A 45,956-nucleotide genomic window follows, 5' to 3' on the forward strand; every position below is an offset into this window, starting at 1 on the left:
CCCGCAAGCCCCGCAAGCCCCCGATAATCCCGAAGAACCCGCAGAACCACCAAGGCTGCTGAAAGCACCCCCGCATCTCGGCATGGTCGGTCGGCGACCTGAGCTGCGATCGCCCGAGCAGCGATCGCCCGAGCAGCGATCGCCTGGGTTGCGATCACCTGGGTTGCGATCGATTATGCTACGTGACGCTTGCTTGTCCGGCGCCCGCTTGATCCTCAACTGGAACCTTACCAGCGAGCCGATTGACGGAGCACCCAGGGCCTCCCGCACCCTCCGAGTCCGATACCATGCCCAGCTTCACCGTACGAGAGACCCTGCGCTATCCGCGCCCGGATGTCTTCGATCTGGTCGCAGATATCGAGCGCTACCCTGAATTCGTCCCCGGTTGGAAGGAGGCACGGATCGTTTGGGAGCAGGAGAACCGGCGCTCCGTGGAACAGGCCGTGGGCATCCACCGCTTCGTCTGGCGCTTTCGCACCGAGGCGCTGCTGGAGCGCCCGCACCGGATTGACATCGAGGGCGGGGGCGGTCCGGTGCGCCGGCTGCATCAGGTCTGGCGTTTCGAGGAGCGCGAGCCGAGCACGACCTTGGTCGAGTTGTGGACCGACTACGCACTGGCGGGCGGGCCTGCCGCTGCCGCGGCAGGGCCCTTCTTTCGTCGCCGCACAGAGGAGGTCGTCGCAGCCTTTCGACGCCGCGCGGACGCGGTGCTTCGGGCGAGTGATTGACAGCAGTCGGCTTCTCAGCACGCCACCTGCTCTGACGTCTTAAGCCGGCTGGCAGGCGCCCAAAGGTCGTGCCAGTCCGCGGCAGGGGTCGTCTCTACGCTGCGGCCGGTCGGGCGCTGTGCGAAAATCCGCGGCCTCAGCCCATTCTCAATGCAACCAAGCTGTTATCCTCGCTGTGCCCGAACAATCGACTGTCCGTCACGATGACGCGCCTGCCCACCCCTCCGCGCTAAGCGCCTCCGGGGCGGCGGATGCCGAGCTCCATTCCGTGCTCACCCCGCCATTGCCCGAGGGTGCCGGCGAGCGCCTGCTCTGGGGGCGGCTCTACGGCGCCGCACCGGCGCTCGCCATCGCCGAGGCCGCCCGCCGCGCACAAGGGCCGCTGCTGTGCATCGTCCCCGATATGCCCTCGGCGGTCAGGCTCAGCGATGCACTCCGTTTCTTCCTCGATGAACCATTCGCGTCGGCCGAGCAGATCGGCACGCGCCCGGAACAAGGGGGCGATGCGATCCCGGTGCTCGGCTTCCCGGACTGGGAGACCCTGCCCTACGATGTGTTCTCGCCGCTGCCGGAGCTGGTCTCCGAGCGGCTGCTGACCCTGCATCGGCTGCCGCAGCTCGCGCGCGGCGTCCTGGTGGTGCCGGTCGGCACCCTGATGCAGCGGCTGCCGCCGCCCGACTATGTCGACGGCCAGTCGCTGGTGCTCAAAACCGGCGACCGGCTCGACCTGGAGCGTACACGTGAGCGACTGACGCGGGCCGGCTATCAGTGCGTCTCCCAGGTCGTCACCCATGGCGAGTTCGCGGTGCGCGGCGCCCTGCTCGACATCTTCCCGATGGGCAGCCGCGAGCCGCTGCGCATCGACCTGTTCGACGACGAGGTCGAGTCGATCCGCACCTTCGATCCAGACAGCCAGCGCTCGATCGCCAAGCTGGAGCAGGTCCGGATGCTGCCCGCGCGTGAATACCCGTTCACCGAGGAGGCCATCGCCGGCTTCCGCCAGCGCTGGCGCGCGACCATCGACAGCGACCCGAAGGCGAGCCTGATCTATCGCGAGGTCTCCGAGGGCCGGGCGCCTGGCGGGATCGAATACTATCTGCCGCTGTTCTTCGACCAAACCGCAACCCTGTTCGATTATCTGCCGCGCAACGCGCTGATGTTCGAGCCGGACGACGCCCGCAGCGCCGCCGCCGAGCGCTTCGACGACATCAATCGCCGTTACGAACAGCGCCGCCACGACATCGAGCGACCCTTGCTCAGGCCGCAGCAGCTCTACCTCAGTGCCGATGAGCTCGCCGCACAGCTCAATGGCCTGCCCGGTGTGCGCTGGCAGACCGCCGAGATCGCCGAGCGCCGCAAGGGCTATGCGCGGGTCTGCAACTTCGAGACCGGGCGCCCGCCAGCGCTCACGATCCAAGCCCGCGCCGCCGAGCCGGCCGCCGCGCTCAAGGCGTTCGTCGCCAACGGCGAGACCGATGCCACCCCAAGCTCGATCCAAGGCCGACTCCAGCCTGGAACGCCCGATCGGCGTCCCAAGGAGCGAGCCGCTCAGAACCCGGTTCAGTTAGCGGATCGGGTCCCAGGCGAGATCCCAGACCAGCTACCAGGCCAGTTCCCAGACCAGCTTTCAGACCAGTCCCCAGAGCAGGTTCAGGCCCCCTCCTCTGCCGGGTCCCAGCCTGAGCGCCGTCGCCGATCCCAGGATCGCCCCCTCAGCCAATCGCTCGATCCGTCGCAGCCGCTTCCCGAGGGCAGAAGCGAGGCCGCACCCGGCCAGAGCCCAGGCCCGTCTCAGCAGCGGCGCATCCTGTTCGTCGCCGAGAGCACCGGCCGACGCGAGATGTTGCTCGACAACCTGCGCGGCTTCGGTATCCAGCCGACCCAGGTCGACGGCTGGCAGGATTTCCTGACCGGCACCCAGGCGCTCGCGGTGACGGTCGCGCCGCTCGAGGAGCCGTTGCTGCTGCCGACCCACCCCGAGCAAGGCGGCTCGCAGCCCGCACTCGTATTACTGACCGAGACCCAGCTCTACGGCGACCGCGTACGCCAGGAGCGCCGGCGCAAGGCGCGCGAGCGTGATGGCGAGGCGGTGGTCCGCAACCTCACCGAGCTCACCGAAGGTTCGCCAGTCGTGCACGAGGAACACGGCGTCGGCCGCTTTCTCGGCCTGCAGACGATCGCGATCGGCGACAGCTCGGGCGAGTTTCTCGCGCTCGAGTACGCCAAGGGCGACAAGCTCTACGTGCCGGTCAGCTCACTGCATCTGATCTCGCGCTACACCGGTGCCGAGCCCGATCAGGCGCCGCTGCATCGGCTCGGCAGCGATCAATGGGAGAAGGCCAAGCGCAAGGCGGCCGAGAAGGTCCACGACGTCGCCGCCGAGCTGCTCGACATCTACGCCCGCCGCGCCGCGCGCCAGGGCGTCTCGTTCCCGACCCCGGGCGCCGACTACGACGCCTTCGCGACCGCGTTCGAGTTCGAGGAGACGCCCGACCAGCAGCGCGCGATCGAGGCCATCCTGACCGACATGGCCGCCCCGAAGCCGATGGACCGGGTCGTGTGCGGCGATGTCGGCTTCGGCAAGACCGAGGTCGCGATGCGCGCGGCCTTCGTCGCCATCAATTCGGGCAAGCAGGTCGCGGTGCTGGTGCCAACCACCCTGCTCGCACAGCAGCACTATCAGAACCTCTCGGACCGCTTCGCCGACTGGCCGATCAAGGTCGAGAGCCTGTCGCGCTTCAACAGCGCCAAGGAGGTCAAGGCGGTCACCGACGGGCTCGCGGCCGGCACCGTCGACATCGTCGTCGGTACCCACAAGCTGCTGCAGCCGTCGATCAAGTTCAAGAACCTGGGTCTGGCGATCATCGACGAGGAGCACCGCTTCGGGGTCCGGCACAAGGAGCAGCTCAAGAACCTGCGCGCCGAGGTCGACGTGCTCACGCTGACCGCGACGCCGATCCCGCGCACGCTCAACATGGCGATGGCCGGGATGCGCGACCTGTCCATCATCGCCACGCCGCCGGTCGAGCGCCACCCGATCAAGACCTTCGTCTCGACCTGGAATGACGCCCTGGTCCGCGAGGCCTGCCAGCGTGAGATCAATCGCGGCGGGCAGGTCTACTTCCTGCACAACGAGGTCGAGACCATCGAGAACATGGCGCAGAAGGTCGAGGCGTTGGTGCCCGAGGCACGGGTGCAGGTTGCCCACGGGCAGATGCGCGAGCGCGATTTGGAACGGGTGATGCGCGACTTCTATCACCGCCGCTTCAATGTGCTGGTCTGCACGACGATCGTCGAGTCCGGCATCGACGTGCCGAGCGCGAACACCATCGTGATCAACCGTGCCGACAAGCTCGGGCTGGCACAGTTACATCAGCTGCGCGGGCGCGTCGGGCGCTCGCACCACCGCGCCTATGCCTATCTGATCACGCCGCCGACCAAGGCGATGACCGCCGATGCGAAGAAGCGCCTGGAGGCGATCGAGTCGCTCGAGGACCTCGGCGCCGGCTTCACGCTTGCGACGCACGACTTGGAGATCCGCGGCGCCGGTGAATTGCTCGGCGAGGAGCAGTCGGGCCAGATCCACGAGATCGGCTTCACGCTGTACATGGACCTGCTCGAGCGCGCGGTCGAGGCGCTGAAATCCGGCAAGACCCCGCAGCTCGACCGCCCGCTCGACCACGGTGCCGAGATCGACCTCGGCCTGCCGGCGCTGCTGCCCGAGGACTACCTACCGGATGTCCACACCCGGCTGGTCACCTACAAGCGCATCGCCAGCGCCGCCGACCGCACGGAGCTCAAGGACCTGCAGGTCGAGATGATCGACCGCTTCGGTCTCTTACCCGAGCCGACCAAGGCGCTGTTCGCGGTGACCGAATTGAAACTGAAAGTCCAGCCCTACGGCATCAAGAAGATCGAGGCCGGTCCCAAGGGCGGGCGCATCGTCTTCGGTGAGCAACCGAACATCGATCACATGAAGCTGATCCAGCTGGTGCAATCCCGGCCCAAAGACTTCAAGCTCGATCAGGCCGCCGGGGCGCTGCGCTTCACGATGGAGATGAGCGACCCGAGCAAGCGCATCGAGCAGGTCGGGACGGTGGTGGGGCAGTTGGTGGGCTGAACGAAGCCGTTTCGATCGCCTGTTCCGCCTTTGCGCACTCTTCGGTCTTGCCCTAAGCTCCTTCCTGTCAGGATATCGATCGAAGCGCAGGTCGCCGCTGATCGGAGCCTCCAGCTCATCATCAGAGACGCAGCGCTGGCCAAAGGCATGACCGTCATGATGCAAGACGAGGTGCTCGCCGAAGTGCGGCGGCGGCGAGATCGGGACTGTGGTGCGGCAGCGGGTTATAGCCCTTCCGCCTGATCGCCGGACAGAAAGCGCCGGAAAAGTCAGCACTGATGGCTCAGCCTGTCCGGAAACCAGGGCGAGTGACCATAAATCGTTGACGTAGCCCCAAGCGGCAAGGCAATGCGGGCCAGCGGCAAATCGCTCCGGTGTAATCTCGGCAAACAACGTACGTGTTCACTCAAAGGTCAGACGATAATTCACCGCTCGCCCGGCGCGGCTGTCAGCCAGCGACGCATCCCCGGCGGCGAAAACTGAACACGGACGGCCGACCCCGATAATGGCTTTCATCGGCTACCCCCGCGTCCAACATCAGCCATGCAACATGTCTACAAGCCAACGCTATACGACCGGCTCGAAGACCTTCCAGAGGTCTTGACCGGAGAAATCCTCAACGGCCAACTTCATGCCCAACCGCGACCGACAGGCCCGCATGCTCGCGCTGAGACCGAGCTCAGTATCGATATCGGCAGCGCCTACGGTCGCGGCCGGGGAGGCCCCGGCGGGTGGTGGATCATCGTCGAGCCCGAGCTCCACTTCATTATCGATACCGAGGTCGCGGTTCCTGATCTCGCAGGCTGGCGCAAAACGCGCATGCCGCAGATACCAGAGGGACATCGCTTCGAGATCGTTCCGGACTGGATCTGCGAGATCCTCTCTCCGTCCACGGAAAGCAAAGATCGTCATATCAAGATGCCCATCTACGCCCATTACGGCGTGGCCTACGCTTGGCTCGTCGATCCCACGCAAAGAAGCCTAGAAGCTTATGCCCTGGACAGCGGCGAATGGCGTTTGCTCGCCGAAGTCTCCGGGCACGATGCCATCGCGGCTGCACCCTTCGACGCCCTGACACTCGAGCTCAGCAACCTCTGGAGCTGAAGCCGAAACTCATCTCAGCATGGAGATGGCTGATCCGGCCAACCGGATTGATTAGGTCGGGGTCCGAAGTCGGCAACCGTTGATATCCGCCGTTCCTTCGGACGCTCAGGATCTCTGGTCAACCGGACTCGTGCCAGGGATTGAGCACGGCAACCCCGGCCGCCTCGAAGTCGTCCGTATCTCGGGTGACCACTGTCAGCCCATGCCGCGCCGCGCTCGCTGCGATCAGCACGTCGGGGTGGCTGAAGGTGTGGCCGCGCTTTCGGCCGAGCTCGATCGTCAGACGCCATTGCAACAGGGTGTCCTCGCACAACGGCAGGATACGACCTTCAAACATTGGTCGCAGACGGTGGTCGAGCCAATGGCTCAATGCGGCGCGACGCGTAGCGTCGCCGAGTAATTCGATGCCGTAGCGGATCTCGGCGAAGGTGACGGTGCTCACGTGAAGCGCATGCAGGGACTGGGCTGCGACGAAGTCGATCACCGACGGCGTTGGCCGCTGACGCCGTAGCTCCGATAGGACATTGGTGTCCAGCAGCCAGCCGCTCAAAGCGCGATGTCCCGGACCGGGCCACGGGGTTTGGTGTGCTCGAATTCGACGTCGTCCAGGTCGGCCTCGGCCAGCAGTTGGACCAAGGCGTCGCCCATGGGCTCGCCGCGCAGGCGCCGGTAGTCCTCAGCGGACAAGACCACAGCCTTTTCTTTGCCATTCACGGTCACATGCTGAGGGCCAGTCTCGCCAGCAAGACGGACCACCTCACTGAAGCGCGCTTTGGCGTCTTGCAGTTTCCATGTTCCCGCAGGTTCAGCAATCTCAGAAGGCATTTCGTTCATGGTCGAGACCGCAAATCTAGTCAGCTTGACTAGATCCTAGTCACTATCCCCCGTCTACGCAACCAAGGCCCTGACACTGTTCACGGTCACCGAACTGACGCTCGGCTCCAGCCCGACCGCATCAAATGGCGCCCCGCCTCAGCCCGACTGCTCGCCAGCCAGTCGGCCGAGCGTCGCGAGCGCAGCCTCGGTCTGCGGCGACCAGGGCAGCGCGCAGTTCAGCCGCAGACAATAGCGGTACCCGCCGTGGCTCGAGAACATTGGCCCAGGCGCGATGCTGATGCCGGCGGCGAGCGCCCGTTCCTGCAGGACGAGCGCATCGGCTTCCGTCTTCGGCAGCTGGACCCAGACCACGAAGCCGCCGCCGGGCCGCGTCACCCGCGTGCCGGCTGGGAAATGGCAGCCGACGGCCTCGATCACCCGCCGCACCTGCAGCCGGTAACGGCGCTGTGTGGCATGCAGGAAGCGCTCGTAGCCGCCGCGCTCGAGGTAATCGGCAACGGCCAGGGTCGTCAGGGTCGGCGTCGCCTGGCTAGAAGCGTACTTCAGATAGGTGAAGCGCTCGCGGTAGCGCCCCGGCGCCGCCCAGCCCAGCCGTAATCCCGAGCCCAGGGTCTTGGAGAACGAGCCGCAGTAGAGCACCTCGCCCTGGCCATCATAGGCCTTGGCCGCCCAGGGCCGCTGATGGTCGAACGCCAGCTCGCCATAGACATCGTCCTCGATCAGCGCCACCCCATGCGCCTGCAGCAGACCCACCAGCTCGGCCTTGCGCGGCTCCGGGGTCAGATGACCGAGCGGATTGCCGAAGTTCGGCATCATCACGCAGGCCTTGATCGGCCACTGCTTTAGGGCGCGCGCGAGCGACGCGGGCGCCATCCCGGTGTCCGGATCGGTCGCAATCTCGAGCGCGCGCATCCCCTGCGACTCGATCGCCTGCAGGATGCCGTAGAAGGTCGGCGACTCGATCGCGATCACATCGCCCGGCTGCGCGACGGTGCGCAGGCTCAGCACCAGCGCCTCCTGACAGCCGCTGGTGACGACGATCTCGTCCGGGCCGAGCTGGCAGCCGGCCTCGGCCATGCGCCGCGCGATCTGCACCCGCAGCTCCGGCGCGCCGGGCGGGAAGTCGTAGTCGGCGACCCGATTGCGCTGGGCGCGGCGCTACGCGCAAGCGCAGCCACCGGCAGGAAGCTGGCATCCGGCACAGCGGCGCCGAACGGCAGCAGCGCCGGGTCATTGTGCGCCTGCACCAACGCCAGCACCCGCTCCTGCCCCTGGATCAGCGCCGGCCCGTCCGCCGGGGTGCCGACCTCCGGGCGCGCCGGTTCCTCGCTCAACCGATCGGCGACATAGTGCCCGGACCGCGGCTGGGCGATCAGGACCCCCTGTGCCTCGAGCAGCGCACAGGCCGAGACCACGGTGCCGACACTGACGCTGAACTGGCGGCTGAGCTTGCGCAATCCGGGCAGCCGGGCACCGGGCGCAAAGGTGCCCTGCTCGATCAGCGTCACCAGCCGCGCGGCGATGTCCTCGTATAACAGCTCAGTCATCGCTCAAACTGTACCACTGGAGATCGCCAGCAACTGCATCTGTATCCCTCGCCGCGAGACCGATAGGCTGATCGCTGTTCTTCGAAGCCATCCAACGCAACCGCGAGGAGACCGCAATGTCCGCCGTACTCAACCTCAACCGGGGCAATCAGCAGCAGCAATACACCTCGACCTTCGCCGAGCACTGGGATGACCTGGTCGGTTGGGAGGCGCGCCTGGCACGCGAAGGCCACTTCTACGCCCGCCTGCTCAAGGCGCAGGGATGCCGCAAGGTGGCCGACATCGCCACCGGCACCGGCGTCAATGCCGTCGGCCTGGCCCAGGCCGGCTTCGAGGTGACCGCGACCGACGGCTCTGAAAACATGCTCGCGAAGGCGCGCGAGAACGCCGCCGCCCGGGGCATCCGCTTCGCCGACAGCAAGGTCGCCGATTGGCTGCACCTGGACGAGGCGCTCGGCCACGCGCAGTTCGACGCCGTCGTCTGTCTGGGCAATTCCTTCACCCACCTGTTCGATCACGAGGACCGCCGCGATGCCCTGCGCGCCATCCATCGGGTGCTGCGCCCAAGCGGCATGCTGGTGATCGACCAGCGCAACTACGACCGCATGCTCGATCACGGCTACGACTCCAAGCACGAACTCTGCTACACCGGCGCAGGCGTCCAGGTTGGCCCGGTCGAGCTCAACCCGCGCCTGGCCAAGTTCGAGTACCGCTTCGACAACGGCTCGGTGTTCCAGCTCAACATGTACCCGCTGCGCCAGCACTACCTGACCCATCTGTTGGAGGACGCCGGCTTCGTCAACGTCGAGCGCTTCGGCGACCTGCAGCGCCCCTACGATCCGCAGGGCGTCGACTTCGTCCAGCAGGTCGCGTTCAAGGCCGCGTGACTAGCTCCCGACGGCGGCTTCCCGGGATGCGGCCGGCAGCCGCTGCCGCCAGCGCCGTCCCAGGGCCTTCTCCAGTTCGACGATGAAGAGCACCGAGGCGGCCACCAGCACGATGCGCAGCCAGATGCCGGCACCAATCGCGGCGGTGCCGAACAGGGCCTGCATCGGCGGCAGATAGGTGAAGGCGAGCTGGAACAGCAGCAGCAGGCCAACGGCATAGAGCACATAGCGATTGCCGAGGAACCCCTCTCGGTTCAGCACCGATGCGGTCATGTAGCGCGAGTTGAAGAGGTAGAAGATCTCGAACATGATCAGGGTGTTGACAGCCACCGTGCGGGCCTGCTCGATCGAAGCGCCCTGATAGTCCTCCCACAGGAAGAGCCCGAAGGTGCCGGCGGTGAGGATCAGCGACACATAGGCGATGCGCCACAGGAACAGCGGCGTCAGCACCGGCTGGCGGGCGTTGCGCGGCGGACGGGCCATCACACCGGGCTCCGGCGGCTCGAAGGCCAGCGCCAGCGCCAGGGTCACGGCCGTGATCATGTTGACCCAGAGGATCTGCACCGGCGTCAGCGGGAACTGGTGGAAGCCGAACAGGATGGCCCCGAGCACCACCAGGGCCTCGCCGCCGTTGGTGGGCAGGATGAACAGGATCGCCTTGCGCAGGTTATCGTAGACGGTCCGCCCCTCTTCGACCGCGTTAGCGATCGAAGCGAAATTGTCATCCGCGAGCACCATCTCCGCCGCCTCCTTGGCCGCCTCGGTGCCGTTGATGCCCATCGCGACGCCGACATCAGCACGCTTGAGCGCCGGCGCGTCGTTGACGCCGTCGCCGGTCATCGCGACCACGGCGCCGGATTCCTGGAGCAGTTGCACCAGCCGCAGCTTGTGCTCCGGGGTGACGCGCGCGTACACATCGACCTCCCGCGCCCGTTGCCGCAGCGCGGCATCGTCGAGCGCATCCAGCTCGGTCCCGGTGAGCGCATCGTCCGGATTCTCCAACCCCACCTGCGCGGCGATGGCGCGGGCGGTGGCGGCATGGTCGCCGGTGATCATCTTCACGCGGATGCCGGCCGCCTGGCAGGTGCCGACGGCCTCGATCGCCTCCTGCCGCGGCGGGTCCATGAGCCCGAACAAGGCGAGCAGGGTCAGGTCGGTATCCACATCGGCGAAGTCCAGCTCCGAGCGGTGCGGCTGCGCCGGCTTCACGGCCACCGCCAGCACCCGCTGCCCGGCTGCGGCCATCGCCTCGACACGCGCCTCCCAGGTGGCCCGCTCCAGTGGCGCTTCCCCGTCCGGGCTGCGCTGATAGGCGCACATGCCGAGCACCGCCTCCGGCGCGCCCTTCAGGTAGATGAAGGACTCGCCGGCGTGGCTGTGGTGCAGCGTGGCCATGAACCTGTGGCCGGACTCGAACGGGATCAGGTCGGTGCGCGGATAGCGCTTGGACGCGGCCTCCAAATCCAGCCCAGCCTTGACGGCGGCCACCAACAGCGCGCCCTCCATCGGGTCGCCATGCACACGCCAGGCGCCGCCCTCTGTCTGCTCCAGCGCGGCATCATTGCAGAGGGCCGCCGCTCGCAGCGCCTCGGTGAGCCGGGCATCCTCCTGCGGACGCACCACGTCCTCATCCTCCATGAAGGTGCCATGCGGATCGTACCCCGCCCCGGTGAGGGTCAATCTCCGCTCGCCTGTTTGGATCGCGGCGACGGTCATCGCGTTGCGGGTCAGGGTGCCGGTCTTGTCCGAGCAGATGATGCCGACGGTGCCGAGCGTCTCCACCGCGGGCAGCCTGCGGATGATGGCGTTGCGTCCGGCCATGCGCTGCACGCCGATCGCGAGCGTGATGGTCATGATGGCCGGCAGCCCTTCCGGGATGGCCGCTACCGCGAGCCCGACCGAGGCGAGGAACATCTCCGCCGCGGTGTAATCGCGCACCAGGATGCCGAAGGCAAAGCTGACGCTGGCCAGGACCAGGATCGCCGCGGTCAGCCAGCGCCCGAACTGGGCGATCTGCCGCAGCAATGGTGTCGTCAGCTGCTCGACGTTGGCGACCATCGCGCTGATACGGCCGATCTCGGTGCCCGCGCCGGTGGCGGCGACGAGGCCGGCACCCAGGCCATGGGTCACCAATGTGCCCGAGTAGGCCATGCAGCGGCGGTCCGCCAGCGGCGTCTCCGGCGGCAGCGCCGCCACGCCCTTATCGACCGGCACCGACTCACCGGTGAGCGGCGCCTCCTCGATCTGCAGGCCCTTGGCCCGCAGCAGGCGCAGGTCCGCCGGCACCTTGTCACCCGACTGCAGCTGCACCAGGTCGCCCGGCACCAGTTCTGCCGCGTCGACCGTCACCAGCCGGCCATCCCGCCAGACCATCGCATGCGGCGAGAGCATGCCCCGGATCGCCTTCAGCGCATCCTCGGCCTTGCCCTCCTGCACGAAACCGATGACGGCGTTGATCAGCACGACCCCGAAGATGACAACGGCGTCGAGCCAATGCTGGAGCAAGGCCGTCACCACGCCCGCGACCAACAAGACGTAGATCAGCAGGTTATGGAACTGGGCCAGGAAGCGCAGCAGTGGGCCGCGCGTCTTGGGCTCCGGCAGCCGGTTCGGGCCATGGGTCGAGAGACGCTGCGCGGCCTCATGCGCACTCAGCCCATCGTGGCCGCTGTCCAGACGGCCTAGCGCCTCTTCATCGCTCAAGTGATGCCAGGCGGGCTCCCCGGCGTGGCGTTGCTCCGCGACCAGTGAGCGCATCCCCCGGCGATTCCCCCAATCCACGAAGCCGCCGACGATGACGAAGACCGCGATCGCCAATAGCGCGATCGCCCACTCCAAGGCAATGATGTCGAAGATCAGGATATCGCTCTCGAGCATGTCGGCCTCCACCGCAGCGCCGCTACTAACCAGAAGATTAGGACATACGGACGACGCCTGGAGCAGCGCCCCATTCACATGCAGGATCAAGCTGCCCCGGATACGATAAAGCCGCTAAGACCGAGTCAGACCTCAGGCGATTGCCGGGAAAGCTCGTACCGAATTGCGCAGGATTTTCGTTTGCCTTCGAGGAGCGTCGCCGGGAGCATAGCCGGGCTATGTGACCGGCGGCGCGACGAAGAAGGCGAGCGAAAAGACCAGCAAGGCGGTATGAGCTTTGACAGAAATCGCCTCAGTACCAGAGCCCGCCGATGCGCCGCCGCGGTGCCCGCCGGCGGCGGCCGTCGGCGAGCGCATCGGCGAAGCGATGGCCGGGCTCACCCCAGCCCGCTCGCACCGGCTGCGGCGGCTCGGACTGCGGCAGGAACGCGAGCAGCCGCCGCACCCGCTCGGTGGTCTCCGGATGCGTGCGCAGCAGCGAGGGCTCCGGCAACCGCCGACCGGGCATCAGCACCTGCTCCCAGAAGCGCCCCTGCCAGCGCTCGAGCTTCTGCAGCGGCATACCAGTTTCGACTTCCAGCGGCAGTCGCGCCAACGTATGGAATTGGTCACAGCAACACCAGCGCTATGCTTCGGACTTAGCGGGTCGATTTCGGTTCCGAGGCAATGCCTGTGCTGACGGCGAGGTATCAACCGACCGTCTAACGGCGCGAACCGCAGTCCCCTCGAGGCGAAGTCTTGCAGCCAAACGAACAACCGCCATCGTTGCGACAACAATGAGGATTCCGAATGGGCATCGCGCCAACCTCGGGACGAAATTGGAAGACTACGTCCTCAATCCAGCGCACATCGAGGGGCGTCACAAGGCCCGAGTGTTCGGATCGGCGCTCGGCATCACGGTGGCCAACAGCAGGCTGCTGCATAAGGCCCTCGAGGATGCCGCAGCGAGTTCGGACTCTGCGGTCCACAAGGGACACAATGGATTCGGGAACGTCTATGCTCTTCAGCTGACTGTGGCGACCGCCCATGGTACTGCCACGGTGCAGTCTGCCTGGATCATCCGAGACGGCGAGGACTTTCCGCGTTTAACCAGCTGCTATGTGGTCTAACTGATGACCGAAGCCTTCCATCTGCACGACCCCGTTGCACTGCTTACAGACATGCCCGCCAGGCATTTCGTATCCGACCAGCCGTTACTGCTGAGGCGCGGGCAGCTCGGCACCATCGTGATGATTTACGACGACCTGAACTACGAAGTGGAATTCGCCGACACTCAGGGCCGGACCTACGCGATGCTGCCCGTTGCCGCAGACAACCTCATGCGTTTGAGGGATGCGCCTGAGGAAGTAGCAGCCTAATGGACTCGAGCAAGCGGATGACCGCCGAGGCGGCGCGACATCAGACCTCGCGCTGCGGACGCTCAGGATCAGGCCAGTCAAGATGGAAGAACTGCCCGCGCGGCTGGTCGACCCGCTCGTAGGTGTGGGCGCCGAAGTAGTCGCGCTGGGCCTGCAGCAGGTTCTGCGGTAGGCGCGCCGAGCGGTAACTATCGTAATAGGCCAGCGAGGCGGCGAAGGTCGGCGTCGGCACACCGTGCTGCGCCGCGAGCGCGACGACCTTGCGCCAGTTGCCCTGGGCGCGGTCGACGGCCTCCTTGAAGTACGGGTCTAGCAGCAGATTGGCCAGCTCGGGATCGCGCCGATAGGCCTCGGTGATCTTCTGCAGGAAGACCGCGCGGATGATGCAGCCGCCGCGCCAGATGCGGGCGATCTCGCCGAAGTCGAGCGTCCAGCCGTACTCGGCCTGGGCGGCGCGCATCAGCTGGAAGCCCTGCGCATAGGCGCTGATCTTGGCGGAGTAGAGGGCGTCGTGGATCGCCTCCAGCAGGGCGCTTCGATCCTCGGCCGCCAGCGCGCCGGTCGGGTCGGTGTCCGGTCCGGCCAGCACCTTCTCTGCTGCAACGCGCTCGTCCTTGAAGGCACTGATGCAGCGCGCGAACACCGCCTCGGCGATGGTCGGCGCCGCAATGCCCATGTCCAGCGCGTTGATGCTGGTCCACTTGCCGGTGCCCTTCTGGCCGGCGGCATCGAGCACCACGTCGACGAAGGGTTTGCCGGTGACCGGGTCGCTCTGGCGCAGCACATCGGCGCTGATCTGCATCAGGTAGGAGTCCAGCACCCCCTGGTTCCAATCGGCGAAGGTGTCGCCGATCTCGGCCGGGCGCATGCCGAGCAGGCGTTGCATCAGGTCGTAGGCCTCGCAGATCAGCTGCATATCCCCGTACTCGATGCCGTTGTGGACCATCTTGACGTAGTGGCCGGCGCCATTGGGGCCGATGTAGGCCGCGCAGGGCTCGCCGCCCGCGACCGGCTTGCCGGGCGCGGCGCCGAGTAGCGGCTTGCCGGTGTCGGGATCGACCTTGGCGGCGATCGCGCTCCAGATCGGCTCGAGCGCTTTCCACGCCTCTTCGTGGCCGCCGGGCATCAGCGAGGGGCCTAAGCGCGCCCCCTCCTCCCCGCCGGAGACGCCGCTGCCGATGAAGCGCAGCCCGCGCTCGGCGAGCCGCTGCTCGCGCGCGATGGTGTCGGTCCATTTGGCGTTGCCGCCGTCGATCAGGATATCGCCCTCGTCGAGCAGCGGCGCGAGCTGCTCGATGACCGCATCGGTGCCGCTGCCGGCCTTAACCATGAGGACGAGCTTGCGCGGGCGCTGCAGTGACTGCACCAGCTCCTCGAGGGTCGCGCAGCCGACCAGGCCGCCAGGGGTATCCGGATGCGCCGCAACGAAGCCCCGCATCGTCTCGGTCGTGCGGTTGTAGACCGAGATGCGGAAGCCGTGATCAGCGATATTGAGGGCCAGGTTCTGGCCCATCACCGCGAGGCCGATCAGGCCGATCTCTGAGAGCGGGTCATTGGATGCCATGATAAGGTCGCCTGCGTTGGTTAAGGTCCGAGTGATGCTCGGACGGGTGATCACCGGACATTTGGAGCGGCTGGTCCCGATCGAAACCGCCGCACGGGGAGTTTCGCCACCGCGCTCCGACCGACCCGACCAAACCGATACGATTGGGTAGTGCGGCCATCGCGCACGTCGAGCCCGCCGGACTGTATGGCGGCCAACGACGCCCACCGCAGCGCCGCTCTAGCCCGCGCAAGCGGCCCTGGAATTGCCGATTGTGGTGGTTCAGGTACAGCCTCAACCCATCGTCGACTTCGGCTCTGGCCGCCAAGACCCGCGAACCTCCCGGCACCACCTCCGCGGGCACCACAGCCACCCGATCGCGGGGGATGATGGTGACCTGACCCCAGCGCGGCAATGTGGCGTAGTCGATGAAATGGGTCGCGGTCTCCAACCACACATGGGGTGCGATCGCATGCGCGCGAGCCGTGCCCGGATGATAGACCACGCGCCCCACCCTGAGCTGCGCACTGATCCCCTGTTCGGCGAGCAGGACCTGGCCAGCCAGGGCGTAGTACAGACAGGCGCGCTTCAGCGGCCAGTATCGGGGACGCGTGCTGGCCGCCATTGCTTCGACAGCGACAGACAACGCCTGGATGGTGTCCGTCGGCAGCGACGTGTCGCTGGGAACGGTTGTCACCGCGGGTGCGGCGCCGACGGCGGTTGCCATCAACGCGCAGACGGCCGCAGCGACGAGCAGGCATTGCCTCATCGCTGCTGAACCAAGGCCGTCTCAACGACTCGGCGCCGAGCGCCTGTAACCGTCATGGATGGTGCAATCGAATCTCTAAACCGTGCTCGACCGCCGCCCAGATGGACCAGGGCTTGGATCCACCGTAATGCTGTTGCTGCTTGGCAGTCACCCGAAGATGCCAACCGTGCAGCGGCCCCATCTGCCGCCGCGCCGATCATCATTCTGTTTCGTCCGGGTGCCCGACCCAGCTTGATTCGCCCAGATCCTCGCAGAGGAGGCCCGACAGCCACCGAACGCTGAAGAACGACCTCAATGCCCTCTCAGGGCGGACCGGGCGATGCGCTGCCAATACGGAAGCGGTCCAAACCGGCCTCAGCGATCCGACCCGCCCGAAGGACCCCTTCGCTCCGCCCTCGGCTGAAGGTACAGCCGGATGATCAGCACCAGCGCGGTGATCGCCGCGAGGTTGGCGAGCGACACGGCCCGCGAGAAGCCAATGCCCTCGCGGCGCTCCACCGGGGGCTGGAAGGCGACCATTGGCGTCGGCAGGCTCGGGTCCAGGTCCACCGCGACGTCCAGTGCATTTCGAGGTTTGACCATTCGTGTCCTCCTCGAGATTGTTTGGGCGAGCCACCGGCCAACGCCACCGGAGACGGCTCCACGCGCAGATGCAGGGTGCCAAATCGCCGACCTGACCCCACAAGACCCGGGCAACGAAAACGATCCGCAACCTCAGAGTGCGCATAATGGGCGGTCATCAACGAGATGCCCGCGACATCGATCGAACCGATGGCCGATCCTCTGCGCAAGTGTCCGTCGCCATCTCCGACATTGCGGCGTCGCCCTGTCCGAGGCCACCATGACCTTCGACGACCTGACCTTGACCGCACACTTCGGCCGCATCTGGCCCGTGCAGAACGATACGTTCTGCGAGCTTCTGGTTCGGCTTCGGCGGTGACCTGGACCGCATGCTGGTGCTTGGCATCATCGGCTCGCGCACCCTGGCCCGCGGGCGCATCGATGGCATGACCTACAACGACTTCATGTCGCTCGCCCGACCCAACGACGAGCCGGCGCCGATCAATCTCCAGTCCATTGCCGACTACAGCGGCATCCCGCGAGAGACCGTGCGTCGCAAGATTCGCGACCTGGAGCAGTCGGGCTGGATCATCCGGCGCGACAACAGTTTTCTGATCGCCTCGAGCAAGTGCGCGCGCGACTTGGCCCCCCGCCACCGAGGCGACCCTGACTTACCTGGCATCCGTCAGGACCGTCTGCGTCGAGGCGATGTCGGACTGAGCGCCGCCCCGACCTCGTTCGTGCGACGGCGCAAGAGCCTACCATTTCGAGCCGCCTCACCCAAGACGCTCGACCTTCGGCTTGATCGGTTGCGCCCATTATGGGTGCCAGGTTGCTAGCGGCCGCTGCGGGCATCCACTTGAATCGCGCTGCTTCGCGCGAATCCGACCCACTGTCGCCATGTACGTTTCACGAGCTTGCCAGAAGGCCATTAGCTGCCTGGGCGAGTCGAAGCGGCTGATGTCGCCGAGCTCGGCCAGCAGCACGATGGCGGCGAGCTTGTCGATGCCGCGCAGCGCCAGCAGTGAGTCGACCACCGGCGCCAGCGACCACTCGGGCAGCGCGCGCATGAGCTGATCGTTGAGCTGGGCCACCCGCTCGCCGGCGGCGCGCTCGGCGTCGATGTAGGTCTGCAGCACCACCTGCTGCCAGGGATCATCCAACTTCAGCCCGGCCAGCCAGTTTTCATGCGCCGGCGTCCAGCGGCTCTTGCCCTTGGGCCAATGCTGGCCGTGACGCAGCAGGAAGGCGTTGAGCTGCTGGCGCGCCTTGCGCTCCTGCGCCTTGAGATCATCACGCGCACGGCTGAGATCGCGCATGCGCTCCTGCTCCTGGTCGGGCACCCACACCGCCGTCAGATCCCCGCTGCGCAGCAGACGCGCAAGCTTCAGCGCATCGCGCCGGTCGGTCTTGATGCGCTCGCCCGCTTTCTTCGGTATCTGTGAGGGCGCGACCACCTGGCAGTCGTGGCCGCTGGCGATGAGCTGGCGGTAGAGCCCGTAGCCGCACGGCCCGGCCTCGTAGCAGAACAGCAGCAGCCCACCGTCATACGCTTCGCTCAGCTTGGCGATGAGCCGTTCGACCTTCTTCGGCGTGTTGGCGATCTCGCCCCGGTAGAGCGGATCCGCACGCCCCGCCTCGGCCACCGCTACGGCAATCGTCTCTTTGTGGACGTCCAGACCAATGTAGGCCGCGTACTGCTTCGCCGCCCCTTTCCCGCTCGCCGCCGACAACGCCACCTGCGACGATGCCGTCTCAATCTTGCCCGCTGCGACGTTACACTCTTGCATGACCTGCCCTCCTCAAGGTGGCTCTGTGTCGATGGATGTCCGTCCTCAACATCACCCACGGGCGTTGAGGACGGGCAGGTCAAAACATCATGTCTAAAGAGCCTGGAACGCGCGTTCACAACCGCTCCGGCAGCGGGCATGCGCCTGCTGACATTGCCAGGGTCAGCGCATAAAAACCATCAGCCCAAGATCACCTTAGCACGGTAGTCATCGTTCCAAGCCGCCTCGCGGCGTTTCTGCGAGAGGCGCCGCTTGGAGGGCTCCTGCTCGAACAGGTTCATGCAGAGGTGACGGATGGCGGTCATGATCGCCGGGGCGTTGCCCTTGCGGATGCGGCTGGCATCGTCGTTGAAGACGACGTCCAGACGCCAGTGCAGTCGGTTTTCGACATCCCAGTGTCCGCGTACCGCGTGAGCGAAGCGTTTGGCGTCGGCGCCGATGGAGTTGATGAACGGGCGCTGCTCGATGGTGTGCTGATCGCCGCTCCAGCACTCACGCTCCACCAGTCCGATGCTGCGCAGTGCACGCCAACGCGGTGCATCGGACAGCGTGCGCAGCTCCTCGGTGACCCAGTACCGGCGCACTTCCAAGCGACCGTGATCGTTGTCGGTTTCCTCGGTGTCATCATGCGCAACGCCGGCGAAGCTGCCGGCACGCGCCGTGGCGAAGACGTCCTCTACCTCGTCATGCAGGGTGCCCTGGTTGCCTTTAAGCCCGAGCACGTAGTCGGCACCTTGGTCGTGGATTTGTTCGGCAATCTTGGTCTGGCAGCCCATGGCGTCGATGGTCACGATGCAGCCTTTGAGTTCCAGCAACTCCAGCAGTTTGGGAATGGCCGTGATCTCGTTGGACTTCTCCGCCGTCGCCTCTTGCCCCAGCACCAGCCGGTTGCGGCAGCCCCAAGCACTGACCCTGTGCAGCGCGGACTTGCCGCGGCGGCGATCGCGCGCGCCGCATGCCGTCTTGCCGTCGACCGCGATCAGCTCGCCGCCGGTCGCCTCGGACACCGCCCGCGTCCAGCTCACGAAGCACTCCTGAAACGCCTTCGGGGACAGGCCGGAGATGACGTAGGCAATGCAGTCATGCGATGGAATCCCATTGCGGAACGGCGCGAACCTGCGCAACCAGTCGAACTTGGACTGGCCAAACTGCTCAATCGCTTCCCAGCCGTCGGCGCCGCTGAGCACCCCGCTGACGACCAATAAGAGGATTTCCGGCAGCGGATAGAGCTTGTTGCGCTCAATGCGGAAGTCCGGAACCGGCGCGAAATGCTCAAGGATGCTGGCAGACACGAGAAACTCCCAAGACAGTTTCTCGAAGGATGCCTCAGATACATGTTTCCGCCCTAGTTTATATGCGCTCGCCCTGCTGACATTGCTTGCATGATGGACCAACCCTCGGCGACTAAAAACGCTAAAGTATCGAAATCTAGTGTGATATTCGATCCCATAACCGCCCATTTTGGGCGATTCCGATTTGGTGAGGGCTGCAACCGGTCCCTATACTAGCTGCTGAATCCTGTTCGATTCCTCTGTCACGCCCAGTACCGCGCGAGCGGTCTGCCCTCTTGATCGCGTCGCTTTGGCGTTGCCTTCGCTGACGCGAGTCCCCGGCGCAAACGGTTGCGAAAGCACCAAGGCAACAACCGCCCAGCCGTCCATGACCGAGAAGGATCGCACCGACAATTTCTCGGGGTGCGAGCGCGGCGACATCAACGAGTTCGAACAGCGGTTCGCAGATGCAATCGAGCAGATGCGTCGCTTCATCGCCAATCGCCTCCAGACACAGCTAATCTTCAACACTCAGCTCGACTGGGGCTATGGGACCGATCCGCCGCAGGGCGTGGAGAACCAAGACATCTGGTACAAGGTCGGACTCGGCGTGGAGCTCGACTGACCGATCCGGGCAACCGGGACTCACTCTTCTCATAAGTGTGCGCGTTTATCGATGTGGGATGTGATACCCCGCGCGGACCAAACCCTTCCGCCAAACAGGACATGCCGATGCCCAAACCAGCAAGGTCCAAGTCGACACTAGGAGGCGTCTTTGCACTCTCCGTCCTCATCTGCGGTGCGATCGGCGTCTGGGGCGTGCTTGCGCCGGACATGCTGGCCGGCGCCGCCCATGCACTCACCGGCTTCGCCCTGACGACACTGGACTGGTTCTTCCTGATGCTCTGCACCAGCTTCGTCGTCCTGGGCGCGGCGCTGGCGCTCGGCCCCTACGGCAAGATCAAGCTCGGCGCCGACGATGACGAGCCCGAATTCTCAACCCTCTCCTGGATCGCCATGCTGTTCGCCGGCGGCATGGGCGCTGGGCTGCTGTTCTGGGGCCCGGCCGAGCCGATCTATCACTTCACCGACCCACCCGGCATCGAGGGTGGCACGTCGGAGGCGGCCCGCCTGGCGATGGTACTGACCAACCTGCACTGGGGTTTGCACGCCTGGTCCATCTATGCCGTCTGTGCGCTGGTCATCGCCTACTTCGTCTTTCGCCGCAACGCGCCGGGGCTGATCTCGACGCCGATCCGCTACGCCTTCCGCGGGCGGCTGGTGGGGCCGCTGGCAACCGCCGCGGACACCCTGGGTGTGGTGGCGGTGATCCTCGGTCTGGCCGGATCGCTGGCGATGGGTACCCTGCAGGTGCGTGCCGGCCTCGGCGAGGTGGCCGGGGTGCCGCCGACCCAATGGGTGAGCATCCTCATCGTCAGCGTGCTGGCCGTCTGCTTCTTCATCTCCGCCAGCACCGGGCTCGGCCAGGGGATCAAGATCCTATCCAACCTGAACATGGCGATCGCGGTCGCGATCATGCTGTTCATCCTGTTCGTTGGGCCGACGCAGTTCATCCTCGAGACCTTCACGACCACCCTCGGCGACTACTTGAACAACCTGCCGGCGATGTCGTTCCGGCTCTATCCATTCGAAGATCTGACCGACTGGACCGCTGGCTGGACCCTGACCTATCTAATCTGGTGGCTGGCTTGGGGGCCCTTCGTCGGCGTCTTCATCGCCCGCATCAGCCGCGGTCGGACCATCCGCGAGTTCATGCTCGGGGTGGTGCTGATTCCGTCGCTGTTCTCGATGCTCTGGTTCGCGACCTTTGGGGGTGCTGGCATCTTCGTCGAACTGCAGGGCTCGGGCGGACTGGCCGACCTGGTCTACGATGACGTCACCAAGGCCCTGTTCGCGCTCTTCGACTACCTGCCGCTGGCGCAGCTGCTGAGCTCAGCGGCATTGGTGCTGATCTTCATCTTTCTGGTCACCAGTGCCGATAGTGGCACCTTCGTCGTCAGCATGATGTCGAGCAAGGGCACGCTGGACCCATCGACGGGTGTGAAGCTGATCTGGGCACTGATTATTCTCGCCATCACCATCGCTACCTTGCTGAGCGGCAGTGTCGAGGTCGCCAAGACCCTGGCCGTCACCGGGGCGATCCCCTTCGCGCTGGTCTTATTGCTGCAGATCGTCGCCTTCCTGCGCACGCTGCGGGAAGAGGAGCGGCCGCTGGCGGCGGCTGCCGAGACCGCCATTGCTGCCAATGCTGCCACGAATACCTCGGCTGCCACGGCTGCGGTTGCAGAGCGGAGGTGACCGGCATGACCTTCATCAGCCCTGTTCGCCAGCGAGACGGCGCTCGCCGCGCAGCCGGTCTTCTCATGCTCCTGGCCGTCTTCACACTTGCCGGCTGCAGCGACATCGAGCGCCCGATCCGGGTCGGCGCCAAGGATTTCGCTGAGCAGCAGATCGCGGCCCAACTCCTCGCCCAGACCTTTCAAGCCCAGGGCATAGCCGCTGAGGTGGACGACACCAAACGGACCGGGCTCGGCGCTATCGGCGCCGTTTGGTCGGGTGAGATCGATCTCTACCTGGACTACACCGGCTCGCTGCTCGGTTTGTCCGGAGAACCGCTGGCCGGCAACCCGGCGGTGTCCTACGCCGCAGCCGAGCAAGCCGTTGCGCCCTTCGGCCTGGCACTTGGGCCGATGCTAGGATTCGATAACGATTATGCCGTGCTCGCGCGTCCCGGCTCTGCCGCTGCCGCAAATCCGGCAACACTCAGCGGACTCGCCGATGCGCCACGGGCGTTACGCATCGGCATGACCGAGGAGTTTCGCGCCCGCGCCCGGGATGGCTACGAGCCCTTGGTCCGCCACTATGGGCTGCGCGCCGAACCGACGTTGCTGGTCGGGAGCACGCCGACCGGCAAAGACCAGCTCTACACCGCGCTGCTCGACGGGGAGATCGATCTCGCGATTGGCTTCGTCACCGACCCGCAGATCACGGAATTCGGCCTCGTGGTGCTGGCCGATGACGGCGACTTCTTCCCCGCCTATGCCGCTGCCCCGGTCACGCGCGCAGCACTCTTGCAGCGTCGTCCGCCGGTCGCGGAGGCCCTGACGACACTCGAAGACCGCGTCAGTACCGAGGCCATGCGCGACCTCATCGCCGAGGTGACCACCCTCGGGACCGACCCCTACGATGCAGTGGCCCGCTTCCTCGACCCGCAGCTCTCTCCGACAACCCAGAGCCCCCTCGCTCGCCCCTTCAGCATCGCGGTCGGTGGCCTGGATGCAGCCGCGGGACAGGCGGCCGAGGTCGTGCTGGCGTTGCGCAAGGCGTTTCCAGGGCGTCGCATCGAGGTGCGCCGGGTGCATGACCCGCTGACACCGCTACTGGCCGGCGAGGTCCGCTACGCACTGGTCGCCGGCCCGGAGCTCTTCACCCTCGCCGAGACCGGCGGCCGGCCCGAGCGCGGCGACGCCAACGCGCTGGTACCAGTGGGGTTCGACCTGCTCCATCTGCTGGTGCGACCGGATCAGGCCAGCGCGACTTGGGCAGCCGAGGCCCAGCTCGGTGTCGGGCCGGCTACGGGCGTCACGGCCCGCACCGCGGCCTTCCTGGAGACCGGCGTCGAGGCGGCCCAGGCGCGCTTGGTGACCAATGAGGCCACCGGCTTGGCTGCGTTCCGCGCCCAGGCATCCCAGGTGCGCGATGGCGAGCTCGACGGGCTCTTGATCATGGCCGAGAGCGGGCATCCGCTCATCGACGAGCTGCTCACATCAGGCCTCAGGCTTGCTCCGATCGACAACTGGCGCACAAGCGGCAACCGCCTGGCCTTCCCCTTCCTGCAGCCGGTGACCCTCCCGGCCGGCAGCTATCCGGGGCAGAAGCAGCCCCTGCGCACCCTCGGCAGTCAGGTCGTGCTAGCGGCGGCGCGCCCAGACCCGGCCGACGCCATCGGCGTGGTCGGACCAGGCTCAGCAGCCATTGGCCAGAACCTGCCGGTCGCCGCGGGCACCGTCGCCCGCATCCGCGAAGCGCTGGATGTGGACGTGCGCCTGGACCCGAGCCTGCCGGCCGCCCTGGTCGCCTTTCAGCCGCCACCGGAGCGACGCGACGGCATCGGCATCTCGCCGGTCGGCTCGCTGGCCAACCTGGCTGTGATCATCGCCCTTGTGGTGTTGATTCGACTGTACCTGCGTCACCCGGCCCAGCCTTCGTCCACCAATGGACGCTAGGGCAACCGGAGGTTAGCCGTACCTGCCATGAGATCAGGCTCGCAGACAAAAAGACGACCGCCGCGGAGGCTGCGAATCCATGTCCAATCCAACCGATGATCAGGCACAGATGTCAGCGGCCATCCGCGAGCTGACTGTATCCCTGCGGCGATTCGAGGCGCGTTACGAGGCCGCGCGTCGGAGCGAGCGCCGGCTTCGGATCGGGCTTGTCTTCAGCACGCTGCTGATCCTCGGCGGCGGGATCTATCTCGGCTTGATCGCCACAACGGACTTCGTGGCTCAGATCGCGCCGCCCCGAGTCGCCCAGATCGATCCCGAAGCCGCTCTGGAGCGACGAGCGCAGCTCCTTGCGAGCCTGGAGCCCGCGGAACGCGCACGGCTCGAGCAATTCGAGGCGCAAACCGCCCTGGTGCGGGAATACGTTCAGGTTTCGCCCGAGTTTAATGCTGGGGCGACGGTGGCACTGGTGCTGTCAAGCATGAGCCGGTCGGTCGAGGTCATGCCGGCGCTCTACCGCGTCGTCGCAGCGATGGCAGACGACATGCGTGCCATGAACGCCCGACTTGCGGAAATGGACCGCAAAATGGACGCGCTGCCGGTACTCGCCACCCAAGTCCAGGGAATGCGCGGGGAGATGGCCATCATGGCCGCGAGCGTCGATTCAACGATGGGCCGCGCTGGACGCATGATGCCCTGGAACTGGTGAGGGCATTGATCTTGGCTGTCCGTCCCCGCCCAATTCGGGCGATACCAGCGAGCGCTTGACGGCTCAAGTGATCATACTCAATGCCTTTGGCTCGCTCGATTCAGGATATGTCAGTCGCCCATGACCGCCAATCATAAGAACACGACCGCCCAACCTGGGGGCCGATGGGGGCGGAAGCCGCAGCGCGCATCTAGCCGCCGTCAGCGGATGACCGTCGCCCTTGTGGTCTCGGTCGTTCTTGCCGGATGCCAGCCGTCCGCGCCTCCGCCAACCGAGCCCGCCGACGTCTCCCGTCCCGCGGAGATCCTGGAGGTGACGGCGGCCACCCTGCGGGTGGACCTGCGCTTCCCGGGTCGGGTGCGGGCGGTGCAGCGTGTGGAGTTGGCCTTCAATGTACCGGGGCAGATCGTCGAGCTGCCGGTCGTCGAAGGCCAAGCGGTGTCCGCGGGCACCTTGATCGCGCGCCTTGACCCGGCGAGCTACGAAACGACGCTTGCCGCGGCCCAGGCCGAGCTCGAGGCAGCCAGTGCCGAGTACGAGCGGCTGCGACAGCTCTGGGAGAAGAGCCAGGCGGTGCCGCGCGCCGAGGTAGAGCGCAAGCGCACCGCGGTCGACGTCGCCCGCTCGCGCTTTGCGGCGGCACAGAAGGATCTGGACGACACCCGCCTGACTGCGCCCTTTGGTGGCCTCATCGCCCGGCGTCTGGCCGAGAGCTTCCAGAACGTCCAGGCCAAGGAGCCGGTGGTGAGCCTGCAGAATCCGGATGCGCTGGAGATCGTCATCCATGTCCCAGAGCGCGTGGTGCGCAGCGAGCCCAAGCGCCTTGCGGCCTTTGCCGTCTTCGCTGATCTGCCGGAGCGACGCTTCCCGGTAACGCTCAAGTCCTTCGCCAGCGAGGCCGACCCGCAAACCCAGACCTATGAGGCGGTGCTCGGCCTCAGCCAGCCACCGGACCTGCGGGTGCTGCCTGGCATGGCGGTCGAGGTGTTGCCGGATGCCGCCACGGAGCAAACCGCCGCTATCACAGGTCCAGCGGACAGCGTCGAGACAGGCGAGGGTCCAGCTCACAGCCTGACAGCGACAACGTCCGACGCCGATACGGCAGACGCAACGCCTGCGGAGGACGACGGCTCGCCACAAGCAGCCCCAGCGCCAGCGTCACCGGTCTTAATCCCGCTCGCCGCCATCGTCGCCGCGTCCGATGGCACGCCGAGGGTTTGGGTCGTCGACCCCGAGACCAGCCAGGTCAGCCAGCGCACGATTCAGACCGGCGCCATCCAGGGCAGCGAGGTGGCGGTGCTGAGTGGACTCATGCCGGGTGAGCAGATCGTCACCGCTGGCGTGCATCAGCTGCGTGAGGGGATGCGCGTGCATCCGCTCGCGTCCGAACGCTAACGAGGCGCTAAAGATGCACCAACGGGACGCTAGCTGAGCGCTAACGAGACGCTAACGAGCTGCTAACCAAGCGCTGACAGAACAGACTGCCATGAACATCGCTGCCGCCACGCTCGAAAAGCGCACCATCGCCTGGCTCGCCTGCGCCCTACTGCTGATCGGCGGCTGGATCAGCTATCAAGGACTCGGGCGTTTCGAGGACCCGGAATTCGTGATCCGCGAGGCCGTGATCGCCACCCCCTACCCCGGCGCGCTGCCGAGCGAGGTCGCCGACGAGGTCACCGATGTGATCGAGGGCGCCGCGCAGCAGCTCCAGGAGGTCAAGGAGATCACCTCGGTCTCTAGCCTGGGCTTGTCGCGGGTCAAGGTCGAGATCGACCTGCCCTTCGCGCGCAGCCGTGACCGACTGGAGCAGGTGTGGGACAAGCTACGGCGCAAGATCACCGATGCCCAGCGCGCGCTGCCGCCGGGCGCCGGGCCGCCGGTGGTCAATGACGACTTCGGCGACGTCTACGCGCTCTTCTTTGCCGTCACCGGCGAGGGCTACTCGCTCGAGCAGATCCGGGACTATGTCGAGATCCTCGAGCGCGAGCTGGTGCTAGTGCCCGGCGTAGCCAGAGTCGCGACCCTGGGCGCGCCGCGTGATGCCATCTATATCGAGATCGCCGCCGCCCGGGCTGCGCAGCTCGGCATCAGCCAGGCGCAGATCGACGCCGCGCTGCGTGAGCACAATGCGGTCTCAGCCGCGGGCGACCTCGAGATCGGCCCACAGCGCATCCGCATCGTCCCCAAGGGCGCGGCCGACTCGGTGGCCGCGATCGGCAACATCGTCCTCGGCGCGGGCGGTGGCGATCAGCTGATCTTCCTCAAGGATGTCGCCGAGATCCGCCGTGGCCTGGTCGAGCCGCAATCGGTATTGGTGGGCTACGACGGCCAGCCGGCGATCGGCCTCGGCGTCTCCAATGTCGCCGGCGGCAATGTGGTCGCGATGGGCGATGCGGTGCGCGCGCGGCTTGCCGAGCTGGAGTCGCAGCGCCCGGTCGGGATGACGCTCAACAGCGTCTCCTACCAGTCCGATTCGGTGCGCGAGGCGGTCAATGGCTTCGTCGGGAACCTGATCGCGGCGCTGGTCATCGTCATCGGCGTGCTGGTGCTCTTCATGGGGCTGCGCAGCGGGGTCATCGTCGGCATCGTGCTCTTGCTGACCGTGGCCGGCACCCTGATCGCGATGTCTCTGGACGACATCGCCATGCAGCGTATCTCGCTCGGCGCGCTCATCATCGCCCTCGGCATGCTGGTCGACAACGCCATCGTCGTCACCGACGGCATTCTGGTGCGACTGCAGCGCGGCGAGGATCGACGCACGGCGGCCATCGCGGTGGTGCAGGCGACCCAATGGCCGCTGCTCGGTGGCACCGCGGTCGGCATTCTCGCCTTCAGCGCGATTGGGCTCTCGCCGACCGACATGGGTGAGTACGCCGGCTCGCTGTTCTGGGTGATTCTGTACTCCATGCTGCTGAGCTGGCTGCTGGCGGTGACCATCACCCCGCTGCTCTGCGTCGAGCTGCTCAAGGTCAAGGCGGCCGACCCGGCGCAGGTGCAACGCCATCCGGTGCTCGATCGCTACCGTGCCCTGCTGCGGACGCTGCTGCGCCATCGACTCGGCACCGGACTCGCGCTGCTGGCGCTGCTGGCGGCGGGCGTCGTCGGCTTCGGCTTCGTCTCGCCCGGCTTCATGCCGGAGTCGGCGCGGCCGCAGTTCGTCGTCGATCTCTACCTGCCCCAAGGCACCGATATCGAGACCACGGCGGCCGAGCTGGCCGAGGTCGAAGCGACCGTCCGCGCCAAGCCCGGCGTCACCCATGCCACGCGCTTCGTCGGCCAGGGCGGGCTGCGCTTCATGCTCACCTATGCCCCCGAGGAGCCGAATAGCGCCTACGGGCAGCTGCTGGTGGATGTCGAGGACTTCCGTCGCATCGCCCCGCTGGTCGCTGAGCTGCAGGAAGAGCTGAGCGCCGCGCACCCGGACGCCGCAATCAAGGTCTGGAAGTTCATGCTCGGGCGCGGCGGCGGCAAGAAGATCGAGGCCGCCTTCCGCGGGCCAGACCCGGCGGTGCTGCGCCAGCTCGCCGAGGAGGCCAAGGCTATCATGGCCGCCGACCCAGGCGCGGTCGCGGTGCAGGACGACTGGCGCGAGAAGGTGGCGGTGCTGCGCCCGGAGATCGATCGGGTGGCCGCCGAGCGCGCTGGGGTCGATGCGAGCCAGATCGGCGCCGCGCTGAACCGCGCCTTCAGCGGCACCCAGGTCGGGGTCTATCGCGAGGGCGACACCCTGGTGCCGATCATCGCCCGGGCACCGCAAGCGGAGCGCGATGACGCCGCCGCGCTGAACAATGTCCAGGTCTACAGCCCCACCGCCGGGCGCTACCTGCCGGTCGGCCAGCTGATCAAGGGGACCGATCTGGAATGGGTGGATGCCATCGTGCGCCGGGTCGATCGCTTCCCGACCCTCAAGGCGCAGGCCGATCCCTTACCGGGCAAGCTGTCCGGGCCACTGCTGGAGCGGCTCAAGCCGTCGATCGAGGCCATCGCGCTGCCACCGGGTTATGCGCTGGAATGGCACGGCGAGGACAAGGCCTCGCGCGAGGCCAATGCCGGGCTCGCGCTCTCGGCGCCCTATGGCTTCGCGGCCATGATCCTGGCGGTGGTGGTGATGTTCAACGCGCTGCGTCAGCCGCTGGTGATCTGGCTCACGGTGCCGCTGGCGATTGTCGGCGTGGCAGTCGGCCTGCTGCTGTTCCAGGTGCCGTTCGAGTTCATGGCCATCCTCGGCTTCCTGAGCCTGATCGGGATGCTGGTGAAGAACGCCATCGTGCTGGTCGACGAGGCCGATGTCGAGCGCAAGGCCGGCGCGCCAGGGCTCGCGCCGGTGCTCAATGCCGCTGCTAGCCGAGCCCGGCCGGTGGTACTGGGCGCCCTGACCACCATCCTCGGCGTTGCGCCGCTGCTGCTCGATCCCTTCTTCAAGAGCATGGCGGTGACCATCATGTTCGGCTTGGCCTTTGCGACCCTGCTGACTCTGATCGTCGTGCCGCTGTTGTATGCCGTGCTCTTTCGGATGAAAGACCCCGTGACCAGCTGAGGATGATCGCGCCGAGCCGCGCTGGATGGCACCGCACGGCTCGCTCGAGATCCTCTGCGGCGATACCGTCTTCAGCACCCGCCCGCTTTGCCCCAAGATGGCAACCTGAGCGACTCCGAGCCAATGCCGAACAGGCCCATCAACTTCCGGTGACCTCACTCTCATGGCGCGGCGCCACCCGAAAAATGAATCGCGTGAGGTTCAGGTTAAATCAACAGCCTTCCATGCCTGAGAGTCCAGCGCTTTGGCTCCCAAAGCGTGCAACCGAAAGCATAAACCTGCCCATTTTGGGCACAAAGACGCGGCAATCAGCACAAGCGCCGCGATCGATGTCTTAGACTGCAACCAAGCCATTCATCGGGGACAGATGCATGTCGAATCCGCAGAGCGCATCGGCGCCGCATGAATCGAAGATCGCAATCGGTGCCGCGATCACAGGTGTCATCAATGGGCTGCTCAATGGCGCCATACAGTGGTATCTGCTCGCCGGCCACGACCCGCTGCCGCTCACCGTCGACTGCATTTCCAACGACGAGCACACCGTCTTCGGCGCTGCAGTCCCGCTGGCGGTCAGTCTCGCCATGATCCTGACCGCCGTCGCCTACACCACCGTCAAGCCACCAAGGCCGCCCTTCTACCCAACCTTTCTGTGGATGACGGTCAAACACGGCTTCTTCACACTCGGCGTCATCGTCACCTTGGCGGTACTTTGGCAACGGCTCTTCGGGTCGGTCATCATCTCGCTCCCCGTTGGGGTCGTCATGCTCGGACTGGTCGCGGGTGTGGTGGCGGCCACGGTCAATTACATGACGATTCGAGCGACTGTGATCCGACCGGCCTGAGCAGATCCACAACCGAGGCTTGGCGAGGAGTCCGGGCAGATCGCTTGCCAAGCGGAAGCAGATTAGCCAGCCGTGCGTAATGGCCGATCGGCCGCGCTGTCGGTGCCTTTATCCTGTTCACACCAGCTCCTCTGAAATCCGGGAGCAATATCTGCCGATTTTTATCCGATGCAAGCCGCAGCAGACAGCTATGCTTACCTCGCCCTCGGCACCCTGCTTCTGGCCGGATGCGCCATCAACAAACTGCCCGCCGATCAGGTCTCTCTGATGCCGGCCCCGGCGATCTACGGCGAAGGCCGCATCGACCCGTTCGACAACAGCGCCGCTCTCGCCGATAGCCCGCCGCCGTGCATTCTGTACGCCACCGATCGGGCGCCGACCGCGGAGCCGGAGCGTTTCGCCTACTACAGCGACGAGCGCGCGAACGTCCTGCGCCTCGGCAAGGCCTGCATCGAACCCGCGGGCCACCAACCACTGACCTGGGCGGAATTGCGCCGCATCTCCCTGCTCAAGAATCGCGGCGGCCGCTACCCGTTGCAGGTCGGCAGCGTCGATGAATACGGCATCCTCGAGCGCAGCGTGCCGCCGTTCGCAGACGGGGTCGAGCGCTCTCCCGTGCCTGGCGACCGCTTCGCCGCCGCGCTCGATGCCCGCCTGGCCGCCGCCGCCAACAAGGACGTCTACATCTACGTCCACGGCTACAAGGTGGACTACGAAAACCCGGTCCTGGTTGCCGGCGAGTTGTGGCACTTCTTGGGTAACGACGGTGCCTTCATCGCCTACAGCTGGCCGTCGACCCGCAAGACGCTGGCCTATTGGTCCGACCTGGACGATGCCCTCAACTCGGCCCGTGGCCTGCGCATGCTCATCGCCTTCCTGTCGGAACAGGATGCGGTCGAGAACATCCATGTGATCGGCTACAGCGCCGGGACGCGTTTGGTGGCACGGATGCTGGCCGATCTGGGCATGTACAGCCGCTTTATGAGTGAAGATGAGATTCGCCGACGGCTCCGGCTCGGACAGGTGATCCTGGTCGGCAGCGACATCGACCGTGGCATCCTCGGCGGCTATCTGCTCGACGGGGCGTTGCGCGTGCCCAAGTCGCTGACGATCTATCAATCCTCCGCGGATTCCGCGCTGAGTCTGTCCAAGCTGTTGTTCCGCCGGCAGCGCGCCGGCGAGGCGCTGATCGGCGAGATGGAAACCGAGCAAGCACGCCGTTTCCTGAGCAGCCACTCGAGGCTTCGCGTGATCGACGTCAGCAACGCGGAAGGCGCGGTCAGCGGTAGCGGCCACGGCTACCTGCGCGAAAGCCCTTGGGTCAGCAGTGATGTGGTCCTGAGCCTGCGCTACGACCTGGCGCCACAGGAGCGCGGACTCACACGCACTCCGGGCAGCCCGATCTGGACCTTCCCGGACGACTATCTCGAACAGCCGTAGGGCCCGAGTGCCAGCACCGCGCCGAGCACGACGAAGCTGGTGCAGAGCATCAGGAACAGCCAGTCCAGCGTCGTCAGCGCAAAACCGGTCAGTGCATTGGCGGCGCCAGCCACGGCGTCCGGTGCCAGCACGCTCCAGATGCCGATGGCCCCGCAGATGACCACGGACAGGATGAAGACGGCCCCGAGCAGGGGCCTAGACGATGTAGTGTTCACCGGATCGGTCTCTAGAAGCTGTTTAGACTTGCAAGGTATAAAGGCGTGCGGTCAGCGCCTCAAGCATCAACTTGCCCATGAAGGTGCCAAGTGCCCAAAATAGGGTTCTTTTAAAGCAGAGCGGTCATGAACCTCGACCAAGACTCCCTGAAAGCCCATTTCGGCCGTATCTGGCCCATTCATAACAATGCCTTCTGTGATCTGCTGGTGACGCTTCGACGGCACTTCGACGGCGACCTCGATCGCATGCTGGTGCTTGCCATCATCGGCTCGCGCACGCTGAAGGATGACTCCATCGAGGGCCTATGCTATGAGCACTTCATGAGGCTCGAGCGCCGCGGCGAGCCCGCCCCGATCAATGTCCAGTCCATCGCCGACCACAGCGGTATCCCACGGGAAACCGTTCGCCGCAAGGTCAAGGAACTGCTGCACACTGGCTGGATCATCCGCCGCGACAAGGGCTTTCTAATCGCCTCCAACAAGGCCGCAGCGGATCTGGCACCCGCGACCGAGGCGACCATGCACTATCTGCTCACGGTCGTCACAGCCTGCAATGAAGCGATGGCCGGCGCCCCTCTGCCGCCATCGAGCGAACCCTGAGGACGTACCGCTACATCCCAGCCCGAGCTGCCGCGACAACGCATCTTTTTGAACCGCGAGGAACCACTGCCCGCATAAGTCAGTGAACCGGCGGCGTGGATTTCGGCCCGGCGTGCCGCTCCTGCGCGGCATGCGAAGCTCCGTGCCCGATCGGTCAATCGAATTCCACGCCGAGGCCGAGCATATACTGGATGTCTTCTTTCTCCGCCCCCCGCGCCGGGTCGGTTTCATAGTCCCAGTCGAACTGAGTATTGAAATAGATATCGGCCCAGACGTCCCAGCGAAAGCCAGTCGAGGTTTGGATCAGCGTGGTGTCGCGACCGCTCAGGTAATGCCAGACGCTTTGGTCATGGAAAAATTCGAGATCGCCGCCTAGCAGGTCGTGCCGGAAATCGGCACTCCAGCGTGCCGCGAGCGATTGACTTGTATCGCCGCCAAGCGCTTCGTCGATGCCGACGGCGGAGAGCGAGACCTCGAGCCGACGGTCCGCATCATCGAAGAACTGGTAGCCCAGGCCACCGCCAGCGCTCACGCGCCGATCGAGATCGCGCACCGGATCACGTTCGCCGCCGATGCCGGCCTGCAGGAACCAGTAATCCGACATGAACCAGCTATACACATAGTTCGCCCGCATCCGATCCTGCGACGTCACGCCGTCCTGCGAGGCCTGGTCAATGCGTAGGTTCACCTCGTGCCGATGCGTGTCGTTCGCAATTCGGCCGTACCCCTGCCATGTGAACTGGTTGTCCTCCGAGTTACCCGCACTGCCGTCCAGCGATAGGTCGGTGCGCACCTTCCAGTCCCAACCCGCGTTGATTTCCTCGAGCTCCTCGATGTCGGTCAATGCGATCGGCTGCCGCCGATCGGCGGTCACCAGCATCATCCCGCCCGCCTCATCGACCTCGAGGGTGCCAGTGATCTTGCGTTCGTCGTCTAGCTCGAATTCGAAGGACCGGTTGGTCAGCACCTGCTCGATCGCCGACAGTTCGATCGCAAACTCATCGGCATAGGCCGGTTCGATCAGCAGTTCGCCGCCCCAGATCTGTTGAATTTCGCCGGTGATGCGGTCGCCATTCTTGAGGATGACCTGGTCCTGGGCCAGCACCGAGGCGGCGGGAAGAAGGGTCAGCAGTAGCGCACACCGTGCCGCCATTACGTATCGGGAAAGAGATTGCATGGAAACTCGTCGCGCCCATCGTGATCGCCGCCGAGGCGGGCACGGGGCGAGATTCAACCGAGATCGAGCTGGGTCTGGCGGCGATTGGCGGTGAAGCGACGAATCCGCTCCATCGCACTCGTGAACCGCCGCTCGAGTTCGTTCAGGTCGCGCCGATTGCGCACCGAGCGATCGAAGTAGACCAGCTCGGTTTCGTCGAACATGACCTTCATTCGAACCCGAACTGCGTCGTAATCGTCGAATAGATCGCGCCGTGCGCGGTCCCCGAGCGTCGTCAGGTCCCGGACCTCACCGCTGGGCAGGATGACCTCCCGAACGCCGCGGACTTCACGCACCACGCTGATGTTGTAGAGACGATCCTTATAGGCAATGGATTTCTGGGCGGTCGTCACCTTGGTGCTTCCACAGCCGCTGATGCCGAGGACCAGCATCAGCGAAACCAGCGCCAGGACGACAAGATGGAGCCGACGGAGCGATCGGGCAGTAGTCAATAGCATGGAGGACTCGAAATCGGGCACGCCCGGATTGGGTAGGCCATTTACTTGAGTTTTTCACGATGAACCCGCGGGTGACAACGCTGGGGCCGCCCAAAATGAGCGGTCATGGGATCGACTGTCCGGATCGCAGCCGCTACCTTATTTAGCCCTCATCGCCGAATGTGGACCCATCATGCAAACAATGTCAGCAGGCGCCTGGTCGCCCCCGGGGTGGCCGTGAAGGCACGCTCCGTGCTCCTGTGGATGCTCGCCGCTGCCCTGCTGTCGGCGACCCAAGCCGCGTGGGCCGACGGCCCCTGGGAGGGCTTCTGGGAGGCCTACAGCAGCGGCGAGGACGCCTATGTCAGCCTGCGCCAGGACAGCGATCGCGTGGTAGGCACCTATTTTCCCTACAACGGCCATCTCGAAGGCGTCGCCAAGGACGGCGTATTGCGCGGTACCTGGCGCTCTCCCAATGGCGAGGGGACCTTTGTCTTTTCGCTCACGCCCGATGGCCAGGCCTTTTCCGGCTCCATCGGATCGGGCGAGTGGTGGAACGGGCGCCGCATCGACGAGGAGGACGTCGGCACTCTCGACATCGATCTGCGCGACGCGGGCCGTACCGTGCGTTCCTTCATGGCCGCCGGGCGCGCCTATCGTCAGGGCGAGATCTCCGGGCTCCAGGCGATGTTCTCGGCCCTCTACTTCGCCGGCGACCCGCCCTTCGCCGAGAAGTCCCGACGCGCGCGTCTCCTCTACGACGTCCTGACCCAGACCACCTTTCGCATCTTCGAGATCCGCCCGGCGCGTGAGACCGAGCCAGGTCAATCAGAACCAGGGTTCACCTACCAGTTCGAGCAGGCCGGCACCGGCGAAGCGGTCACCCTTCGGTTCCAGCGCGACGTCTTCGATCTCTGGCGCATCGAGGCGCCGGAAGCGGCGCAGCTGGAGGCCCAGCTAGCGCGCCTGCTGGCGGCGAGGGGACGCAAGGAGATCGACCCCACGGCCTACCTCGCGCTGGCGAGCCCGCGCCAGACCCTGGAGGCCTTCATCGTCGGCATGGCACGCTGGGACGTGGACGGCACCGAGCTAGTGAGCCGCACCTTCGACCTCTCGGCCGTGAGCGAAAAACTGCGCGACTCGCGACTCCCCGTGCTGGCAACCTTCATGGCCGGCGTGCTCAACCACATCGGTCATCTCACCCTGGAGGAGCTGCCGGACGATCCCGCGCGCGGACGGCCCTACTTGTTGTATCAGCACCCGGTGGGGAACATCGTGCTGGCGCGCACGGTCGATGCCGATGGCCAGCCCCGCTGGCAGTTCACCGCCGAGACCCTCGACGGCATCAAGGCCCTCCACGACGCGGTGCGCACGGTCCCAGTCTCCTTCGAGAATGTCCGCAACCCCCACATCGACACCCCTTATCTCTGGTGGCGATCCCGCGCCAATGACCTGTCCCCGACGCTCACCATCGAGCTCGCGGGCATCGAGCTCTGGCAGTGGCTCGGGGTGGTGGTCCTGGCGTTGGTGCTCCCGTTCGTGCTGCACCTGGGCTTGCGCCGGATCGAGCGCGCCCGGGCCGGGAGGATGTTGCTCTCACGGCTGGTCGCCGTTGGCGTCCCGTGGGTGATCAGCGCGACCGCGCTCGGCCTTCCCGACCGGCTTTCCGGGCCGCTCTACGCGGTGGGCTGGGTGCTGCTCATCGTCGCGATCACCTGGCTGCTCTACCGTGCCGTGACCGCCGCGAACAGCGTCCTAGCGCGACTCGCGAAGCGCACCGAGAGCACCGCCGACGATGTCGCAGTCACCCTACTAACGGGACTCGCCCGCATCCTGCTGGTGGTCGGCGCCCTGATCGCCATCGCGGATGTGCTCGGGATGCCCTATCAGACCGTACTCGCCGGCGTCGGCGTGAGTGGTCTCGCCCTCGCCATCGCCTCCCGGGACCTGCTCGCCAACCTGTTCGGCTCGGTGATCATCGCCAGCGACCGGCCCTTCACCCGCGGCGACTTCGTCAGCGTCGGCAACATCATGGGGACCGTGGAACAGGTCGGGCTGCGCTCGACGCGGCTGCGCCCCGTGGACGATACCTCGGTCACCATCCCGAACAGCACGATCGCCACGGACCGGGTTGTGAACCTCTCCAAGCGGCGCAAGATCCGCGTCCTGGAGACGATCCATGTCTCCCACGATGCCTCCGTCGAGGCGATCCTCGCGCTCCGGGAGCGGCTCCGCGGCGAACTGCTCGCCGACCCCATGGTCGCCGATGAAAACGTGCGCGTGGGCCTGGCCACGATCAGCCTCTACGCGGTCGAAATGGAAATCTCCTTCTACATCAGCACCGCGGATTACGATGCGTTCCTCTATGAAAAGCACCGCATCATGGCCCACCTCCTGTCCACGCTCGAGGCGGCCGGCGTCGAGCGCGCCGTCATCCGCCGAGACTAGACCATGAGCAGCAACGGCAAGCAACCACGCAAGCCCTCCCGGTTCCTCATCATTACCGTCATCGTGGAGCTGGTGATCATCGGTGTCCTGGCGTGGGCGGTCCTGCAGCTTCGCGGCGGCATCGAGGCGGCCCATGTCCGGGATCGGCAGGCGACCGAAATGCTCCTGGCCACCTACACCCTGCGCCAGAGCTCCGACTACCTTTCCCGCTTCGCGCGCAGCTATGCGGCGACCGGCGACCCGGCCTGGCGCGACCTGTACCAGCAGGTGCTCGACATCCGGCGCGGCGAGGCACTGCGCCCGAAGAACTATGAGAGCGTGTACTGGGACCTGATCGAGCCCTACCGCTCTAATGCCCATCCGCTTCTCTATCCGCAATCCCTGCGCAACATCCTCGAGGGTCTACCCTTCACCCCGGCCGAGATGGATCTGCTACAGGAGGCGGAAACGGAATCCGAGGGGCTCGCCGAGGTCGAGCTCGCCGCCTTCGAGGCGGTAGAGGCGCAGCGCCCCGAGGCGGCCGTTGAGGCCCTGTTCTCGGTGGACTACCTGCGTGCCAAGCACGCCATCATGCAGCCCATCGACGAGCTGATGATCGAGGTGCGCGAGCGCATCGCTGCCGAGCGTGAGGACTGGTTGACGCGGGCGGAAGGCTTGCTCGCACTGGTGATCTGGGCTTCTGTGTTCGCGGCGGTGGCCAACCTAGCGCTGTTACTGGCAGCGCGGCGGCGCTACACGCGGGCGGAAAAACTCAGACCATTTTCCAATCAATTCTCTGGGTAACACTATGTATGATCCGCTCACTTTTCGACTGGATGGCGCGGTTGCCCTGATCACGGGCGCCGGTGCCGGCATCGGCCGTGCCATCGCCGAGACCTTCGCTGCCGCGGGTGCGGCGGTCGCCGTCACCGACCGCGATGCCGCCGCGGCCCAGGAGGTCGCCGCGGCGATCACTGACGCCGGCGGCAAGGCCGTCGGCGGCGCCTGCAATGTCACTCAGGAAGAAGACCTCGCCGCCGCGGTGGACCTTGCTATCGATACCTTTGGCCGCCTAACCATCCTGGTCAACAACGCCGGTGGCGGCGGCCCGAAGCCGTTCGACATGCCGATGGCCGACATGCGCCTGGCCTTCGAGCTGAACCTGTTCTCGGTGTTCCGGCTCTGCCAGCTCGCCGCGCCCTACATGGAGCAGGCCGGTGGCGGCGCCATCCTCAACATCACCTCGATGGCCGGCGAGAACAAGAACCAGCGGATGGCCTCTTACGGGGCCTCCAAGGCCGCCGAGAACCACCTCACGCGCAACATCGCATTCGATCTCGGACAAAAGAACATCCGTGTCAATGCCATCGCCCCTGGCGCCACCCGCACCGATGCGCTGAAGAAGGTACTGACGCCCGAGATCGAGGCAAAGATGCTCGAGCACACGCCGCTCAAACGCCTTGGCGAGCCTGCGGACATGGCCAACGCTGCGCTCTTCCTCTGCTCGCCGGCCGCGGCCTGGATCAGCGGCCAGATCCTGACCATCTCCGGCGGCGGGGTTCAGGAGCTCGACTGAGCGTCCTCAAGGCGCCGCTGTCGCTTTTGTTCGCGGTGATCACCGACCCGCGAACACGGCATCGATCGCCGTCTTCGAACAGGTCCTTCATCGGTTCCGGCGCTGCCCGGTTAGGAGCGAGACATGCCCCAATTCGATCCCTTCAACGATTTTCGGATGCAGGGCCATGTGGCCCTCGTCACCGGCGGCGCCCAGAACATCGGCGAGGCCATTGCGCGCAGCTTCGCCGGCGCCGGGGCCAAGGTGATGATCGCCGATCTCAACGGCGACAAGGCCAACGCCACCGCCGAGAGGATCGCCGAGGAGACCGGCAGTGAGGTCATCGGAATGGCCTGCGACGTGACCAAGGACGAGCAGATCGATGCCTGCGTCGCCAAGACGGCCGAGGCCTTCGGCAGCATCTCGACCCTGGTGAATAACGTCGGCTGGGGCCGGGCCTATCCGGACCCGCTCGCTGTGCCGGCCGAGGAGATGATCGAGAGCTACAGACTGAATACGCTTGCCGCGCTGCGGATGACCGCGGCGTGCCGGCCGCATCTGGAACAGGCAACCAACCCGACCGTGACCAACTCCGGCTCCCTGGTCGGCGTGCTGCCGGCGTTCGACTTCATCGCCTACTCGGCCGCGAAGGCAGCGCTCAACCACGCGATGCTCGGGCTCGCCCACTACTTCGCCAAGCGGGTCCGGGTCAATACGGTGCTCATCGGCACGGTGCTCACCCCTGGCTACGCCGAGGCCGGCCTCGACGAGAAGACCCAGGAGGCGCTCGCACACCCGGACAACCTGACGGGTCGGGCGGGCCGACCCGAAGACATCGCCAACGCCTTCCTGTGGCTCGCCTCACCGGCAGGCAGCTGGGTCTCGGGCCAAACCATCCAGGTCTCGGGCGGCGGCAAGCGCGTGCGCCTGATGCCCGAATAGGGCGACGCCTCAGGCTCTTGACCAAGTGCACCGGCAGAGAGCGGCCCGTGCGGCCCCGGTCCGGCTCTGTGCGCTCGCGTGCAACGGGGCGCTGGTGTCCGGCCTGCTCTGGACGCTGGCTGGCGGAGCCGCGCTCGCGCAGACCGGCTCCGGGAGCGGTGCCGGCATCGGCGGCGGTCCGAGCTACGAGGCCCTGCAGCCCCTGCACGGCGGCGAGACGATCACCTCGATTGGCGTCGAGGTGGAACCGCCGGATGCCCCCGGGGCCGACACACTGCAGGCGACCGTGCGCGATGAGCTCAACCTGCGCACCGGCGACTCCTGGGACCCGATGCTCGGTGCGGCCATCCGTGCCAGGCTCGAGGCGCGCCCCGAGATCCGGTCCATCGCGTTTGCCGGACGCGCCCTCGGCGGCGGCGTCGGACGCCGCCTCATCGTGACCGTCCAACCGGCGAGCGATGCAGCAGCGGTGCCCCCGCGCGGTCTCTTGGTGACGGGCGACCTGGCTGACTTCCCGCTGCTCTATCGCCGCGGCGGACGTCACTTGCAGGTCATCTTGAACGGCGGCCTCGGCGTCTACTCGGACGGCAATCCCTGGTTCGACAGTCCCGAGACCTTCACGCGGGGCAACCCGCTGGTCGAACGGCCGGCGGCGGGTGCGGGCACCGGGGACCGGGCAAGCTGGGCCGAGGGGTTCGTCCAGATCGGCGTGGGCGGCGTCGCGCCGGTGGCGGGCGACGCCCTGTACGGGTTTGGCGCGGTGTCTGCGATCGCCCCCGGCTCGGTGGGTCGCGACATCTTTCGCGACGACCCCCGCGCGAGCTTCGACCTGGAGCTGGCCTATGCGGGTCTGCTCTATGCGCCAACGAACGCGCGCCGGCGGCTCAAGGTCTCCACCGGCCGCCAGAACTTCACGCTCAACAGCGGCTTTCTGATCTCGCAGTTCGGCTCGCAATGGAACGCCGGGCCAAGGCCCGGCGTCTACATGTCGCCCCGCACCGCACACGACTTTGCGCTCCTCGCCTCCGGACAGCTTGGGGATTGGTCGGCCCAGGCATTCTGGCTCGACCCCAACGAGTACCAGCCCATCGAGTCCAACACGCGGGTCACCGGGCTGAACCTGCGCCGCCAGCCCGCCGGGCGCTGGGCTTGGGATGGCTCGATCATCTACGTCCCCGAGTCCGATACCCGCTACCGCGCGCCGGATGGCCGCCCGCGCCAGCGCGAGGGCCTGTGGACCGTCGCCGGCCATCTGCGCCGCCGCGCGGTGCCCGACGCGCCCGGCGCCTGGCTGGAGGCCGAGCTCGCCCATCAGTGGCACGACGACTTCCCGATGGCCGCCTGGGCCGGCTATGCGGAGGCCGGTTGGATCGCGCGGAACACACCCTGGACGCCGAGCCTCTCTTATCGCTTCGCCTCCTTCTCGGGCGACGACCCGGATACGACCCGCTACGAGCGCTTCGACACCCTCTATTCCGGTGGTCTCGATCAGTGGCTGCAGGGCATCTCGATCAACAAGGTGCTCACCCAGGCCAACCGCAAGACGCACCGGGTCCGGTTGAACGTCGCACCCACGGCGAGGCTCAATCTGACGATCGACCTCTACAGGCACGTCGCCAACGAGAAGAACAACCTCGGGGCCAACCCGGCACTCGGCACCCTATCGAGCCATGACCTCGGCGAGGAGATCCAGCTCACCATCCGCTGGGCCGTGTCGAGCCGGCTGTTCCTGCAGGGAATCACCGGCATCGCCTTTCCAGGCGCGGCCATCAAAGACGCCGCTGATGGGGACGCCAAACCCTGGAATACCGCCCAGCTCCAGTTGTTCTGGGGCTTTTGATCGCTCGTGCCCGCCAGTCGCTCAGGCTTGCGAGCGGGAGTGATGCGCGACCGGCCGCATCGTTCCACAATGCCCTAGCCCGTTCACGGAGATACCGATGTCCACTGCGAAAGAAACAGCTGCACCAAGTCCATCAAGTATCGCGCAAGGCGCGATCATATCCGGCGTCATCAATGCGATCATCAACGGCGCCATTCAGTGGTATCTGCTGTCAGGCCACGCCCCGCTGCCCTTGACCGTCGATGGAATCAGCAGCGACGAGCACACCGTCTTTGGCGCCGCGGTGCCCCTCGCCGTCAGTCTGGCGATGATCCTGACGGCCGTCGCCTATACCACCATCAAGCCGCCCAAGCCGCGGTTTTATCCGGTTTTTCTAGGGATGACCATCAAGCACGGCTTCTTTGCGCTTGGCGTCATCATCACCTTCGCAGTGCTGTGGCAACGCCTGCTCGGCTCCATCCTGGTTCCGCTCGCGGTGGCCGTGATCATCCTGGGTCTGGTCGCGGGGGTCGTCGCAGCGATCGTGAACTATATGACCATTATGGAGAGTCACCGCCGCAGTCAAGAGTGATCATCTGATCTGGACTCACGATCATGCCAAGCGGCCGCTCATAGCAACATCCCACTCCTGACGATACATTGCACGAGGTTCAGGTTGAGTCCGGAAGCGAAGCCGAATCGCTGCAGGCGGCCGTGCTCGCAGACTGTCAGTCCTTTTCGCGGGCGGTTTTTGCTACGCCAGTGCTGGGTATGGCCGCTTGGCTTGATCGATTCAGGCACCCCCCTTTGCGTGACCATTTGCCGATCTCAATAGTTGCCGATCTCAATAGCGATCCAATAGGAGCGAATATGTCGAAGCGTTTTAAGCTTGGGAAACTGCGGATGACCAGCGCCGGACTCACCGTCGTCTTGCTCTTGTGGGCGCTGGCGACGGGTGTCGGCTGGTCGCAGGAGAGCACGGCTCAAGAATCGACCCCCGACACTGACGCGCCGGACACAATGCCGGTCTATCCGCCGGGTCTTGATGATCCGGACATCGCGCTTGACGCATTGGAATTGCGGCTCGTTCCGCTCACCGCCGATGAGCTCGCCCCGCTCGCCGCGGCATGGCAGGACCAGGCGCGCGCTGCGGCGCAGGCGGTCATCGACAAGAGCCTCGCGATCCGCGCCGTCGACGGCGCCGAGACGGAGACCGACGCGCTGCGCAAGGAGCGGCTTGAGCTGGTAGAGGAACGCGACCGCATCTTCGAGAAGGCCTCGGCCGTGATCTCCAGCCTCGAAGCCAAGGGCGGGGACCCCGGTCAGGTCGAGACCATGCGGGCCTACCTGTCCGCGGTCATCGCTGCCGGGCGCTCGCAGCTGACGCTGCAGGAGTTTGCCGACGGTTTCCTGAAGTGGCTGACCTCACCCGAGGGTGGCGTCGCGGTCGGCTTTCGGATCGCCGTCATCGTCGGCTCATTCTTCGTCCTGCTGATCGTCGCCCGGATCGTGCGCGCCTGGGTGCGCCGCGCCGTCGACCGCACCCCGCAGCTCTCCAATCTGCTGAGCGGCTTCCTGGTCATGTTGGTGTACTGGCTCACCATCGCCTTCGGCCTGATGTTCGTGCTCGCGCTGCTGGGGGTGAACATCACGCCGCTGTTCGCGTTGGTGGGCGGCGCCTCCTTCATCATCGCGTTCGCGATGCAGGAGACCTTGGGCAACCTCGCCGCCGGCCTGATGATCATGATCAACCGCCCCTTCGATGAAGGCGACTACGTGCAGGTCGCCGGTCTCGGCGGCACCATCAAGCACGTCTCCATCATGTCCACGACCGTGACCACGCCCGACAACCAGGTGATCACGATCCCGAACTCCAGGGTCTGGGGCGATGTCATCACCAATGTCACCGCCTCGGATACCCGCCGCGTTGATCTCGTCTTCGGCATCAGCTACGGCGACTCCATCGAGCGGGCGCAGCAGGTGCTCGAAGAGGTCGTCGCGAACCACCCGCTGGTGCTGGAGGACCCGGCGCCGAACATCCGGGTCAGCGAACTGGCGGACAGCTCGGTCAACTTCATCGTGCGCCCCTGGACCAAGACCGGTGATTACTGGACGGTCTATTGGGACCTGCACCGTGCGGTGAAGGAGGCGTTCGATGCCAACGGCATCTCGATCCCGTTCCCGCAGACCGATATGCATCTGCACGTGGCCGACAGCGACAAGGCGGCCAGCCCGGCGGCGTTGGCAACAATGACCGGAGACGACACGGCGAAGCGCAGCACGGCCGCCGACTACGCCCAAGGCGATTATGGGGCCGATGAGCCGGGAGAATCTGCGGAAGGAGAAGACGGAGGCGGGCGCGGCTAGCACCACCTGTGCAACGACTCCATCGCGGGCCCGTCCCTCCAACCCCGGAACCCGAGGCGTTCGAGCCGCGGAAAGAGCGTTCAGAGGGTCGTCCGCAAGTCCATGGTCTTGCGATTGAGCCGCAGATGTCCCGCCTCTTGCCACGCCGCCGTCAATATGTCGTCGACGATCTGGTTGGTATGTTTGGCCGCATCCCTGATCCGGGTGAGCGCATCAGGCACGACGTCATCCACCCGCCTTGCCGTTCTCAGTACAACGCTCGCCTCACCGAGGACGATCCTCAGGAAGCCGGATCGTTCTCAAGCGTTGAGCCCCGCCCGCGCCGCGGACGTCAGCCCTGCTGAAGCAGCAGCCGAAGGTCCAGCACCGCCGCGTTGACGCGAGCGATGTACGACGACAGGACCATCGAGTGGTTTGCGAGGAAGCCGTAGCCGCTACCCATCAGGACCAGTGGGCTGCGCATCGGCTTGCTGGCTCCACGCAGATCCCGCTCGATCTGCGCCATTGTCGGTCCCGCAGTCTTATCCGCGACCACCGGCGCGAAATCGATCCGGAGCGCCTGCATGAAGTGCCGGAACGCCCAACTGTAGCCGCGCGCGCAATAGAACACGTTGTCGATGCGCTCTGGCGCCGTCCAGTGCAATGGTGCCTCGTCTATCATTGCATCTTCAGCCGGTGCTGACGCCGACTCCGCCCGATCGGCTTTGCCGGCATGCGCGAACGAGGGCATCGCCCCGGCCGTCTTATTGGCACTCAGTCGCAGACCGAAATTACCGAGGCGTTTTTCAACGAGGGCCAGGTATTCGGCCAGGTTGTCCGCGCGAACAGAGAAACGACCATTCATCACACGTCCGTTGTTGAGCGCGTCCAGATAACGCTTCAGGGCATCGATGCCCTTCTGGTACTCGTCTTCGGCCGCCGGCATGATCCAGCACTTCGGGTCGATCGCAAACTGCAGGTCGGCGCGTTTGAGGTCGAGGTTCTCGGCAGACTGCGTTTGCGTGCGACTGAAATCATTGCGCAGCGCGCGCAGGGCGTCTCTGAGGGCCATGATGACGCCGCATTCCCAGCTCGGGCAATTGTCGACCAAGACTCCAGGGGGCAGGCGGTCGTTATGCAGAAAGCCGCCCGGTTTGTTCAGCAGCGTCTCCGCCACAGCGATGGTGGTCGCAACGAAGGTGCTGCCGGGCACCGGTGGCGCGCTCGTCTCGCTGCTCTGCGCTTGCGCAAGCGCGTGAACATCAAGCGGCGGCGGTTGTTGGCACCAATAGATGCCGAGCGCGGCGGTCACAACGGCATAGCCGGCCAAGAGGCCGATGACGAGCTTGAGCCATGGTCGCCACAGACCGCGTTTGCGTGCCGGTCGGATAGCGGGTGATAGGGTCGAATCACCGCGACTGGGTCGGTGTTTAGGGTCGCTCATTGTCTGTCTCACTGGGGCGCATTGGTCCCCGCCAGGCGCCTCGGATTGGCTGATCAGACAATATTAGCAACGGCTAATCTACTGAGAATTGAAATTCGGCAATGGCCCCGGCGTCGAGGCGAGGTCGAGCGGCTGAACCCCGCGGCTGAACCAGTCTTCCGCGGTGTGTCAATGATCGCGCATAACGGCGCAACTCGAAACCACGGCCTTCTCGGACCGCCGCATAATCCGGCTCTTCGATCGCCATCGCCTGCCCTCCGGAGAACGTCAGCAGAAGTGCGACTGTGATGCGCGCCAGCAAGCGCGTGAGCTTGTCCATCGTTGCCGAGTAACCTTTGTCGCTGGCCGTGCTGATCGACGTGCTCAGACAGCCACGTCAACCAGCTGCGGCGAGAGCAACCGCTGCAGATCCGCGCTGCGTAAACGGATGATGTAGCCGCGCTTGCCGCCGTTGATATAGAGCCGTTCGAGCGCCAGAACGCTGCGCTCGCAGTAGACCGGCATGGATCGCCGCGTTGCAAACGGCGATGTGCCGCCGACCTGATAGCCCGAGTGCTTGTCGGCCGTCTGCGGCGCGCAGGGCTGAACACGCTTCACACCAATCTGGCGGGCCAATGCGCCGGTCGCAACCTCGCGATCGCCATGCATCAGGACGATCAGGGGCCGCTGCTGCTCGTCCTCCATGATCAGCGTCTTGACCACGTGGTGCAGATCAACATCCAACGCGTGTGCGACCTCGGCGGTACCGCCGCCGTTGTACGCATAGCAGAAGCCGTCGAAAGGGACCGCGGCTTGACGCAGAAGCCGCACCGCGGCGGTTACAGGTTCTTTCGTTCTTGCCATCTCGATCACGACAACGCGGTGGATTTGCCCGCGTGGGACGGGTCGTCAGGGTTCGGACAGCAACCGGACCAGGGCGCTCCGTGACGAGAAGCTCCGGTTCCGCTGTCAGGCTTGGCGGCTCGCATGCCGCGCGGCGAGCTCCGTGCGCAGCTGATGGGCGAAGGCCTGCTTCACGTCCCGCCAATCCCGGCTGTGGATGCGGATCGGCGCCGGTTCCGGAAAGTCCTTGTACCAGGGACCGTACGAGGGTCCGAGCACCTGCACGCGCTCGGCGGCCAGTACCGCCAGATCGGCCTGCTTGACCGCCGCCGGTTCAGGATGGACCAGCCCGAAGGCGTCGGCGACGACCGCGTTGATGCGCGCCTCGACCGCCTTGTATTCCGGCATGATCTGTTTGAGCGGGCTGACCATGTCGCCGATGTAGGCCTCGGCCGCATCGTGCAGCAGGCCCTCGAGGCGCAGCGCCGGCGGCAGCAGCGAAGCCACATGCAGCGAGTGCTGGGCGACGCTGTACGGGAACAAGGCGGCGCCATTGAAGCGGTTCATCAAAGACAGGGAATGGACGATGTCCTCGAGGCGCACCATCGCCGGGCGCGGCCGGCCTTGGTGCTCATTGAAGTGGACCCCGATTTTTGGACCAGGTGAGAAGTAAAGCTTCGGAGGCTATCCTCGCCCTAGACGAGAGGAGCCATCGACATGACCCGAAGCAAAGGTAAACGACTCAGTGCGGACTTCAAGGCCCGTGTGGCGCTTGAGGCGGCGAAGGGCCAGAAGACGGCCAGCGAGCTTGCGCAGGCGTATCAGGTTCACCCGACGCAGATCAGCCAGTGGAAGCGGCAACTGCTCGAGAAGCTGCCGGAGCTGTTCGCGTCTGGCAAGGCGCGCAAGGAGCCGACGGTTGAGACGGCCACGGCGCCGCTTTACGAGGAGATCGGGCGCTTGAAGGTC

The 45,956-nt window shown here is 65.8% G+C and carries 43 protein-coding genes; 24 read left to right on the top strand and 19 right to left on the bottom strand.

Going from position 1 to position 45,956, the window contains the following annotated elements; all coding sequences use genetic code 11:
- Positions 1-287 precede the first annotated feature (287 nt).
- The 3 genes from CKO40_RS18305 to CKO40_RS18320 all read left to right on the top strand — a co-directional run bounded on the left by CKO40_RS18305 (position 288) and on the right by CKO40_RS18320 (position 5,952).
- On the top strand, positions 288-728 hold the full coding sequence (locus CKO40_RS18305) for an SRPBCC family protein (protein ID WP_200347896.1): 441 nt from the start codon (positions 288-290) through the stop codon (positions 726-728).
- Positions 729-903: 175 nt separating this feature from the next.
- On the top strand, positions 904-4,848 hold the full coding sequence (mfd, locus tag CKO40_RS24530; protein WP_420827396.1) for a transcription-repair coupling factor: 3,945 nt from the start codon (positions 904-906) through the stop codon (positions 4,846-4,848).
- Positions 4,849-5,391: 543 nt separating this feature from the next.
- The gene (locus CKO40_RS18320) at positions 5,392-5,952 is read left to right on the top strand and encodes a Uma2 family endonuclease (RefSeq protein ID WP_200347897.1); all 561 of its coding nucleotides are present in this window, start codon (positions 5,392-5,394) and stop codon (positions 5,950-5,952) included.
- Between the two features lie 118 nt (positions 5,953-6,070).
- Here CKO40_RS18320 and CKO40_RS18325 read toward each other — a convergent pair whose 3' ends face one another.
- The 4 genes from CKO40_RS18325 to CKO40_RS24535 form a co-directional block, all read right to left on the bottom strand.
- A complete protein-coding gene (locus CKO40_RS18325; protein WP_200347898.1) occupies positions 6,071-6,502 on the bottom strand; it encodes a type II toxin-antitoxin system VapC family toxin in 432 nt (143 codons plus the stop codon).
- A complete protein-coding gene (locus tag CKO40_RS18330) occupies positions 6,499-6,786 on the bottom strand; it encodes a type II toxin-antitoxin system Phd/YefM family antitoxin (RefSeq protein WP_200347899.1) in 288 nt (95 codons plus the stop codon). The genes CKO40_RS18325 and CKO40_RS18330 overlap by 4 nt, the downstream gene beginning before the upstream one ends.
- Positions 6,787-6,924: 138 nt before the next feature.
- Entirely contained in the window at positions 6,925-7,884 is a 960-nt protein-coding gene (locus tag CKO40_RS18335) for an aminotransferase-like domain-containing protein (protein WP_338074218.1), read from the bottom strand.
- Positions 7,791-8,336 (bottom strand): GntR family transcriptional regulator, encoded by a 546-nt coding sequence (locus CKO40_RS24535; protein ID WP_242477161.1) that lies wholly within the window; start codon positions 8,334-8,336, stop codon positions 7,791-7,793. Before CKO40_RS24535 ends, CKO40_RS18335 begins: the two co-directional genes overlap by 94 nt.
- 116 nt (positions 8,337-8,452) lie before the next feature.
- Between CKO40_RS24535 and CKO40_RS18340 the strand changes: the two genes are divergently transcribed.
- Positions 8,453-9,223 (top strand): class I SAM-dependent methyltransferase, encoded by a 771-nt coding sequence (locus CKO40_RS18340; protein ID WP_200347900.1) that lies wholly within the window; start codon positions 8,453-8,455, stop codon positions 9,221-9,223.
- Here CKO40_RS18340 and CKO40_RS18345 read toward each other — a convergent pair whose 3' ends face one another.
- Both CKO40_RS18345 and CKO40_RS18350 read right to left on the bottom strand, forming a co-directional pair.
- Positions 9,224-11,980: a cation-transporting P-type ATPase gene (locus CKO40_RS18345; protein ID WP_242477166.1), complete on the bottom strand. Its 2,757-nt coding sequence runs from the start codon at positions 11,978-11,980 to the stop codon at positions 9,224-9,226.
- A gap of 412 nt (positions 11,981-12,392) precedes the next feature.
- Positions 12,393-12,662, bottom strand: a complete 270-nt coding sequence (locus CKO40_RS18350; protein WP_200347902.1) for a hypothetical protein — start codon at positions 12,660-12,662, stop codon at positions 12,393-12,395.
- 214 nt (positions 12,663-12,876) lie between these two features.
- Between CKO40_RS18350 and CKO40_RS18355 the strand changes: the two genes are divergently transcribed.
- Together CKO40_RS18355 and CKO40_RS18360 are read left to right on the top strand one after the other, a co-directional pair.
- Positions 12,877-13,209: a DUF6883 domain-containing protein gene (locus CKO40_RS18355; protein ID WP_200347903.1), complete on the top strand. Its 333-nt coding sequence runs from the start codon at positions 12,877-12,879 to the stop codon at positions 13,207-13,209.
- A gap of 3 nt (positions 13,210-13,212) precedes the next feature.
- On the top strand, positions 13,213-13,458 hold the full coding sequence (locus CKO40_RS18360; RefSeq protein ID WP_200347904.1) for a DUF4926 domain-containing protein: 246 nt from the start codon (positions 13,213-13,215) through the stop codon (positions 13,456-13,458).
- Between the two features lie 40 nt (positions 13,459-13,498).
- Here the strand turns inward: CKO40_RS18360 and gndA are convergent, their stop codons facing one another.
- From gndA to CKO40_RS18375, 3 genes are all read right to left on the bottom strand, one after another.
- The gene (gene gndA, locus CKO40_RS18365; protein WP_200347905.1) at positions 13,499-15,022 is read right to left on the bottom strand and encodes an NADP-dependent phosphogluconate dehydrogenase; all 1,524 of its coding nucleotides are present in this window, start codon (positions 15,020-15,022) and stop codon (positions 13,499-13,501) included.
- Positions 15,009-15,770 carry a lasso peptide biosynthesis protein gene (locus tag CKO40_RS18370; RefSeq protein WP_420827397.1) on the bottom strand — a complete coding sequence of 254 codons (762 nt, stop codon included), beginning with the start codon at positions 15,768-15,770 and terminating at the stop codon, positions 15,009-15,011. The genes gndA and CKO40_RS18370 overlap by 14 nt, the downstream gene beginning before the upstream one ends.
- Positions 15,771-16,124: 354 nt before the next feature.
- The gene (locus CKO40_RS18375; RefSeq protein ID WP_200347907.1) at positions 16,125-16,352 is read right to left on the bottom strand and encodes a hypothetical protein; all 228 of its coding nucleotides are present in this window, start codon (positions 16,350-16,352) and stop codon (positions 16,125-16,127) included.
- 368 nt (positions 16,353-16,720) lie between these two features.
- Here CKO40_RS18375 and CKO40_RS18380 point away from each other — a divergent pair, with 368 nt between their 5' ends.
- Positions 16,721-17,170 carry a helix-turn-helix domain-containing protein gene (locus CKO40_RS18380; protein WP_200347908.1) on the top strand — a complete coding sequence of 150 codons (450 nt, stop codon included), beginning with the start codon at positions 16,721-16,723 and terminating at the stop codon, positions 17,168-17,170.
- Here the strand turns inward: CKO40_RS18380 and CKO40_RS18385 are convergent.
- Together CKO40_RS18385 and CKO40_RS18390 are read right to left on the bottom strand one after the other, a co-directional pair.
- Positions 17,150-18,121 (bottom strand): IS110 family RNA-guided transposase, encoded by a 972-nt coding sequence (locus CKO40_RS18385; RefSeq protein WP_207173727.1) that lies wholly within the window; start codon positions 18,119-18,121, stop codon positions 17,150-17,152. The genes CKO40_RS18380 and CKO40_RS18385 overlap by 21 nt on opposite strands.
- A gap of 179 nt (positions 18,122-18,300) precedes the next feature.
- Positions 18,301-19,515, bottom strand: coding sequence for an ISAs1 family transposase (locus CKO40_RS18390; protein WP_242477162.1), 1,215 nt, complete (start codon positions 19,513-19,515; stop codon positions 18,301-18,303).
- A gap of 265 nt (positions 19,516-19,780) precedes the next feature.
- Between CKO40_RS18390 and CKO40_RS18395 the strand changes: the two genes are divergently transcribed.
- The 8 genes from CKO40_RS18395 to CKO40_RS18430 all read left to right on the top strand — a co-directional run bounded on the left by CKO40_RS18395 (position 19,781) and on the right by CKO40_RS18430 (position 31,164).
- Positions 19,781-20,017: a hypothetical protein gene (locus tag CKO40_RS18395; protein ID WP_200347910.1), complete on the top strand. Its 237-nt coding sequence runs from the start codon at positions 19,781-19,783 to the stop codon at positions 20,015-20,017.
- Positions 20,018-20,124: 107 nt separating this feature from the next.
- Entirely contained in the window at positions 20,125-21,711 is a 1,587-nt protein-coding gene (locus CKO40_RS18400) for a BCCT family transporter (RefSeq protein WP_200347911.1), read from the top strand.
- Positions 21,712-21,776: 65 nt separating this feature from the next.
- Positions 21,777-23,639 carry a glycine betaine ABC transporter substrate-binding protein gene (locus tag CKO40_RS18405; RefSeq protein WP_200347912.1) on the top strand — a complete coding sequence of 621 codons (1,863 nt, stop codon included), beginning with the start codon at positions 21,777-21,779 and terminating at the stop codon, positions 23,637-23,639.
- A gap of 79 nt (positions 23,640-23,718) precedes the next feature.
- Positions 23,719-24,345, top strand: coding sequence for a hypothetical protein (locus CKO40_RS18410; RefSeq protein WP_200347913.1), 627 nt, complete (start codon positions 23,719-23,721; stop codon positions 24,343-24,345).
- A 312-nt stretch (positions 24,346-24,657) separates the two neighbouring features.
- A complete protein-coding gene (locus tag CKO40_RS18415) occupies positions 24,658-25,740 on the top strand; it encodes an efflux RND transporter periplasmic adaptor subunit (RefSeq protein ID WP_200347914.1) in 1,083 nt (360 codons plus the stop codon).
- Between the two features lie 91 nt (positions 25,741-25,831).
- A complete protein-coding gene (locus tag CKO40_RS18420) occupies positions 25,832-28,882 on the top strand; it encodes an efflux RND transporter permease subunit (RefSeq protein WP_200347915.1) in 3,051 nt (1,016 codons plus the stop codon).
- 371 nt (positions 28,883-29,253) lie between these two features.
- The gene (locus tag CKO40_RS18425; protein ID WP_200347916.1) at positions 29,254-29,724 is read left to right on the top strand and encodes a hypothetical protein; all 471 of its coding nucleotides are present in this window, start codon (positions 29,254-29,256) and stop codon (positions 29,722-29,724) included.
- Positions 29,725-29,892: 168 nt separating this feature from the next.
- Positions 29,893-31,164, top strand: a complete 1,272-nt coding sequence (locus CKO40_RS18430) for an alpha/beta hydrolase (RefSeq protein ID WP_200347917.1) — start codon at positions 29,893-29,895, stop codon at positions 31,162-31,164.
- Here CKO40_RS18430 and CKO40_RS25210 read toward each other — a convergent pair.
- Complete coding sequence (locus CKO40_RS25210) at positions 31,146-31,379, bottom strand: BCCT family transporter (RefSeq protein ID WP_200347918.1); 234 nt, start codon at positions 31,377-31,379, stop codon at positions 31,146-31,148. The genes CKO40_RS18430 and CKO40_RS25210 overlap by 19 nt on opposite strands.
- Positions 31,380-31,505: 126 nt before the next feature.
- On the opposite strand from CKO40_RS25210, the gene CKO40_RS18440 reads away from it, so the two are divergent.
- The gene (locus tag CKO40_RS18440) at positions 31,506-31,979 is read left to right on the top strand and encodes a helix-turn-helix domain-containing protein (RefSeq protein WP_200347919.1); all 474 of its coding nucleotides are present in this window, start codon (positions 31,506-31,508) and stop codon (positions 31,977-31,979) included.
- A gap of 154 nt (positions 31,980-32,133) precedes the next feature.
- Here CKO40_RS18440 and CKO40_RS18445 read toward each other — a convergent pair whose 3' ends face one another.
- Positions 32,134-33,156, bottom strand: a complete 1,023-nt coding sequence (locus CKO40_RS18445) for a DUF481 domain-containing protein (protein ID WP_200347920.1) — start codon at positions 33,154-33,156, stop codon at positions 32,134-32,136.
- Positions 33,157-33,209: 53 nt separating this feature from the next.
- Positions 33,210-33,653 carry a hypothetical protein gene (locus tag CKO40_RS18450; RefSeq protein ID WP_200347921.1) on the bottom strand — a complete coding sequence of 148 codons (444 nt, stop codon included), beginning with the start codon at positions 33,651-33,653 and terminating at the stop codon, positions 33,210-33,212.
- 216 nt (positions 33,654-33,869) lie between these two features.
- Between CKO40_RS18450 and CKO40_RS25215 the strand changes: the two genes are divergently transcribed.
- From CKO40_RS25215 to CKO40_RS18485, 7 genes are all read left to right on the top strand, one after another.
- A complete protein-coding gene (locus tag CKO40_RS25215) occupies positions 33,870-36,080 on the top strand; it encodes a mechanosensitive ion channel domain-containing protein (protein WP_200347922.1) in 2,211 nt (736 codons plus the stop codon).
- Positions 36,081-36,083: 3 nt separating this feature from the next.
- Positions 36,084-36,863, top strand: coding sequence for a hypothetical protein (locus tag CKO40_RS18460; protein ID WP_200347923.1), 780 nt, complete (start codon positions 36,084-36,086; stop codon positions 36,861-36,863).
- A 4-nt stretch (positions 36,864-36,867) separates the two neighbouring features.
- Complete coding sequence (hdhA, locus tag CKO40_RS18465) at positions 36,868-37,635, top strand: 7-alpha-hydroxysteroid dehydrogenase (RefSeq protein ID WP_200347924.1); 768 nt, start codon at positions 36,868-36,870, stop codon at positions 37,633-37,635.
- A gap of 123 nt (positions 37,636-37,758) precedes the next feature.
- Positions 37,759-38,556 (top strand): SDR family oxidoreductase, encoded by a 798-nt coding sequence (locus tag CKO40_RS18470; protein ID WP_200347925.1) that lies wholly within the window; start codon positions 37,759-37,761, stop codon positions 38,554-38,556.
- Positions 38,557-38,581: 25 nt separating this feature from the next.
- Positions 38,582-40,396: an alginate export family protein gene (locus CKO40_RS18475; protein ID WP_207173729.1), complete on the top strand. Its 1,815-nt coding sequence runs from the start codon at positions 38,582-38,584 to the stop codon at positions 40,394-40,396.
- A 97-nt stretch (positions 40,397-40,493) separates the two neighbouring features.
- The gene (locus tag CKO40_RS18480; protein ID WP_200347927.1) at positions 40,494-40,967 is read left to right on the top strand and encodes a hypothetical protein; all 474 of its coding nucleotides are present in this window, start codon (positions 40,494-40,496) and stop codon (positions 40,965-40,967) included.
- Positions 40,968-41,245: 278 nt separating this feature from the next.
- Complete coding sequence (locus tag CKO40_RS18485; protein WP_200347928.1) at positions 41,246-42,742, top strand: mechanosensitive ion channel family protein; 1,497 nt, start codon at positions 41,246-41,248, stop codon at positions 42,740-42,742.
- 80 nt (positions 42,743-42,822) lie between these two features.
- On the opposite strand, the gene CKO40_RS18490 is transcribed toward CKO40_RS18485, so the two are convergent.
- The 5 genes from CKO40_RS18490 to CKO40_RS18510 all read right to left on the bottom strand — a co-directional run bounded on the left by CKO40_RS18490 (position 42,823) and on the right by CKO40_RS18510 (position 45,593).
- Positions 42,823-42,963 carry a hypothetical protein gene (locus tag CKO40_RS18490; protein ID WP_200347929.1) on the bottom strand — a complete coding sequence of 47 codons (141 nt, stop codon included), beginning with the start codon at positions 42,961-42,963 and terminating at the stop codon, positions 42,823-42,825.
- Positions 42,964-43,073: 110 nt separating this feature from the next.
- The gene (locus CKO40_RS18495; RefSeq protein ID WP_200347930.1) at positions 43,074-44,165 is read right to left on the bottom strand and encodes a DUF2333 family protein; all 1,092 of its coding nucleotides are present in this window, start codon (positions 44,163-44,165) and stop codon (positions 43,074-43,076) included.
- A 73-nt stretch (positions 44,166-44,238) separates the two neighbouring features.
- The gene (locus CKO40_RS18500) at positions 44,239-44,484 is read right to left on the bottom strand and encodes a hypothetical protein (RefSeq protein WP_200347931.1); all 246 of its coding nucleotides are present in this window, start codon (positions 44,482-44,484) and stop codon (positions 44,239-44,241) included.
- 44 nt (positions 44,485-44,528) lie between these two features.
- Positions 44,529-45,008, bottom strand: coding sequence for a YbaK/EbsC family protein (locus CKO40_RS18505; protein ID WP_200347932.1), 480 nt, complete (start codon positions 45,006-45,008; stop codon positions 44,529-44,531).
- A 105-nt stretch (positions 45,009-45,113) separates the two neighbouring features.
- Entirely contained in the window at positions 45,114-45,593 is a 480-nt protein-coding gene (locus CKO40_RS18510; protein WP_200347933.1) for a hypothetical protein, read from the bottom strand.
- Between the two features lie 111 nt (positions 45,594-45,704).
- On the opposite strand from CKO40_RS18510, the gene CKO40_RS18515 reads away from it, so the two are divergent.
- A partial coding sequence (locus CKO40_RS18515) for a transposase (RefSeq protein WP_200347934.1) occupies positions 45,705-45,956 on the top strand: 252 nt, incomplete at its 3' end.

This window comes from Halochromatium glycolicum, from assembly GCF_016584085.1.
In the GTDB taxonomy this organism is placed as follows: Bacteria; Pseudomonadota; Gammaproteobacteria; order Chromatiales; family Chromatiaceae; genus Lamprobacter; species Lamprobacter glycolicus.

Bases quoted from the DNA above. Each gene is read 5' to 3' on its own strand.
- CKO40_RS24535 (WP_242477161.1), bottom strand. From the start codon at position 8,336: ATGACTGAGCTGTTATACGAGGACATCGCCGCGCGGCTGGTGACGCTG.
- CKO40_RS18430 (WP_200347917.1), top strand. From the start codon at position 29,893: ATGCAAGCCGCAGCAGACAGCTATGCTTACCTCGCCCTCGGCACCCTG.
- CKO40_RS18385 (WP_207173727.1), bottom strand. From the start codon at position 18,121: ATGCAAGAGTGTAACGTCGCAGCGGGCAAGATTGAGACGGCATCGTCG.
- CKO40_RS18355 (WP_200347903.1), top strand. From the start codon at position 12,877: ATGAGGATTCCGAATGGGCATCGCGCCAACCTCGGGACGAAATTGGAA.
- CKO40_RS18360 (WP_200347904.1), top strand. From the start codon at position 13,213: ATGACCGAAGCCTTCCATCTGCACGACCCCGTTGCACTGCTTACAGAC.
- CKO40_RS18405 (WP_200347912.1), top strand. From the start codon at position 21,777: ATGCTCCTGGCCGTCTTCACACTTGCCGGCTGCAGCGACATCGAGCGC.
- CKO40_RS18305 (WP_200347896.1), top strand. From the start codon at position 288: ATGCCCAGCTTCACCGTACGAGAGACCCTGCGCTATCCGCGCCCGGAT.
- CKO40_RS18510 (WP_200347933.1), bottom strand. From the start codon at position 45,593: ATGGTGCGCCTCGAGGACATCGTCCATTCCCTGTCTTTGATGAACCGC.
- CKO40_RS18440 (WP_200347919.1), top strand. From the start codon at position 31,506: ATGAACCTCGACCAAGACTCCCTGAAAGCCCATTTCGGCCGTATCTGG.
- CKO40_RS18350 (WP_200347902.1), bottom strand. From the start codon at position 12,662: ATGCCGCTGCAGAAGCTCGAGCGCTGGCAGGGGCGCTTCTGGGAGCAG.
- CKO40_RS18375 (WP_200347907.1), bottom strand. From the start codon at position 16,352: ATGGTCAAACCTCGAAATGCACTGGACGTCGCGGTGGACCTGGACCCG.
- CKO40_RS18480 (WP_200347927.1), top strand. From the start codon at position 40,494: ATGTCCACTGCGAAAGAAACAGCTGCACCAAGTCCATCAAGTATCGCG.
- CKO40_RS18485 (WP_200347928.1), top strand. From the start codon at position 41,246: ATGTCGAAGCGTTTTAAGCTTGGGAAACTGCGGATGACCAGCGCCGGA.
- CKO40_RS18420 (WP_200347915.1), top strand. From the start codon at position 25,832: ATGAACATCGCTGCCGCCACGCTCGAAAAGCGCACCATCGCCTGGCTC.
- CKO40_RS18370 (WP_420827397.1), bottom strand. From the start codon at position 15,770: ATGAGGCAATGCCTGCTCGTCGCTGCGGCCGTCTGCGCGTTGATGGCA.
- CKO40_RS18410 (WP_200347913.1), top strand. From the start codon at position 23,719: ATGTCCAATCCAACCGATGATCAGGCACAGATGTCAGCGGCCATCCGC.
- CKO40_RS18340 (WP_200347900.1), top strand. From the start codon at position 8,453: ATGTCCGCCGTACTCAACCTCAACCGGGGCAATCAGCAGCAGCAATAC.
- CKO40_RS18320 (WP_200347897.1), top strand. From the start codon at position 5,392: ATGCAACATGTCTACAAGCCAACGCTATACGACCGGCTCGAAGACCTT.
- CKO40_RS18380 (WP_200347908.1), top strand. From the start codon at position 16,721: ATGCTGGTGCTTGGCATCATCGGCTCGCGCACCCTGGCCCGCGGGCGC.
- CKO40_RS18330 (WP_200347899.1), bottom strand. From the start codon at position 6,786: ATGAACGAAATGCCTTCTGAGATTGCTGAACCTGCGGGAACATGGAAA.
- CKO40_RS18495 (WP_200347930.1), bottom strand. From the start codon at position 44,165: ATGAGCGACCCTAAACACCGACCCAGTCGCGGTGATTCGACCCTATCA.
- CKO40_RS18460 (WP_200347923.1), top strand. From the start codon at position 36,084: ATGAGCAGCAACGGCAAGCAACCACGCAAGCCCTCCCGGTTCCTCATC.
- CKO40_RS18425 (WP_200347916.1), top strand. From the start codon at position 29,254: ATGTCGAATCCGCAGAGCGCATCGGCGCCGCATGAATCGAAGATCGCA.
- hdhA (WP_200347924.1), top strand. From the start codon at position 36,868: ATGTATGATCCGCTCACTTTTCGACTGGATGGCGCGGTTGCCCTGATC.
- CKO40_RS18400 (WP_200347911.1), top strand. From the start codon at position 20,125: ATGCCCAAACCAGCAAGGTCCAAGTCGACACTAGGAGGCGTCTTTGCA.
- CKO40_RS18345 (WP_242477166.1), bottom strand. From the start codon at position 11,980: ATGCGCTCACTGGTCGCGGAGCAACGCCACGCCGGGGAGCCCGCCTGG.
- CKO40_RS18470 (WP_200347925.1), top strand. From the start codon at position 37,759: ATGCCCCAATTCGATCCCTTCAACGATTTTCGGATGCAGGGCCATGTG.
- CKO40_RS18445 (WP_200347920.1), bottom strand. From the start codon at position 33,156: ATGCAATCTCTTTCCCGATACGTAATGGCGGCACGGTGTGCGCTACTG.
- CKO40_RS18450 (WP_200347921.1), bottom strand. From the start codon at position 33,653: ATGCTATTGACTACTGCCCGATCGCTCCGTCGGCTCCATCTTGTCGTC.
- CKO40_RS18395 (WP_200347910.1), top strand. From the start codon at position 19,781: ATGACCGAGAAGGATCGCACCGACAATTTCTCGGGGTGCGAGCGCGGC.
- CKO40_RS18500 (WP_200347931.1), bottom strand. From the start codon at position 44,484: ATGGACAAGCTCACGCGCTTGCTGGCGCGCATCACAGTCGCACTTCTG.
- gndA (WP_200347905.1), bottom strand. From the start codon at position 15,022: ATGGCATCCAATGACCCGCTCTCAGAGATCGGCCTGATCGGCCTCGCG.
- CKO40_RS18505 (WP_200347932.1), bottom strand. From the start codon at position 45,008: ATGGCAAGAACGAAAGAACCTGTAACCGCCGCGGTGCGGCTTCTGCGT.